Source organism: Erwinia sp. JUb26 (genome assembly GCF_003751505.1).
Lineage (GTDB): Bacteria > Pseudomonadota > Gammaproteobacteria > Enterobacterales > Enterobacteriaceae > Erwinia.
The window spans coordinates 1-57,091 of sequence record NZ_RJVB01000003.1; the positions used below are offsets into that span (position 1 = coordinate 1).

Annotated in this window: 51 protein-coding genes, 1 tRNA gene and 1 riboswitch (1 of these 53 cut by a window edge); of the genes, 27 read left to right on the forward strand and 25 right to left on the reverse strand. The window is 58.2% G+C overall.

The genetic code is table 11. The features are described 5' to 3' along the window. Positions 1 to 19 precede the first annotated feature (19 nt). Positions 20 to 95 (forward strand) — tRNA-Lys (locus EC836_RS08795). A gap of 65 nt (positions 96 to 160) precedes the next feature. Here EC836_RS08795 and EC836_RS08800 read toward each other — a convergent pair. Beyond that, positions 161 to 1,612, reverse strand: coding sequence for a DNA-3-methyladenine glycosylase 2 (locus tag EC836_RS08800; RefSeq protein ID WP_123332175.1), 1,452 nt, complete (start codon positions 1,610 to 1,612; stop codon positions 161 to 163). Positions 1,613 to 1,779: 167 nt separating this feature from the next. Here EC836_RS08800 and EC836_RS08805 point away from each other — a divergent pair, with 167 nt between their 5' ends. The 3 genes from EC836_RS08805 to pnuC all read left to right on the forward strand — a co-directional run bounded on the left by EC836_RS08805 (position 1,780) and on the right by pnuC (position 4,237). Next, a complete protein-coding gene (locus tag EC836_RS08805) occupies positions 1,780 to 2,286 on the forward strand; it encodes a methylated-DNA--[protein]-cysteine S-methyltransferase (protein WP_123332176.1) in 507 nt (168 codons plus the stop codon). Between the two features lie 159 nt (positions 2,287 to 2,445). Beyond that, entirely contained in the window at positions 2,446 to 3,507 is a 1,062-nt protein-coding gene (nadA, locus tag EC836_RS08810; protein WP_123332177.1) for a quinolinate synthase NadA, read from the forward strand. Positions 3,508 to 3,535: 28 nt separating this feature from the next. Next, positions 3,536 to 4,237, forward strand: a complete 702-nt coding sequence (gene pnuC / locus EC836_RS08815) for a nicotinamide riboside transporter PnuC (RefSeq protein WP_123332178.1) — start codon at positions 3,536 to 3,538, stop codon at positions 4,235 to 4,237. 59 nt (positions 4,238 to 4,296) lie between these two features. Here pnuC and zitB read toward each other — a convergent pair whose 3' ends face one another. Next, complete coding sequence (gene zitB / locus EC836_RS08820) at positions 4,297 to 5,229, reverse strand: CDF family zinc transporter ZitB (protein ID WP_123332179.1); 933 nt, start codon at positions 5,227 to 5,229, stop codon at positions 4,297 to 4,299. A gap of 184 nt (positions 5,230 to 5,413) precedes the next feature. Next, positions 5,414 to 5,740 carry a YbgS-like family protein gene (locus tag EC836_RS08825; protein ID WP_199735099.1) on the reverse strand — a complete coding sequence of 109 codons (327 nt, stop codon included), beginning with the start codon at positions 5,738 to 5,740 and terminating at the stop codon, positions 5,414 to 5,416. A gap of 286 nt (positions 5,741 to 6,026) precedes the next feature. On the opposite strand from EC836_RS08825, the gene aroG reads away from it, so the two are divergent. Beyond that, positions 6,027 to 7,079, forward strand: a complete 1,053-nt coding sequence (gene aroG, locus EC836_RS08830) for a 3-deoxy-7-phosphoheptulonate synthase AroG (RefSeq protein ID WP_123332183.1) — start codon at positions 6,027 to 6,029, stop codon at positions 7,077 to 7,079. Positions 7,080 to 8,106: 1,027 nt separating this feature from the next. On the opposite strand, the gene gpmA is transcribed toward aroG, so the two are convergent. From gpmA to modE, 6 genes are all read right to left on the reverse strand, one after another. Next, positions 8,107 to 8,859: a 2,3-diphosphoglycerate-dependent phosphoglycerate mutase gene (gene gpmA / locus EC836_RS08835; protein ID WP_012441996.1), complete on the reverse strand. Its 753-nt coding sequence runs from the start codon at positions 8,857 to 8,859 to the stop codon at positions 8,107 to 8,109. A gap of 156 nt (positions 8,860 to 9,015) precedes the next feature. Continuing rightward, complete coding sequence (gene galM, locus EC836_RS08840) at positions 9,016 to 10,044, reverse strand: galactose-1-epimerase (protein ID WP_123332184.1); 1,029 nt, start codon at positions 10,042 to 10,044, stop codon at positions 9,016 to 9,018. Beyond that, a complete protein-coding gene (galK, locus tag EC836_RS08845) occupies positions 10,038 to 11,186 on the reverse strand; it encodes a galactokinase (RefSeq protein ID WP_123332186.1) in 1,149 nt (382 codons plus the stop codon). The genes galM and galK overlap by 7 nt, the downstream gene beginning before the upstream one ends. 2 nt (positions 11,187 to 11,188) lie before the next feature. Beyond that, complete coding sequence (gene galT / locus EC836_RS08850) at positions 11,189 to 12,235, reverse strand: galactose-1-phosphate uridylyltransferase (RefSeq protein WP_123332188.1); 1,047 nt, start codon at positions 12,233 to 12,235, stop codon at positions 11,189 to 11,191. 464 nt (positions 12,236 to 12,699) lie between these two features. Next, positions 12,700 to 14,166 (reverse strand): molybdate ABC transporter ATP-binding protein ModF, encoded by a 1,467-nt coding sequence (gene modF, locus EC836_RS08855; RefSeq protein ID WP_123332190.1) that lies wholly within the window; start codon positions 14,164 to 14,166, stop codon positions 12,700 to 12,702. A gap of 74 nt (positions 14,167 to 14,240) precedes the next feature. Further along, the gene (gene modE / locus EC836_RS08860) at positions 14,241 to 15,020 is read right to left on the reverse strand and encodes a molybdenum-dependent transcriptional regulator (RefSeq protein WP_123332192.1); all 780 of its coding nucleotides are present in this window, start codon (positions 15,018 to 15,020) and stop codon (positions 14,241 to 14,243) included. Positions 15,021 to 15,174: 154 nt separating this feature from the next. On the opposite strand from modE, the gene EC836_RS08865 reads away from it, so the two are divergent. From EC836_RS08865 to modC, 4 genes are all read left to right on the forward strand, one after another. Then, positions 15,175 to 15,327, forward strand: a complete 153-nt coding sequence (locus EC836_RS08865; protein ID WP_123332194.1) for an AcrZ family multidrug efflux pump-associated protein — start codon at positions 15,175 to 15,177, stop codon at positions 15,325 to 15,327. A gap of 167 nt (positions 15,328 to 15,494) precedes the next feature. After that, positions 15,495 to 16,268 (forward strand): molybdate ABC transporter substrate-binding protein, encoded by a 774-nt coding sequence (gene modA / locus EC836_RS08870; RefSeq protein ID WP_123332196.1) that lies wholly within the window; start codon positions 15,495 to 15,497, stop codon positions 16,266 to 16,268. Beyond that, positions 16,268 to 16,963 carry a molybdate ABC transporter permease subunit gene (modB, locus tag EC836_RS08875; protein WP_123332198.1) on the forward strand — a complete coding sequence of 232 codons (696 nt, stop codon included), beginning with the start codon at positions 16,268 to 16,270 and terminating at the stop codon, positions 16,961 to 16,963. The genes modA and modB overlap by 1 nt, the downstream gene beginning before the upstream one ends. Continuing rightward, a complete protein-coding gene (modC, locus tag EC836_RS08880; RefSeq protein WP_123332200.1) occupies positions 16,957 to 18,015 on the forward strand; it encodes a molybdenum ABC transporter ATP-binding protein ModC in 1,059 nt (352 codons plus the stop codon). Before modB ends, modC begins: the two co-directional genes overlap by 7 nt. Here modC and EC836_RS08885 read toward each other — a convergent pair whose 3' ends face one another. Further along, a complete protein-coding gene (locus EC836_RS08885; RefSeq protein WP_123332202.1) occupies positions 18,016 to 18,834 on the reverse strand; it encodes a pyridoxal phosphatase in 819 nt (272 codons plus the stop codon). A 113-nt stretch (positions 18,835 to 18,947) separates the two neighbouring features. Between EC836_RS08885 and pgl the strand changes: the two genes are divergently transcribed. After that, positions 18,948 to 19,934 (forward strand): 6-phosphogluconolactonase, encoded by a 987-nt coding sequence (pgl, locus tag EC836_RS08890; RefSeq protein ID WP_123332204.1) that lies wholly within the window; start codon positions 18,948 to 18,950, stop codon positions 19,932 to 19,934. Between the two features lie 149 nt (positions 19,935 to 20,083). Here the strand turns inward: pgl and EC836_RS08895 are convergent, their stop codons facing one another. From EC836_RS08895 to bioA, 3 genes are all read right to left on the reverse strand, one after another. After that, positions 20,084 to 20,560, reverse strand: a complete 477-nt coding sequence (locus EC836_RS08895; protein WP_123332206.1) for a kinase inhibitor — start codon at positions 20,558 to 20,560, stop codon at positions 20,084 to 20,086. A 250-nt stretch (positions 20,561 to 20,810) separates the two neighbouring features. After that, positions 20,811 to 21,857 carry an NADP-dependent oxidoreductase gene (locus EC836_RS08900; RefSeq protein ID WP_123332208.1) on the reverse strand — a complete coding sequence of 349 codons (1,047 nt, stop codon included), beginning with the start codon at positions 21,855 to 21,857 and terminating at the stop codon, positions 20,811 to 20,813. Between the two features lie 98 nt (positions 21,858 to 21,955). After that, positions 21,956 to 23,248 (reverse strand): adenosylmethionine--8-amino-7-oxononanoate transaminase, encoded by a 1,293-nt coding sequence (gene bioA / locus EC836_RS08905; protein WP_123332210.1) that lies wholly within the window; start codon positions 23,246 to 23,248, stop codon positions 21,956 to 21,958. An 88-nt stretch (positions 23,249 to 23,336) separates the two neighbouring features. On the opposite strand from bioA, the gene bioB reads away from it, so the two are divergent. The 4 genes from bioB to bioD are packed head-to-tail and all read left to right on the forward strand — an operon-like array spanning position 23,337 to position 26,925. Further along, complete coding sequence (bioB, locus tag EC836_RS08910; RefSeq protein WP_123332212.1) at positions 23,337 to 24,368, forward strand: biotin synthase BioB; 1,032 nt, start codon at positions 23,337 to 23,339, stop codon at positions 24,366 to 24,368. After that, a complete protein-coding gene (gene bioF / locus EC836_RS08915) occupies positions 24,368 to 25,519 on the forward strand; it encodes an 8-amino-7-oxononanoate synthase (RefSeq protein ID WP_123332214.1) in 1,152 nt (383 codons plus the stop codon). The genes bioB and bioF overlap by 1 nt, the downstream gene beginning before the upstream one ends. Further along, complete coding sequence (bioC, locus tag EC836_RS08920; protein ID WP_123332216.1) at positions 25,503 to 26,261, forward strand: malonyl-ACP O-methyltransferase BioC; 759 nt, start codon at positions 25,503 to 25,505, stop codon at positions 26,259 to 26,261. The genes bioF and bioC overlap by 17 nt, the downstream gene beginning before the upstream one ends. Beyond that, positions 26,254 to 26,925, forward strand: coding sequence for a dethiobiotin synthase (gene bioD, locus EC836_RS08925; protein WP_123332218.1), 672 nt, complete (start codon positions 26,254 to 26,256; stop codon positions 26,923 to 26,925). The genes bioC and bioD overlap by 8 nt, the downstream gene beginning before the upstream one ends. A 62-nt stretch (positions 26,926 to 26,987) precedes the next feature. On the opposite strand, the gene EC836_RS08930 is transcribed toward bioD, so the two are convergent. Further along, positions 26,988 to 27,704 (reverse strand): ABC transporter ATP-binding protein, encoded by a 717-nt coding sequence (locus tag EC836_RS08930; RefSeq protein ID WP_123332220.1) that lies wholly within the window; start codon positions 27,702 to 27,704, stop codon positions 26,988 to 26,990. Between the two features lie 837 nt (positions 27,705 to 28,541). On the opposite strand from EC836_RS08930, the gene uvrB reads away from it, so the two are divergent. Further along, the gene (gene uvrB, locus EC836_RS08935) at positions 28,542 to 30,566 is read left to right on the forward strand and encodes an excinuclease ABC subunit UvrB (RefSeq protein WP_123332223.1); all 2,025 of its coding nucleotides are present in this window, start codon (positions 28,542 to 28,544) and stop codon (positions 30,564 to 30,566) included. 17 nt (positions 30,567 to 30,583) lie between these two features. Here uvrB and yvcK read toward each other — a convergent pair whose 3' ends face one another. Further along, complete coding sequence (yvcK, locus tag EC836_RS08940; RefSeq protein ID WP_123332225.1) at positions 30,584 to 31,492, reverse strand: uridine diphosphate-N-acetylglucosamine-binding protein YvcK; 909 nt, start codon at positions 31,490 to 31,492, stop codon at positions 30,584 to 30,586. A 162-nt stretch (positions 31,493 to 31,654) separates the two neighbouring features. Beyond that, positions 31,655 to 31,792: riboswitch (molybdenum cofactor riboswitch) on the forward strand. On the opposite strand from yvcK, the gene moaA reads away from it, so the two are divergent. From moaA to EC836_RS08975, 7 genes are all read left to right on the forward strand, one after another. Continuing rightward, entirely contained in the window at positions 31,780 to 32,769 is a 990-nt protein-coding gene (moaA, locus tag EC836_RS08945; protein WP_199735119.1) for a GTP 3',8-cyclase MoaA, read from the forward strand. Its footprint overlaps the riboswitch before it by 13 nt. Positions 32,770 to 32,784: 15 nt before the next feature. Then, the gene (moaB, locus tag EC836_RS08950; RefSeq protein ID WP_123332227.1) at positions 32,785 to 33,300 is read left to right on the forward strand and encodes a molybdenum cofactor biosynthesis protein B; all 516 of its coding nucleotides are present in this window, start codon (positions 32,785 to 32,787) and stop codon (positions 33,298 to 33,300) included. A gap of 1 nt (position 33,301) precedes the next feature. After that, positions 33,302 to 33,787: a cyclic pyranopterin monophosphate synthase MoaC gene (gene moaC, locus EC836_RS08955; protein ID WP_123332229.1), complete on the forward strand. Its 486-nt coding sequence runs from the start codon at positions 33,302 to 33,304 to the stop codon at positions 33,785 to 33,787. Beyond that, entirely contained in the window at positions 33,780 to 34,025 is a 246-nt protein-coding gene (moaD, locus tag EC836_RS08960) for a molybdopterin synthase sulfur carrier subunit (RefSeq protein ID WP_123332231.1), read from the forward strand. The genes moaC and moaD overlap by 8 nt, the downstream gene beginning before the upstream one ends. 1 nt (position 34,026) lies before the next feature. Beyond that, positions 34,027 to 34,491: a molybdopterin synthase catalytic subunit MoaE gene (gene moaE / locus EC836_RS08965; protein WP_123332233.1), complete on the forward strand. Its 465-nt coding sequence runs from the start codon at positions 34,027 to 34,029 to the stop codon at positions 34,489 to 34,491. Positions 34,492 to 34,569: 78 nt separating this feature from the next. Next, entirely contained in the window at positions 34,570 to 35,661 is a 1,092-nt protein-coding gene (locus EC836_RS08970; RefSeq protein WP_123332235.1) for a DUF1615 domain-containing protein, read from the forward strand. Positions 35,662 to 35,783: 122 nt separating this feature from the next. Continuing rightward, positions 35,784 to 36,494 carry a Bax inhibitor-1/YccA family protein gene (locus tag EC836_RS08975; RefSeq protein ID WP_123332237.1) on the forward strand — a complete coding sequence of 237 codons (711 nt, stop codon included), beginning with the start codon at positions 35,784 to 35,786 and terminating at the stop codon, positions 36,492 to 36,494. 46 nt (positions 36,495 to 36,540) lie between these two features. Here EC836_RS08975 and EC836_RS08980 read toward each other — a convergent pair whose 3' ends face one another. The 3 genes from EC836_RS08980 to EC836_RS08990 are packed head-to-tail and all read right to left on the reverse strand — an operon-like array spanning position 36,541 to position 39,496. After that, entirely contained in the window at positions 36,541 to 37,494 is a 954-nt protein-coding gene (locus tag EC836_RS08980; RefSeq protein ID WP_123332239.1) for a lysylphosphatidylglycerol synthase domain-containing protein, read from the reverse strand. Further along, positions 37,494 to 38,738, reverse strand: coding sequence for a cardiolipin synthase ClsB (gene clsB / locus EC836_RS08985; RefSeq protein ID WP_123332241.1), 1,245 nt, complete (start codon positions 38,736 to 38,738; stop codon positions 37,494 to 37,496). Before clsB ends, EC836_RS08980 begins: the two co-directional genes overlap by 1 nt. Continuing rightward, positions 38,735 to 39,496: an endonuclease/exonuclease/phosphatase family protein gene (locus EC836_RS08990; RefSeq protein ID WP_123332243.1), complete on the reverse strand. Its 762-nt coding sequence runs from the start codon at positions 39,494 to 39,496 to the stop codon at positions 38,735 to 38,737. Before EC836_RS08990 ends, clsB begins: the two co-directional genes overlap by 4 nt. A 182-nt stretch (positions 39,497 to 39,678) precedes the next feature. Here EC836_RS08990 and EC836_RS08995 point away from each other — a divergent pair, with 182 nt between their 5' ends. From EC836_RS08995 to EC836_RS09010, 4 genes are all read left to right on the forward strand, one after another. After that, the gene (locus EC836_RS08995) at positions 39,679 to 40,068 is read left to right on the forward strand and encodes a YbhQ family protein (RefSeq protein ID WP_105591138.1); all 390 of its coding nucleotides are present in this window, start codon (positions 39,679 to 39,681) and stop codon (positions 40,066 to 40,068) included. 258 nt (positions 40,069 to 40,326) lie between these two features. Beyond that, complete coding sequence (gene rhlE, locus EC836_RS09000) at positions 40,327 to 41,769, forward strand: ATP-dependent RNA helicase RhlE (RefSeq protein ID WP_123332245.1); 1,443 nt, start codon at positions 40,327 to 40,329, stop codon at positions 41,767 to 41,769. A gap of 51 nt (positions 41,770 to 41,820) precedes the next feature. Further along, positions 41,821 to 42,759: a tRNA dihydrouridine(16) synthase DusC gene (dusC, locus tag EC836_RS09005; RefSeq protein ID WP_123332247.1), complete on the forward strand. Its 939-nt coding sequence runs from the start codon at positions 41,821 to 41,823 to the stop codon at positions 42,757 to 42,759. 299 nt (positions 42,760 to 43,058) lie between these two features. Further along, positions 43,059 to 44,261 carry an MFS transporter gene (locus tag EC836_RS09010; protein WP_123332249.1) on the forward strand — a complete coding sequence of 401 codons (1,203 nt, stop codon included), beginning with the start codon at positions 43,059 to 43,061 and terminating at the stop codon, positions 44,259 to 44,261. On the opposite strand, the gene ppk2 is transcribed toward EC836_RS09010, so the two are convergent. After that, positions 44,255 to 45,172: a polyphosphate kinase 2 gene (ppk2, locus tag EC836_RS09015; protein ID WP_123332251.1), complete on the reverse strand. Its 918-nt coding sequence runs from the start codon at positions 45,170 to 45,172 to the stop codon at positions 44,255 to 44,257. The genes EC836_RS09010 and ppk2 overlap by 7 nt on opposite strands. A gap of 197 nt (positions 45,173 to 45,369) precedes the next feature. On the opposite strand from ppk2, the gene EC836_RS09020 reads away from it, so the two are divergent. Further along, positions 45,370 to 46,401, forward strand: a complete 1,032-nt coding sequence (locus tag EC836_RS09020) for a transporter (RefSeq protein ID WP_123332253.1) — start codon at positions 45,370 to 45,372, stop codon at positions 46,399 to 46,401. Positions 46,402 to 46,821: 420 nt separating this feature from the next. Here EC836_RS09020 and EC836_RS09025 read toward each other — a convergent pair whose 3' ends face one another. The 6 genes from EC836_RS09025 to EC836_RS09050 all read right to left on the reverse strand — a co-directional run. Then, on the reverse strand, positions 46,822 to 48,027 hold the full coding sequence (locus tag EC836_RS09025; RefSeq protein WP_123332255.1) for a L,D-transpeptidase family protein: 1,206 nt from the start codon (positions 48,025 to 48,027) through the stop codon (positions 46,822 to 46,824). A gap of 512 nt (positions 48,028 to 48,539) precedes the next feature. Then, complete coding sequence (locus EC836_RS09030; RefSeq protein ID WP_123332257.1) at positions 48,540 to 51,710, reverse strand: glycosyltransferase; 3,171 nt, start codon at positions 51,708 to 51,710, stop codon at positions 48,540 to 48,542. A gap of 20 nt (positions 51,711 to 51,730) precedes the next feature. Next, positions 51,731 to 52,990: an HlyD family type I secretion periplasmic adaptor subunit gene (locus EC836_RS09035; RefSeq protein ID WP_123332259.1), complete on the reverse strand. Its 1,260-nt coding sequence runs from the start codon at positions 52,988 to 52,990 to the stop codon at positions 51,731 to 51,733. After that, positions 52,971 to 55,169: a type I secretion system permease/ATPase gene (locus EC836_RS09040; RefSeq protein ID WP_123332261.1), complete on the reverse strand. Its 2,199-nt coding sequence runs from the start codon at positions 55,167 to 55,169 to the stop codon at positions 52,971 to 52,973. The genes EC836_RS09035 and EC836_RS09040 overlap by 20 nt, the downstream gene beginning before the upstream one ends. Next, positions 55,166 to 56,599: a TolC family outer membrane protein gene (locus tag EC836_RS09045; protein WP_370347216.1), complete on the reverse strand. Its 1,434-nt coding sequence runs from the start codon at positions 56,597 to 56,599 to the stop codon at positions 55,166 to 55,168. Before EC836_RS09045 ends, EC836_RS09040 begins: the two co-directional genes overlap by 4 nt. A 218-nt stretch (positions 56,600 to 56,817) precedes the next feature. After that, a protein-coding gene (locus EC836_RS09050) for an Ig-like domain-containing protein (protein ID WP_158612775.1) crosses the window boundary here: on the reverse strand, positions 56,818 to 57,091 show its end. Its footprint extends 9,671 nt past the window's final position; only the last 274 of its 9,945 coding nucleotides appear in the window; its start codon lies beyond the right edge, outside the window; the stop codon is at positions 56,818 to 56,820.

Sequence of the window (57,091 nt, forward strand, 5' to 3'; positions counted from 1 at the left end):
CGTCATCACCCACCATATCGGGTCGTTAGCTCAGTTGGTAGAGCAGTTGACTTTTAATCAATTGGTCGCAGGTTCGAATCCTGCACGACCCACCAGTGTTAAGAAGGCGCCCTAAAGGCGCCTTTTTGCTATTAGCGATTCGGTCGGGGTTCGCAGCGGATTACCCCAAACTCTTCCAGATATGCATCACCGCGTAGCTCCGCCACGGACGCCACGCCTGAGAGCGCTTCTCCGCCTCTTTCGCATCAATCCTTCCCAGATTGTTACGTACCACGATATCGCCCGCAGGAAACGCGTCAGGCCAGCGTAGCGCACGCATAGCGAGATACTGCGCGGTCCAGTCGCCAATTCCCGGCAGCGCCAGCAGCTGCGAGACGGTTTTATCGGGCTGGCTTACCGCATCCAGCAGCAATGTGCCCTGCGAGCAGGCTGCGGCCAGCGCCAGAATACAACGGGTACGGGCGCTGACGATCCCAAGGCTGGCGATATCATCAATACTGCATTGTGCAACACGGTCCGCCAGCGGCGACAGATGCGTCAGCTGCGGCAGCGCGCAGTCAAATGGTTCACCGAACGCATTCGCAAAGCGCCCACCCAGCGTGGCAGCGGCTTTGACGGTAATTTGCTGACCGAGGATCGCACGTACAGCCATCTCGAAACCATCAAAAGCTCCGGGTACTCGCAGGCCCGGATAAGCCAGTAAAGAAGGTTGCAGCAGGGGATCCTCCCCCAGATGCGCAGCAATCAAATCCGGTCGCGCACTGAGGTCAAACAGATTCCTCAGGCGGCGGAGCAGGGCGGGCAGCACGGGCGTGAGCGAATGGCTGAACTCCACCTGCAGCCTATTTTTCGCGGCCTTCTGACGAACCTGAATCCAGCCGCAGTGCTGCCCCAGCCTAACCGTACGGCTGTAGCTCTCAGCATCGACATACTCCACGCCCAGCAGGGCACGGATACGCAGAAAATCCAGCATTGCCTGCCAGTCGTACGGCGGACGATAAGCAAGCTGAAGCACCGAAGTATCGCTGTTAATCATTTCACTTTCTTTCTCCGTACCCTCTTTTCTCAGGCGGCTCGGCGGCATGCGGTACTGCGTGCTGAAGGCGTCATTAAAGCGCCGCAGACTGGAGAAACCGCTGGCAAAGGCAATTTCGGTAACCGGCAGGCGCGTTTCGGTAAGCAGCTGCTTTGCCAGCAGCAGGCGACGGGTCTGGCGAAGCTCCTGCGGCGAAACGCCGAGCTCTTTCTGCACGATGCGCCGCAGCTGACGCAGGCTGAGATCGAAACGGGCGGCGATCTCCTCAAGGCTTTCAACCTGTTCGATCAGCCCTTCATCAATCTGCTGCATCAGCCGCTCCGCCACCCGTTGGCCATGATCAACCGGCGCATTACCGGGTGCCAGCTCAGGGCGGCAGCGCAGGCAGGGTCGAAAGCCCGATTTTTCTGCTGCTTCCGCGTTAGAAAAAAACAGGCAGTTGGCTGCCTGTGGCGCTTTCACCGGACAGATCGGGCGGCAGTAAATCCCCGTCGACGTGACGCCAACAAAAAATACGCCGTCAAATCGCGAATCGCGAGAGGTGAGGGCAAGGTAAGCTGAGTCCCGGTCGATCATAAGTGGCTCCTGTTATACAGCGATCGGCTCAGGTTAGCCCCTGAGCTGGCAGCTGGCTGGCCATATTCGGACATCACACTATTTTATGCCTGTGTCCGAAAACGGCTAGTACCGCTATACAAAAAGCGGATAATCATCCGAGAACTGAGACATGGAGGAAGCAACACATGAGTTATGACTTCAAAATGATGCCGTCGCCGGTCGGCGAGTTGAAGCTGGTCGCCTCTGAACGTGGGCTGGTTGCCGTGCTGTGGGAAAATGACGACCCGAAACGCGTGCGCTTTCTACCGCAGGTTGAACGGCCAGACAACCCCATCCTGCAGGAAGCGGAACGCCAGCTGTGGGAATACTTCTCCGGCAAGCGGCGGGAATTTGCCCTCACTCTGGAATTTGTGGGCACGGCGTTTCAGAAGCAGGTCTGGGCGGCGCTGGTTACCATTCCCTATGGCGAAACCCGCAGCTACGGCGAAATTGCACGCCAGATTGGCAATCCGACGGCGGTGCGTGCGGTGGGAGCCGCCAACGGACGCAATCCGCTCTCCATTATTGCACCGTGCCACCGGGTGATCGGCACCAATGGCAAACTGACCGGTTTTGCCGGTGGGCTACAGACCAAAGCTTTCCTGCTGCGCATTGAGGGGGGCGGTCAGCTATGGCCGAAAGAGGCGCTTTAACGATCGCCATCACATCCTGGGGTGAAAATTAAAAACTCAGCGACATTGCTTTATATTTCAGCTATCGTGTTTAGCATATAAAACAAACCAGCCGAAGAGTTGGCGCCGGACCGGGTTCCAGGGCCGTTTCGGTTAAGTTGAAAAAACGAGAGTTGCAATATGAGCCTGATGTTTAATCCTGAAGACGCCATTTACCCGTTTCCGCCCAAACCGGCAAAACTGTCCATCGACGAGAAGCAGTTTTACCGCGAGAAGATTAAACGCCTGCTAAAAGAGCGGGATGCGGTGATGGTTGCCCACTATTACACCGATCCGGAAATCCAGTCACTGGCGGAAGAGACCGGCGGGTGTATTTCCGACTCGCTGGAAATGGCTCGATTCGGCAGCCAGCATCCGGCCTCAACCCTGCTGGTTGCCGGCGTGCGTTTTATGGGTGAAACCGCCAAAATCCTCAGCCCGGAAAAAACCATCCTGATGCCGACGCTACAGGCCGAGTGCTCGCTGGATCTCGGCTGCCCGATTGATGAATTCAGCCGTTTCTGCGATGCGCACCCGGATCGTACGGTAGTGGTTTACGCGAATACCTCCGCCGCCGTTAAGGCCCGCGCTGACTGGGTGGTTACCTCCAGCATCGCCGTTGAGCTGATTGAACATCTCGACAGCCTCGGGGAAAAAATCATCTGGGCACCGGATCGCCATCTGGGCCAGTACGTCACGCGCAAAAGCGGGGCGGACGTGCTGTGCTGGCAGGGAGCCTGTATCGTCCACGACGAATTCAAAACCCAGGCGCTACAGCAAATGAAGGCGCTTTACCCGGAAGCCGCCGTGCTGGTGCATCCCGAGTCGCCGCAGGCGATCGTCGATTTAGCCGATGCAGTAGGATCGACCAGCCAGCTGATTCAGGCCGCGCAGACCATGCCGCATAAGAAAATGATCGTCGCCACCGATCGCGGCATCTTCTACAAAATGCAGCAGGCCTGCCCGGATAAAGAACTGCTGGAAGCCCCTACGGCGGGCGAGGGCGCAACCTGCCGCAGCTGTGCGCACTGTCCGTGGATGGCGATGAACGGTCTGAAAGCGATTGCCGACGGTCTGGAGCAGGGCGGCAGTGCCCACGAGATACACGTTGACGAGGCGCTGCGGAAGGGTGCATTGATACCGCTCAATCGTATGCTAACCTTTGCAGCACAACTCAAACTTAAGGTTAAGGGTAACGCCTGACCAACGCTCTTCAGGATAAGGTTGCTATATGGATTTCTTCAGTACCTCGAATATTCTGGTTCATATTCCTCTCGGCAGCGGCGGCTACGACCTCTCGTGGATCGAGGCGATTGGCACCCTGGCGGGCCTGTTGTGCATCTGGCTGGCAAGCCTCGAGAAGATCGTTAACTACACGTTTGGACTGCTTAACGTCACGCTGTTCGCCGCCATCTTTTTCCAGATCCAACTTTACGCCAGCCTGCTACTCCAGCTGTTTTTCTTTGTGGCCAATATTTACGGCTGGTACGCCTGGAGCCGCCAGACCAGCGATAATCAACAGGCGCTGAAAATTCGCTGGATGCCGCTGCCAAAGGCGCTTGGCTGGGCTGCCGTCTGCGTGGTGGCGATTGCGCTGATGACGGTCTATATCGACCCGGTGTTCGCCTTCCTGACGCGCACGTCGGTGGCCCTGATGCAGGGGCTGGGACTAAACGTGGTGATGCCTGAGCTCCAGCCGGATGCCTTCCCGTTCTGGGATTCCTGCATGATGGTGCTGTCGATTGCTGCAATGATCCTGATGACGCGGAAATACGTGGAGAACTGGCTGCTGTGGGTGGTGATCAACATCATCAGCGTGATGATTTTTGCCCGCCAGGGGGTTTATGCCATGGCGTTGGAATATGTCATCCTGACCGTAATTGCCCTGAACGGTTCCTGGCTGTGGATTAAAAGTGCGCGCCAGCGCGCTTAACCTTCATCACGGCGCGGCAGGCGGGCGATAATTACCGCCTGCCGCAGTGATAACACCGCTTAGTGATGATGGCCGTGGTGGCTGTGATTATCGCCCTGGATCCAGTGCAGGTCGCAGTCATCGCCCTCGCAGCACTGATACTCCATTTGCACCGTTGCGTGCTCGATTTGGTAATTGTCATGCAGGTAATGATGGATCCGCTGCAGCAGCGCATCATGATCGCGCGGCGGTATCACCTGGACATGCAGCGTGATCACCGGTTTTTCCCCCACCTGCCACAGATGAATGTGATGCACGTTGCGCACCTCGGGAATATTCAGCGTCAGCGATCGCTGCAGCTTGTCGGTATCAATATGCTGCGGTGCGCCTTCCAGCAGTTCGTGGGTGCTCTCTTTAATCAGCATCCAGCCGCTGCGCAGCACCAGCAGTGAAACCAGTACCGAAAGAATGGGGTCAATCGGCGTCCAGCCGGTAAACATAATAATCAGCGCCGCCGCGATGGCACCCACTGACCCCAGCAAATCCCCCAGCACGTGCAAAGCTGCCGCCCGCACGTTGAGATTCTTTTCACCGCTGCCGCGATGCAGCAGCCAGAAAGAGAGAACGTTGGCCAGCAACCCGCCGACGGCAATCACCAGCATCATGCCGCCCGCAACGGGCTGAGGATGGGTAAAGCGTTGAATGGCTTCCCAGACGATCAGCACGGTAATCACCAGCAGGGCGAGGGCGTTGACGAAGGCGGCGAGGGTCGTCAGGCGTAACATACCGAACGTATGGCGTTTGTCAGGGCGGCGTTGGGCGAACTGAACTGCCATCAGCGCAACCAGCAGCGCGGCGGCATCGGTGAGCATGTGTCCGGCGTCGGCCAGCAGGGCCAGCGAGCCGGAAAGCAGGCCGCCGATGACTTCAGCGACCATGTAGATTGCGGTAACAAGGAAGGCCGCCAGCAGGCGGGAGCGGTTTCCATCCGCAGCTGAATGACTGTGTGCCATAGGTATCCGGTTGAGTTAACAGAAGCTTGATCCAGTATATTAATGGATCCAGTGCAACAATTGTATTTTGCTGTCTGTACTCATCTGTTTGATGACTTAGCCATCAATTCTCAGCAGGCAGCTGCCGGGCGGGATGAAATACCGGGGCCTGTCCCGGCCCCGGTGTTAGAGCGACAACGTACCGTTACTGCGTCGTGCCATCCGTTTTGTGGTTGGCATCGTCACCCACTTTCTTACTGATATCCGGGCATTTGCCGTCTTTACACTGTGAATTCTTGTGCACTTCTTCGGCATTCATATCCTGATGCGTAGCGCTGGAATCGCCGGTGTTAATTTTACTGTTGTCGACATTGTTAGGCTGAAGATTCTGTTTTGCATCTGGCGCTTTAGCCCCGGCATCTGCTGCAGCATTAGCCGCACCGTTATTGCTGCTGGTATCTGCGGCCATCGCCGTTGCACTACCCAGGGACATTGCTGCTGTGAGGAAGATAATGGCGAACTTATTCATCATTGTGCTCCATTGAGTTCTGAGTATTGACCAAACCTGCTAAACGGTTTGAAAAGAAATTATCCTGTGAAGAAATAAAGCTCCATAAAGATAACTACTGGCAATCATTAATGGTGCCAATTCCATTTTTGCAGATATTTACCTTTAAAATTGTAGTAAAGAGGAGCAGAAAATCAAATTTACCCGCAAAAACTTCAGGGAAAGGCGATTTACAGCGTCGGGGACTCGCGATAGATTGGAGCGGATGCGCCTGGTGTGCAGTTCGGCAATGAAATAACCTGGAACTATTATGAATTATCAGAACGATGACTTAAGAATCAAAGAGATAAAAGAATTATTACCTCCTGTTGCTCTGTTTGAAAAATTCCCTGCCACGGATAAGGCTGCTGATACAGTATTCCGCGCCCGCCAGGCAATTCATCAGATCCTGCAGCAGCAGGACGATCGCCTGCTGGTGGTGATCGGTCCGTGTTCAATCCACGATGTGACGGCGGCGAAGGAGTATGCAGAGCGCCTGCTGAAGCTGCGCGAAGAGCTGAGCGATTCGCTGGAAGTGGTGATGCGCGTCTACTTTGAAAAGCCGCGCACCACGGTTGGCTGGAAAGGGCTGATTAACGATCCCCATATGGACGGCAGTTTCCAGATCAACGATGGTCTGCGCATCGCGCGTAAGCTGCTGGTGGATATCAACGACAGCGGCCTGCCTGCCGCCGGTGAGTTCCTTGATATGATCACCCCGCAGTACGTCGCCGATCTGATGAGCTGGGGCGCCATTGGCGCACGCACCACGGAATCTCAGGTACACCGTGAGCTCTCTTCCGGTCTTTCCTGCCCGGTCGGCTTCAAAAACGGCACCGACGGCACGATTAAAGTCGCCATCGATGCAATTGGTGCCGCCGGTGCATCGCACTGCTTCCTGTCGGTGACCAAATACGGTCATTCAGCGATTGTAGAAACCAGCGGCAATCAGGATTGTCATATCATTCTGCGCGGCGGCAAAGAGCCAAACTACAGCGCACACCATGTAAGCGCGGTGAAGAGCGGTCTGGAGAAGGCGGGTCTGCCGGCACAGGTGATGGTTGATTTCAGCCATGCTAACAGCAGCAAGCAGTTTAAAAAGCAGCTGGATGTGTCTACCGATGTGGCGGAGCAGATTGCTGCGGGTGAGCGGGCAATCATTGGCGTGATGATTGAGAGCCATCTGGTGGAAGGTAATCAGAGTCTGGAGAGCGGCGAACCGCTGGTTTACGGTAAAAGCGTGACCGACGGCTGTATCGGTTGGGAAGATACCGAAACCGTGCTGCGCCAGCTGGCAGCCGCGGTAAAAGCGCGTCGCGGGTAATGTCCGATTAGCGGTGGGCAGGGCCTGATCTGACAAGCGTTGCCAGTTAACCGTTTGGCTATAGTGCCTGCGCGGGCGGGTTGCTGCCCCAGCTGGTGGTCCTCGCGCCACGCGCTGCGTGGTGCCTTCACGTCGTTCGTCAGCCGTTCGGACCGGCTCAGACGGCACATCCGTGTGCCGACCGAGCCTTTCGCCCGCGTCCTGCGGGCTTATCCTGGCTTCCTCTTTCCGTTCAGCGCTGCGGATTGCCCGTCGGGGCAGCAACCCGTCCGCGCCCTGACTCTGGAGTTGTCTTCAGATTAGAAAACATCTGTTTTGTGCATTAATGCCATCAGGCGGAGATTGGTGGTGTAGCCTTCGGTTGTATCCATGCTAAAAGGGATTTACAAAACTCTGCTTCCGCCTTCCGCCTTCCGCCTTCCGCCTTATTGCTGCTTTTTCGCTGAGCTTGCATGATAAACAGCGCAGCCTGAACGGTTTCCGGGCAGCGATAACAATGTTCTGAAGGTGCACAGCCTCTGTCGGGGATGCCGGGCAATCCGCAGCGCTGAGGTGGAAACAGCAGGCCAGGAGACGCCAACAGGGTGCCGACATCACGCAAAGCCTGGATTTCTGCATCATTACCCCCGCGTTTGCAGGCTCACCAAGGAAAAAGAAAGCATACCTATGAAGTAGCCTGAACGGTTTGCCGGGCCGCGATAAAATGCTCTGAAGGTGCACAGCCTCTGCCGGGGATGCAGGGCAATCCGCAGCGCTGAGGTGAAAGCAGCAGGCCAGGAGACGCCAACAGGGACGTTGGTGTCAGGCGAAGTCGGGTCAGGGATGACACGTCTTCGGCGGTCCGACCGGCCGGGTGCTGAAACCGAAGGCATCACGCAGCGCGTGACGCGAGGACCGACCGGAAGCCCCGGCAGAGGCTGGGAACCAGGTACCACTCCATCAGCGACAGAATCGCACGCAAAAAAAACCGCCATCTTAACGACGGCGGCTTTATCAACTCAGCTAACTCCTACCTCTCGGCAGAAAATTACTTCGCTTTACCCTGGTTTGCTACGGCCGCGGCTTTCGCTGCGATCTCGTCTGCATCACCCAGATAGTAGTGCTTGATAGGCTTGAAGTTTTCATCGAACTCGTACACCAACGGCACGCCGGTTGGGATGTTCAGTTCCAGAATCTCTTCTTCGCTCATGTTATCCAGGTATTTCACCAGCGCGCGCAGTGAGTTACCGTGAGCAGCGATGATCACTTTCTCGCCGCTTTTCATGCGTGGCAGAATAGATTCGTTCCAGTAAGGCAGAACGCGATCGATAGTCAGCGCCAGGCTCTCGGTGGTTGGCAGCTGCTCTGCGGTCAGTGACGCATAGCGCGGGTCGTGGCCAGGGAAACGCTCATCGGCACGATCCAGTTCCGGTGGAGTCACCGCAAAACCACGACGCCACTGCTTAACCTGCTCGTCACCGTATTTGTTCGCGGTTTCAGCTTTATCCAGACCCTGCAGCGCACCGTAGTGACGCTCGTTCAGGCGCCATGATTTCTCAACCGGCAGCCAAACCTGATCCACTTCGTCCAGAATGTTCCACAGCGTGTGGATGGCACGTTTCAGCACGGAGGTGTAAGCAAAATCGAAGGTGAAGCCTTCTTTTTTCAGCAGTTGACCCGCTGCTTTAGCTTCGGTGCGGCCTTTATCAGACAGATCAACGTCGTACCAACCGGTAAAGCGGTTTTCGTTGTTCCACTGGCTTTCGCCGTGACGCACCAGAACCAGCTTAGTTACAGCCATAGCTTAACTCCTTAATAACTTTACGTTTCTATGATAATGGGAATCGGTAAACTGCCGGAGCCTGCGCGCGACAATTTTAATGTGCATTACCATAGCTGAAATCTGCGCAGCGCGTAAGCCCGTCTCGCATGCGTTGCGCGTTTTTCATGCGCTTTATCAAACTACAATCAACTGGTAACGCGTGACCGACTGATACGATTCACCTGGCGCCAGCCAACAGTCCGGCTGCGGCCACTCAGGGTGATTAGGCGAGTCGGGCAGGAACTCGCTCTCCAGCGCAATACCCTGGAAAGCAGTATAGACGCCCTGTTCACGCGCCGGGGTGCCCTCCAGGTAATTTCCGCTGTAAAGCTGCAACGCCGGAGCGGTGGTAAACACTTTAAGCTGCAGCTTGCCGTCGGCAGACCACAGCTCGGCGGCAGGTTCTGGCGAGTCATTTAACAGGTAGGCGTGATCGTAGCCTTTCACCTTCTGCTGATCGGCATCTTTCAGAAAATCCTGCGCGATGCTTTTGGCCTGGCGGAAATCGAAGCCGGTTCCCTCTACCGCATTCAACGGTGCAGAAGGGATCCCTTCATCGTCCACCGGCAGATAGTAATCGGCGTTCAGCAGCAGGCGATGCTGGCGTGCATCGCCGTGTTCCGCATCCAGATTGAAGTAGGCGTGATTGGTCAGATTCACCGGGCAGGGTTTGTCCACCGTCGCCTGGTAGCTGATGGACAGGGTGTTGTCTTCATCCAGATGATAGCGCAGCGAGACGATCAGCTCACCGGGGAAGCCCTGATCGCCGTCCGGGGAATCAAGACGATATTCCACCTCGCTTTCGCTCTGGCAGACGATCTGCCAGCGGCGGTGGCTAAAACCTTCCGGGCCGCCGTGCAGCTGATGCTGACCCTGATTGGCGCTCAGTTCGATCGTCTCGCCGTTCAGCATCAGCCGCGAGTGGGCGATGCGGTTTGCATAGCGGCCCACCGTCGCGCCAAGATAGGCAGACTGATGCAGGTAGTCGGAAGGTGTTGCACAGCCCAGCAGCGCTTCACGCACGCTGCCGTCGCGCATCGGCACGCGTGCGGAAAGCCACGTTGCGCCCCAGTCCATAAACGTCGCGACCATGCCGTTGCCGTTGCGCAGGGTGGTGATGCGCCACGGCTGTCCGTCCGGGGCGTGAGAATCAGGTTTTAGCATGGGCCGGCTCCTTCTGAAGCTTTGCAAACGTAAAACGTCTCTTTGATGCCGGACTGCGCCTCGTACTGCTCCGCCACGGCCGCCTTCACGCCCGCTACGCGATCCTGCGGCATCAACGCTACCACGCAGCCGCCGAAGCCGCCGCCGGTCATACGCACGCCGCCGCTCTCACCCAGCGCGGCTTTAACGATATCCACCAGCTGGTCGATGGCCGGTACGGTGATTTCAAAGTCATCACGCATTGAGGCGTGAGATTCCGCCATCAGCACCGCCATTCGAGTCAGGTCGCCGTTCGCCAGTGCGTCGGCGGCTTCCAGCGTGCGGGCATTTTCCGTCAGCACGTGGCGGACGCGTTTTGCCACCAGCGGGTCCAGCTCGTTCTGGCGATCGTTGAACTGCGCCAGGGTGACGTCACGCAGGGAAGACTGGCCGAAGAAGGTCGCACCCTCTTCGCACTGCTGGCGGCGGGTATTGTATTCGCTGCCGACCAGGCTGCGGCGGAAGTTAGAGTTGATAATTACCACGGCAATGTCTTCCGGCATCGGAACAGGACGAGTGCCGAGCGTGCGGCAGTCCAGCAGCATGGCGTGATCTTTCTCGCCCAGCGCCGAAATCAGCTGATCCATAATGCCGCAGTTGCAGCCGACAAACTGGTTCTCTGCTTCCTGACCGTTGACGGCAATCGCCGCACCGTCCAGCGCCAGTCCGTAAAGGTGATTGAAAACGGTGCCCACCGCGACTTCCAGAGAGGCCGAGGAGCTTAAACCCGCACCCTGCGGAACGTTGCCGCTAATCACCAGGTCCGCGCCGCCGAAATCGGGCTGGCGCTGCTGCAGGTGCTTCACCACGCCGCGCACGTAGTTGGCCCACATGTATTCCGGGTGGGAAACAATCGGCTGGTCCAGGGAGAAAATATCCTGCTGGCTGTCGTAATCGGCCGCAACCACCCGCACCTGACGGTCATCGCGTTTCGCACAGCTGATGACCGTCTGATAATCAATCGCGCAGGGCAGCACGAAACCGTCGTTATAGTCGGTGTGCTCGCCAATCAGATTCACCCGGCCGGGTGCCTGGATAGTATCGGTTGCCGCATAGCCAAAAGTGTCGTTAAAAATCTGCTGGGTAGTGGTCTGTAAAGTCATGGTTATGCTCCGGTTTCGCGGAAATGGATATCGCTGACGGCACGCAGACGTTCGGCTGCCTGTTCCGGCGTTAAATCACGTTGAGTTTCAGCCAGCATTTCGTAGCCGACCATAAATTTGCGCACCGTTGCTGAACGCAGCAGCGGGGGATAGAAGTGTGCGTGCAGCTGCCAGTGTTCATTTTCTTCGCCGTTAAACGGCGCGCCGTGCCAGCCCATCGAATAGGGAAAAGAGCACTGGAACAGGTTGTCGTAGCGGCTGGTCAGCTTTTTGATTGCCAGCGCCAGATCGTCGCGCTGTGCGTCGCTGAGGTCGGTCAGGCGCTTCACGCTGGCTTTCGGCAGCAGCAGGATTTCAAACGGCCACGCCGCCCACCAGGGCACCACGGCCAGCCAGTGCTCGGTTTCCACCACCGTGCGGCTGCCGTCCTGCAGCTCGCGTGCGCAGTAATCGACCAGCATCGGTGAGCCGTTTTTGGCATACCAGGCACGCTGCAGATCGTCTTCACGCTTCGCTTCATTCGGCAGGAAGCTGTTGGCCCACACCTGTCCATGCGGATGCGGGTTAGAGCAGCCCATCGCCGCGCCTTTATTCTCAAAAACCTGCACCCAGGGATAGCTTTGACCCAGCTCGGCGGTTTGCTCCTGCCAGGTTTTCACCACATCAACCAGCCCGTCCAGCGTCAGTTCCGGAAGGGTTTTGCTGTGATCGGGGGAAAAACAGATCACCCGGCTGGTGCCGCGGGCGCTTTCACAGCGCATCAGCAGGTCATCGCTTTCCGGTGCATCCGGCGTATCGGTCATCAGCGCCGCAAAGTCGTTGGTAAAGACATAGGTGCTGGTGTAGTCGGGATTTTTATCCCCGGTTACGCGGGTGTTGCCCGGGCAGAGAAAACAGTCGGGGTCGTGCGCGGGCAGCTTCTCCTGCGATGGCGTTTCCTGCGCGCCCTGCCACGGTCGCTTGGCACGATGCGGGGAAACCAGAATCCACTGATCGGACAGCGGATTGTAACGACGATGTGGATGATCCACCGGATTAAATTTTTGCATGTTAAGTCCTGATAACCTTCTGTCTGCGTCAGATCTGCTAAAAAAATAGCACAGACCCGATCAGGAAAGCGTGATCGAAATGGAAAAAATGGAATCGTTTACACAAACTTTAAAAACGTTAAGGTGCCTTAGAATAAAGGATGTACGCGGTTCTGTAAGCCGGCGGCAGTTAAATAGTGGTAGCGATTACACTACGCATTCATAAAATGCCCGACAGGTGTGTCACTTGGCAACGTAGTGAAAAAGTAGGCGTGTGATTGGATAACCACTAAGTGAGAAACAGAAGTGAAAAACTTCCAGGCAATGGAGAAATCTCCCCGCGTGTATGAGGTAGAGGGAGAGGCGGTAGTGGGGCAAGCAGACTTATCAGGTATTGATTGAGGGGCTGGAGCTCGGGGAAAGTCGCGATAATCAGGCTAACAGGAGCAGGGCGGATCCACCAAAGGATCTGCCCTGCGAAGGAACTACAGCGTTTCCTGCAGATAGCCGTAGACATCGCCGTCGGCAATAAAGCTCAGGCGATCGGTAATGCACTGCGGGGCGTCTTCGGCATGGTGAGAGACAAACAGCAACTGGGTGCGGCCTTCACCAATCAAAACGTCGACAAAGCGGCGCACCAGCAGGCGGTTAATCGGATCCAGGCCCTGCAGCGGCTCATCGAGAATCAGCAGCGCCGGGTGCTTGACCAGCGCACGGGCAATCAGCACCAACCGCTGCTGGCCCCAGGAGAGATCGTGGAATGGCGTATCGCCCTGTTTTTCCATCCCCAGCAGATGCAGCCACTGCTTCGCCAGCGACTGCTGACGATCGGAGACGGCCTGGTAAATGCCAATCGAGTCAAAATAGCCGGAGATAATCACATTGCGCACGCTGCTGCTGACGCGGTAATCCAGATGCAGGCTGCTGCTGACGTAGCCGATGTGCTGCTTGATATCCCAGATGGTTTCACCGCTGCCGCGACGGCGGCCAAACAGCGTCAGATCGTTGCTGTAGCCCTGCGGATGATCGCCGGTGATCAGGCTGAGCAGCGTCGATTTACCGGCGCCGTTCGGGCCAACGATCTGCCAGTGCTGGTGGCGATCGACCTGCCAGTCGAGATGATGCAGGATAGGGCGATCGTTGTACGAAACCACGCCGTCACGCAGCACGATCAGCGGGGCATCGGCGGCCAGCTGTGGAATGGCCTCCGCGTCGTCGGGTTCCGGCAGCGTCATGCCGTCCAGCTTTTCGCTGTGCACCAGCTGGGCGACCAGCGCCTCGGCAAGAATTGCCCTGCGCGGGCCGGTATGGCTGAGATGGCACTCCGCCAGCACGCCCACCTGCTGAATAAAGTCGGGGATATCATCAAAGCGGTTCAGCACCAGCACCAGGGTGAAATCAGGCCGCTGCAGTTCCCCCAGCACGCTGGCGAGATTAGCGCGCGAAGCCACATCCAGCCCGTCAAACGGTTCATCGAGGATCAGCAGGTCGGGCTGTGCCATCAGCGCCTGGCACAGCAGGGTTTTACGCGTTTCCCCGGTGGAAAGGTATTTGAAGCGGCGATCGAGCAGGTAGGTAATACCAAATTTCTCCGCCAGCTGCTGGCATCGCGCCGGGTCACGGACTTCATCCTGAATAATTTCCGCCGCCGTGCGGCCGGTATCTTCTTCACCGGGGCTGAGCAGATCGGTGTTATTGCGCTGCCATTCTTCGGCAACCAGTTTCTGCAATTGCTCCAGCGACAGGCGCACGGGGTGCCTGAATTCGCTAACCGCCTGGCCTTTTGAGGCCGGCAGTTCGCCGGAAAGCGCGCGGGCCAGTGACGATTTACCGCTGCCGTTGGCTCCGACAAACGCCCAGCTTTCGCCGGCGTTTAGCGTTAAATCGTTAAGGTTCAGCGTTCGGGTATCGCTCAGGCGAAAGATGCCTTGCGTAATTTGCAACATTGACATTATTCATTCCATTTTATGCATCACACGGTTATTAGGGGCTTCCCGCCTTCCAATGTCAAATACCGCCCGATGATTCAGAGCAGCGTCGCGATGATGACGCGATCGGCATTAAAATATGCTGTCACGGCCGAACCCGGCTGCAGTTTTTGCTGGGCGATAAGCGGATTTTCGACGGTGGCGCAGAGCGTTTCACCGCTGCCAAGCGTCACCAGCACTTCGCTGCGGCTTTCACCCTGTTCGATCTGGCTGATGTGGCCCGCCAGCAGATTATCCGCGTTGACGCTTTCCTGGGTAATACTCACCCACGGCGCTTTAATCAGCACCAGCACCTCTTTCCCTGCGGCCAGCTGCAGGCGGTTGGCGCTTTGCTCGGTCAGCGCGACCTTGATTTGCGTGGTGCCGTCGGCCAGCTCTACCGTAACGTGCTGCTGCACCGGCAGGTTATCGCGGCTGACAACGGTGCCATACAGCTGATTGCGCGCGCTGGTTTGTAGCGAAAAGCGGGCAATCGCGCCCAGCAGGCTGCCGAGTGGTGCATCGTCCTGTAAAACGTCAAACGCCTTCTGCTGAATCTGTTCCAGCAGTGCATACAGTTGGATCAGGCGCTCGCCGTAGGCGGTAACGATGGCACCGCCGCCGCCTTTGCCGCCTGTGGCGCGCTCAACCAGCGTCCTGTCGGCCAGCTGGTTCATCTCGTTAATCGCATCCCAGGCGCTTTTATAGCTGATCCCCGCCAGCTTAGCGCCCTGGCTGATCGAGCCGCTTTCTTTCACCTGGCGCAACAGTTCAATGCGGCGTGGGTCAGCGAAAAGCCGCTGCTGTAACTTCAGAATCAGGGCAATTTCGGCCTGCATTTCGCTCTCCCTCTTTTATCATCACAACGGCGGATTGTAGCAGCAGGGGAAGGGAATGCGTGGGGAATAAATTCAGCACGAAAGCACAAAAGGTCAGTGCAATCCTGTGTTCTGTCGTTACAATAACTTTTTTGTTCAGCGAAATGAGGCTTCCATGCTGGAATTACTGAAAGGCCTGGCTGTAGCTATCCTGATGGTCCCGGTTGTGATGGCGATTATCCTTGGTCTGATTTATGGATTGGGTGAAGTCTTTAACGTCATTTCTAAAATCGGGCACCGTGACCGCCCGGTTAAACACCACCAGTAACATGTTTTCCCCTCACGCCCGGTTCACCGGGCGTTTGTTTTCCCGCTATCCGCTTTTGTGAAATTGACCTCAAATAATCTTCTGTTTCTCTTCATCGATTTTCTGTGACGTTCGGTCGCGCTGTCGTTATATTAATGCCTACATAACGAACCTCTCTGGAGAAGTGCATGTCTGTAAAAATGAACACCTGGCTGACCGCGGCGGTCGTCACCCTGAGCATCAGCGGCCACGCGGTGGCGGCGGATAACATTACCGTTTTCGCCGCGGCCTCGCTGACTAATGCCCTGCAGGATATCGCCAGCCAGTATGAGAAGGGGAAAGATGTCAAAATCGTTTCCTCGTTTGCCTCATCCTCAACGCTGGCTCGTCAGATTGAGCAGGGCGCACCGGCCGATCTGTTTATCTCTGCCGACCAGCAGTGGATGGACTATGCCGCAGAGAAGAAAACCATTGATGAATCCAGCCGTTTTACGCTGTTGGGTAACGATCTGGTGCTGGTGGCCCCGGCCTCTGCCAAAGCGCATAAAGTGGATATCAGCAAAACGACCGACTGGAAAAGCCTGCTGAACGGGCAGCGCCTGGCGGTGGGCGATCCGGATCACGTTCCGGCAGGAATCTACGCCAAAGAAGCGTTGGAAAAACTGGGTGCCTGGGATCAGCTGTCGCCGGTGATGGCGCGCAGTAACAGCGTCCGTGCTGCGCTGGCGCTGGTCGAGCGTGATGAAACCCCGTACGGCATCGTTTACGGATCGGATGCGGTTGCCAGCAAGAAAGTCGCTGTGGTCGGCACCTTCCCGGAAGACAGCCACAAGCCGGTAGAATATCCGGTGGCCATCGTGAAAGATCATAAAAACGCCAGCGTCAGCGCCTTTTATGACTACCTGAAAGGACCGCAGGCTGCGGCGATCTTCAAACAGTATGGATTCGCACCGAAGTCATGATGTTTCTCAGCGATCCCGAATGGCAGGCGGTGGCGCTCAGCCTGAAAGTCTCGGTGGTGGCAGTAGTCTGTAGCCTGCCGTTCGGGATCCTGATGGCGTGGCTGCTGGTGCGCCGTCAGTTCCCAGGTAAAACGCTGCTCGACAGTATTATCCACCTGCCGCTGGTACTGCCGCCGGTGGTGGTGGGGTATCTGCTGCTGTTGGGCTTTGGGCGACGCGGGGTTATTGGTGAATACCTCTACGACTGGTTTGGCTTCAGCTTTGCCTTCAGCTGGCGCGGTGCCGCGCTGGCTTCTGCGGTGATCGCCTTCCCACTGATGGTCCGCGCCATTCGCCTGGCGCTGGAAGCGGTCGACACGCGGCTGGAGCAGGCCGCCCGCACGCTGGGTGCCGGGCGCTGGCGGGTGTTTCTGACCATCACGCTGCCGCTGACCCTGCCGGGAATTATTGTCGGTACGGTGCTGGCGTTTGCCCGTTCGCTGGGCGAGTTTGGTGCCACCATCACCTTCGTTTCCAATATCCCGGGTGAAACGCGTACGCTGCCGTCCGCGATGTACACGCTGATCGAAACCCCGGGGGCAGAAGGCGCCGCCGCCAGGCTGTGCGTCATTGCCATCGTGCTGGCGCTGTGTTCTCTGCTCGTCTCCGAATGGCTGACCCGCTGGGGTCGTAAGCGTTTAGGTCTTTCATGTTAGAACTCGATTTCAGCCAGCAGCTGGGCGACTGCCTGCTTAAGGTGCAAACCAGTCTGCCGGGTAAGGGGATTACCGCCGTGTTTGGCGTTTCCGGCGCGGGTAAAACCTCGCTGATCAACGCCATCGGCGGGCTGACGGTGCCGCAGCAGGGGCGCATCGTGCTGAATAGTCGGGTGCTCAGCGATACCGCAAAAGGTATCTGGCTGCCGCCGGAAAAACGCCGCGTGGGCTATGTTTTCCAGGACGCGCGTCTGTTCCCGCACTACCGGGTGCGCGGCAACCTGGAATACGGCATGGCAAAAAGCCTGCGCCCGCAGTTCGACAGTCTGGTGCAGCTGCTGGGGATTGAGCCGCTGCTGTCGCGCTTTCCGTGGACGCTTTCCGGCGGTGAAAAACAGCGCGTGGCTATCGGGCGCGCGCTGCTGACCGCACCGGAAATCATGCTGATGGATGAGCCGCTGGCTTCGTTGGATTTGCCGCGCAAGCGCGAACTGCTGCCCTATCTGCAAAAGCTGGCAAAAGAGGTCGATATCCCGATGCTTTACGTTAGTCACAGCCTGGATGAACTGCTGCACCTGGCCGAAAACGTGCTGGTGCTGGAAAAAGGTTCGGTCATCGCCAACGGCCCGCTGGAAGCCGTCTGGGCCAGCAGCGCCATGCGGCCCTGGCTACCGCGCGCCGAGCAGAGCAGCGTGCTGCGTGTGCAGGTGCGGGAGCAGCATCCGCACTATGAAATGACCGCGCTGTCGCTGGGCGAGGAGCGCATCTGGGTCAGCCGCGTTGCCGCGCCGTTAAATACGCCGATGCGCATTCGTATTAACGCGGCGGACGTGTCGCTGGTGCTGGACCCGCCGCTCAACAGCAGCATCCGCAACGTTATTCCGGCGCGGGTGGTGGAGCTGCTGGAGATCGAGAATCAGGTGGAAGTGAAGCTGCAGGTTGGGGACAGCGAGCTTTGGGCGCGTATTACGCCCTGGGCTCGCGATGAACTGAAGATTAAACCGGATATGCCGCTTTATGCGCAGATCAAAAGCGTGTCGATCACGCCCTGATTACAGAATTTCGCGGTAAATGGTTTCGGCAATGCCCGGCTCAAGGTTGGTGCCGATCACGCGTCCGGCGCGAGCTTTAATCGCTTCATCGGCGTTACCCATCGCCACGCCCAGGCCCACGGTTTCCAGCATGCTCAGGTCGTTGTAGTTGTCGCCAAAGGCCAGCACGTCGCTCATCTGATAGCCCTCTGCGGCCACCCATTCGGCCAGACGTTTGCCTTTGCTGTTACCCGCTTTCGCAATATCGACCTGATCGTGCCACGACCACTCGCAGGCAAGGCCGAGTTCATCCTCAACCTTCTGCGCGAAGCGCTGCAGTTCCGCCGTGTCCTGGTGAGAAACGGCAAACTTCCAGATCGACTGTGCGCTCTGCGCCGCACCGGCCAGGCTGTCAACATGCAGGAACGTCGGACGCTGGGATTCAGGCAGGGTCAGACCCCAGTTAATGGTGCGGGTCACGTGGCCGGTTTCGGCCTGATACAGCATGGCATCATCCACATACAGCAGGCCGTGGATTGCGGCGGCGTCGAGCATTTCAATCACGCGCTGCGCCTGATCTTTTGGCAGCGGATCGGAATGTAAGACTTTTTTCGCCTGGTAATCATACAAATAGGTGCCGTTACAGCAGATTGCAGGTGTATCCAGCGCCAGTGCCTGATAAAAAGGATGGATAGCAACATGATGGCGACCGGTGACGATCAACACTTTTACCCCGGCCTGGCGCGCTTTAGCCAGCGCTTCCAGTGACTCGGGAAGAATGGTTTTATTCGGCGTTAAAAGCGTGCCGTCCAGATCAAGGGCGATGATGCGATAGCTCATATGCGTTTCCGTGACTAAATGTGAGTAAAAGAGTGTACACCCTGTGACGCCGGCCACAAAACCGACGAACGCAATCAATGATTACGACCCCGAAGACTTAACAAGGAGCATTCATGAAACACGTTGTTTATACCGCCAGCCCTGAGAGCCAGCAGATCCACGCCTGGCAGCTGAATGAGGATGGCGCGCTGACGCTGTTGCAGGTTGTCGATGCGCCGGGCCAGGTTCAGCCGATGGTGGTCAGCCCGGACAAAGCGTTCCTGTACGTGGGCGCACGTCCGGATTTCCGCGTGCTGGCGTATAAAATTGATAGTGAAGGCAAACTGAAAGAAGCGGGGCACGCATCGCTGCCGGGCAGTCCGACCCATATCTCCACCGATCGCGAAGGGCGCTTTATCTTCGTTGGCTCGTATAACGATGCCTGCGTCAGCGTCAGCCCGATTGGCGATAACGGCCTGCCGGGCGAACCTGCACAGGTTGTTAAGGGCCTGGACGGCTGCCACTCGGCAAACATCGATTTCAGTAACCGGACGCTGTTTGTTCCGGCGCTGAAGCAGGATCGTATCGCGCTGTTTGAACTGGCGCAGAACGGCGAGCTGACTCCGCGCGCGCAGGCTGAGGTGAAGACCACCGCCGGTGCCGGTCCGCGCCATATGGTGTTCCATCCGAACCAGAAGTTTGCCTACTGCGTGAATGAACTGGACAGCAGCGTCGACGTCTGGGCATTGGGTGAAAAAGTCGAGAAAGTGCAAAGCCTGGATATGATGCCGGAAGGCTTCAGCGACACGCGCTGGGCGGCCGACATTCACATCACTCCGGATGGCCGCTTCCTGTACAGCTGCGATCGCACCGCCAGCGTGATCACCGTGTTCAGCATCAGCAACGACGGCGCAACGCTGTCGATTGAAGGCTACCAGCAGACGGAAACCCAGCCGCGCGGCTTTAATATCGACAGCACCGGGCAGTATCTGATCGCGGCAGGTCAGAAATCGCACCATATCGCGGTGTACAAAATCGCCGCGGATAACGGTCTGCTGCAGGAACTGGCGCGCTATGCGGTCGGCCAGGGACCGATGTGGGTCACCATCAGCGCGCTCTGATAGCCCGCTGACGGGAACGAAAAAGGCAATCCGGGGATTGCCTTTTTTTATGTGCGACGGCGGCCAGATTTAAGCCATGGCAGCGTGGGGTTGAAATCTTGCTATCCCGCAGAATCAAAGCCTGCGCGATAGCTATTCCCGAGCTTAAATCAGGCGTAAATGGCGGTAATCGCCGCGCTGCCCAGCGTATGAAAATGTACGTTAAAGCCAACCATCGCCGCACTGGCGTTCTCGTCCACATCCAGCTTTTCCACGTCCAGGGCATGCACGGTGAAAATATAGCGGTGGTGTTCACCTTTCGGTGGCGCCGCGCCGCCGTAGCCAGCGCTGCCGAAGTCGGTTCGGGTTTGCAGCGACCCTGCAGGCAGTTCGGCCACGCCGGAGCCTGCACCTTCCGGCAGTTCACGGGTATCCGCAGGCAGGTTGGCTACCACCCAGTGCCACCAGCCGGAGCCGGTTGGCGCATCGGGATCGTAGCAGGTCACCACAAAGCTTTTCGTTCCGGCCGGAACCTCATCCCACGCCAGATGCGGCGACAGATTTTCACCCTGATAACCCATGGCATTCAGTACCTGGCGCTCCGGCAGCTTATCGCCATCGTTAAAACTCGTGCTAAACAGTTTCATTCCTTCTCCTGTCAGTGAAGATATCAGCCATTTTCAGCCGCTCTGCGGCGGCAAAGGTCATCCCGGCTGCCTGCGCAGCCAACGCCGAAAAGGTATCACATGCCGCCGCGTTCATCAGTGAAGTATTCGTGGCTCATGGCTTCATCTTTATAAGCCATGAAGCCATGAAGCGATGAAGCCGCGTTGTCGAGATATCTTTACCTGGGCTCATTTACTGCAACGCATACCGGGATGATACCCTTTGCCGCGTTTACGCTGGCGTATCGCCCGCTACCCGCACCACCACCTTGCCGAAGTTTTTCCCCTCCAGCAGGCCAATCAGCGTTTCCGGCGCGTTATCCAGGCCGTCGACCACATCTTCGCGGAACGTCAGGCGATCTTCCGCCACCCACTGGCTCATCTGGCGGAAGAATTCGTCGAAGCGGTGGCCGTAATCCTGATTGATGATAAGGCCCTGCACGCGCAGGCGTTTACGCAGGATGGCGCTTTGCAGCAGTGGCAGGCGGTCCGGTCCTGCGGGGAGGTCGGTGCTGTTGTAATCGGCGATCAGGCCGCAGACGGGAATGCGACCTTTGGTATTCATCAGCGGCAGCACGGCGTTAAACACTTTGCCGCCCACGCTTTCAAAATAGACGTCGATCCCTTCCGCGCAGTGGCGACTCAGCTGCTGCGCAAGGTTGTCATCGCGATGGTCGAGGCAGCGATCGAAGCCCAGCACCTGTTCGGCGTAGCGGCATTTTTCCGCACCGCCGGCAATACCCACCACGTGGCAGCCTTTCAGTTTGGCAATCTGTCCCACCAGTGAACCCACCGCGCCGGTCGCTGCAGCCACCACTACGGTTTCACCCGGCTGCGGATTGCCGATATCCAGCAGCCCCATATAGGCGGTGAAGCCGGGCATGCCCAGAATACCCAGCGCGTGGGAAGGGTGCTTCAGCACCGGGCCGCTGAGTTTGAACAGGTCACGACCGTCGGACAGCGAAAAATCCTGCCAGCCGCTGTTGCTGACCACCCAGTCGCCGACGGCGTAGTCGGCATGTTCTGACTGCTCGACAACCGAGACGGTGCCGCCGCACATCACTTCGCCCAGCCCGACCGGCGCAACGTAGGACGGCGCATCACTCATCCGTCCGCGCATATACGGGTCGAGCGATAGCCATACGGTGCGCAGCAGCACCTGGCCAGATTTTGGGGTAGGGACGTGCTGGGCTTCCAGACGGAAATTGTTTTCCGTCGGTGCGCCGTGCGGGCGTGAAGCCAGCAGGACGCGACGATTGGTTTGCTTATCTTGTGGCATAAAGGAACCTCCGCTATCTCGTGCCCGGCTTCAGTGCCGCACACACAATGCTAAAAGCGTAGTGCATTCGGCCTGCGGCTGCCTCGCGCTGCGTGCCCTCAGGCGGACTTAAACAGCTGCGGATTGTCCACGGCCGCGGCGACCGCCGCGGTCAGTCTCGCCAGTTCGGCGCGGGAAATAATATAGGGCGGCATCAGATAGATCAGGCGACCAAACGGGCGGATCCACACGCCGTTTTCCACGAAGAAGCGCTGAATGGCGGCCACGTCCACCGGTCGACGCGTTTCCACTACGCCAATCGCCCCCAGTACCCGCACGTCGGCCACTTCTGCGGCCGCTTTTAACGGCATCAGCGCCGCATGCAGCTGCGCTTCAATCGCCGCGACCTGTTCGGGCCAGCGGTTCTCGTCAAGGATTGCCAGCGACTCCGCCGCCACCGCACAGGCCAGCGGGTTAGCCATAAACGTCGGGCCGTGCATAAAGCAGCCTGCCGCGCCGTTGCTGATGGTGTCCGCCACCTGCCGGGTGGTCAGCGTGGCGGAAAGCGTCATGGTGCCGCCGGTCAGGGCTTTGCCGACGCAGAGAATATCCGGAGCGATGCCCGCGTGCTCACAGGCGAACAGCCTGCCGGTGCGGCCAAAGCCGGTGGCGATCTCATCGGCGATCAGCAGCAGCTGATAGCGATCGCAGAGTTCCCTTACCCGCTGCAGGTAGCGTGGATGATAAAAACGCATCCCGCCCGCGCCCTGCACAATCGGCTCGAGAATCACCGCACTCAGCTGGCGATGATGGCTGACGATCAGCTGCTCCAGCGCATCGGCATCGCTTTCCCGCCACGTATCGTCAAACCGGCACTTCGGCGCGGGGGCGAACAGGTGCTCGGGCAGATAGCCCTGATACAGGCTGTGCATCGAGTTCTGCGGATCGCATACCGACATCGCCGCAAACGTATCGCCGTGATAGCCGTTGCGCAGGGTAAGAAAACGATGGCGCTTATCGCCGCGTGCCTGCCAGTACTGCAGGGCCATCTTCATCGCCACCTCAACCGCCACCGACCCGGAATCCGCCAGGAACACGCATTCCAGCTGCGCGGGCGTCATGGCGACCAGCCGACGGCAGAGTGCCACGGCCGACGGGTGCGTGATGCCGCCGAACATCACGTGCGACATCTGCGCCATCTGGTGCTGTAACGCCTGATTCAGGCGCGGATGGTTATAGCCGTGAACCGCCGCCCACCACGATGACATGCCGTCAACCAGCTGGCGGCCATCGGCCAGCTCCAGGCGGCATTCCTGCGCGGCGACCACCGGATAGCAGGGCAGCGGATCGCGCATTGAGGTGTAAGGGTGCCAGATATGGTCACGGTCAAAAGCAAGATCGGCTGCGTTCATAAATCACTTGTAAACCAAAAATAAAAAATTTAGTTTACAAGTATAACCAGGCCGTGAAGACAAATGACAGACTTTTTTGGAGCAAGCAATGGCAAAACGTTGGACCCTTTCACAGACGCAGGCGCTGTTTGATAAGCCGTTTCTCGAACTGATGTTTGAAGCGCAGCAGATCCACCGCCAGCATTTTGACCCGCGTCAGGTGCAGGTCAGCACGCTGCTGTCGATCAAAACCGGGGCCTGCCCGGAGGACTGCAAGTACTGCCCGCAAAGCGCGCGTTATAAAACCGGGCTGGAATCGGAACGGCTGATGGAGGTGGAGGAGGTGCTGAACTCTGCACGTAAAGCGAAAGCCGCCGGATCCGGTCGCTTTTGCATGGGGGCGGCGTGGAAAAACCCGCACGAGCGCGATATGCCGTATCTGGAGCAGATGGTGCAGGGCGTGAAAGCGATGGGCCTGGAAACCTGTATGACCCTCGGTACGCTGAGCGAGCAGCAGGCGCAGCGGCTGGCCTCCGCCGGGCTGGATTTCTACAATCATAACCTCGACACCTCGCCCGAATTTTACGGCAGCATCATCACCACCCGCAGCTACCAGGAACGCCTGGATACCCTCGGCAAAGTCCGCGATGCCGGGATTAAAGTCTGCTCGGGGGGCATCGTCGGCCTGGGCGAAACGGTCAACGACCGCGCCGGTCTGCTGGTGCAGCTGGCGAACCTGCCGACGCCGCCGGAAAGCGTGCCGATCAATATGCTGGTAAAGGTCAAGGGCACGCCGCTGGCGGATAACGACGACGTCGATCCGTTCGATTTCATCCGCACCATTGCGGCGGCAAGAATTATGATGCCGCGCTCCCACGTGCGTCTTTCCGCCGGGCGCGAACAGATGAGCGAACAGACCCAGGCGATGTGCTTTATGGCCGGGGCAAACTCGATTTTTTACGGCTGCAAGCTGCTGACCACGCCAAACCCGGAGGAGGACAAAGACCTGATCCTGTTCCGCAAGCTGGGCCTGAATCCCCAGCATACCGGCACCCACGCCGGAGATAACGAACAGCAGCAGGCGCTGGCAGCCCAGCTGATGACCGCCGACACCGAACAGTTTTACAACGCGGCATTGTAATGAGCTGGTCGCAACGTCATCAGCAGGCGCTGGAGCAGCGCCGCCAGAACGGCCAGTACCGCCAGCGCACGGCCTGCCAGCAGGCGGATGCCCGCAGCCTGAGCATTGCAGGCACGGACTACCTCAACTTTTCTGCCAACGATTATCTCGGGCTGAGCCATCATCCGCGCATTGTGAACGCCTGGCAGCAGGGCGCGTCGCGCTTTGGCGTTGGCGCAGGCGGCTCGGCGCATATCACCGGCTTTCGCACCCCGCAGGCGGAGCTGGAGCAACAGCTGGCCGAATGGCTGGGTTATCCCCGCGCACTGCTGTTTATCTCCGGCTTTGCCGCCAATCAGGCGGTCATCGCCGCGCTGGCGGGCAAAGCCGACCGCATCCTGGCCGACAGGCTTAGCCACGCCTCGCTGCTGGAGGCCGCCAGCCACAGCCCGGCGACGCTGCGCCGCTTTGCCCATAACCAGCCGCAGGCGCTGGCCGCGCGGCTGGCTGGGCCGTGCAGCGGCGAAACGCTGGTGGTTACGGAAGGGGTCTTCAGCATGGACGGCGACAGCGCGCCGCTGGCGGCGCTGCATCAGCTGGCGCAGCAGCATGACGCCTGGCTGCTGGTGGATGACGCCCACGGTATCGGCGTCTGCGGTGAACAGGGGCGCGGCAGCTGCTGGCAGCAGGGGATCCGGCCGGAGCTGCAAATCATCACCTTTGGTAAAGCGTTCGGCGTCAGCGGCGCGGCGCTGCTCTGCGACGATAACACCGCCGAGTTTATGCTGCAGTTTGCCCGCCACCTGATCTACAGCACCGCCATGCCCCCCGCGCAGGTCTGTGCGTTACAGGAGGCGCTGCGCTGCGTGCAACAGGGTGACGACCTGCGCCAGCGCCTGCTGGAGAATATCGCCCGCTTTCGCGCCGGAGCCGCCGGCCTGCGCTGGCAGATGATGAATTCCGACAGTGCCATTCAGCCACTGCTGGTGGGGGAGGAAGGGGCTGCCGTGGAACTGGCTGCGCGACTGCGGCAGCAGGGCTGCTGGGTGAGCGCGATTCGCCCGCCGACCGTCCCGCCCGGCACCGCGCGTCTGCGCATCACGCTGAGCGCGGCGCATCTGGCGGATGATATCGATCGCCTGCTGGAGGTGCTGCATGCTACAGGCGATTGATAAACAGGCGGTTGCCGTCGCCTTTGGTCGCGCCGCATCAGGTTATAACCAGCACGCCGAGCTTCAGCGGCTGTGCGGGGAGCGGCTGATGACGCTGGCGAGGCGTGGGAGCGCAATGCAGGTGCTGGACGCGGGCTGTGGAACCGGCTGGTTCAGCCAGTGCTGGCAGCAGAACGGCCATCGGGTGACCGCGCTGGATCTGTCAGCCGAGATGCTGCGCCAGGCGGAATCCTCGGCGGTGGCGTCGCATTATCGGCAGGGCGACATCGAAGCGCTGCCGTTCGCCGACGCCAGCTTCGACCGCTGCTGGAGCAATCTTGCCGTGCAGTGGTGCAGCGATCTGCGCCAGGGGCTGAGCGAGCTGTATCGGGTGACCCGCCCGGGTGGACAGGTACTGTTTTCAACCCTCGAAGCCGGATCGCTGCACGAGGTAACGGCCGCGTGGCAGGCGCTGGGATCGGCGGCACCGATTAACCCGCAGCTGACCGCAGACGATGTCGCGCAGGCCGCAGCGGGGATGAATATCCAGCTGCACCGTCTGACCCTGACGCTGGCCTATCCCGATGCGCTGAGCGCTATGCGTTCGCTGAAGGGCACGGGCGTGGGCCATTTGCATCAGGGGCGCGCCGGAGCCTTTCTCAACCGGCAACGACTAGAGCAGCTTGAGCAGGTATGGCGCCGTGATGAGCGCGGCTGCCTGCTGAGCTGGAAACTGATCTTAGGAGTGATTGAACGTGAGTAAACGCTGGTTTGTTACCGGAACCGATACTGAAATAGGCAAAACAACCGCCAGCTGCGCGCTGCTGCAGGCCGCCAGTGCGGCGGGCTATCGCTGTGCGGGCTATAAGCCGGTTGCCTCTGGCTGCGAAGTCACGCCCGAGGGGCTGCGCAACGAGGATGCGCTGCTGCTGCAGCGATATGCCAGCGTTGAATTACCCTACGAAACGGTCAACCCGCTGGCGTTTCTTGAACCTACCTCGCCGCATATCGTCAGTGCGGAAGAGCAGCGTCCCATCGCCTTCAGCCAGCTTTCTGCCGGGCTGGCATCGGTAGTGCAGCGTGCAGACTGGGTGCTAACGGAAGGCGCAGGAGGCTGGTTTACCCCGCTCTCGGAGGATCACACCATTGCCGACTGGGTGGTGCAGGAGCAGCTGCCGGTGATTCTGGTGGTAGGGATTAAGCTGGGCTGCATCAATCACGCGCTGCTGACCGCGCAGGCGATTAAGGCCAGCGGATTGCCGCTGGTGGGGTGGATTGCCAACGGCATACAGCCCGCCGGCAAGCGCCACGCGGAGTACATGGCGACGCTGCGTCGGCTGCTGCCCGCGCCGCTGCTGGGCGAGATCCCCTATCTGCCCGATGAAACACAGCGGGAAAGCCTGGGACAGTATCTGTCGCTGCCGTAAGGGCAGACGCCCCAACGCGGGGCGCGGGAGTAACGCCGGGATGCCATCGTCGGTAACCCGGCTCAGGCCGTCAGCCAGGTATTGACCACGCCCTCATCCAGCAGCGCCATTTTGCCGTGGGCGACGTTGCGTCCGCGGTGCAGCAGCAGGAAATAATCGGCCACCCGGCGGATAAACGACAGGCGCTGTTCCAGCAGCAGTATAGTCATGCCGAAATCATGGTTCAGCCGGTGTATCAGATTGCCCATTTCCTCTTCCAGCCACGGCGACATACCTTCGGTGGGATCGTCCAGGATCAGCAGTTTGGGTTGTAGCACCAGCGCGCGTGCCAGCGCCAGATGCTGCTGCTGGTCGAGAGGCAGCTCGCCACTGCGCTGCTGGCGCAGCGAATAGAGCGCCGGAAACAGATCGTAGACCATCTGCGGGATCGCCCGGTGGCGTTCCTGCCCGGCCCCGGCCAGCAGGGCGATTTGCAGGTTCTCTTCCACGCTAAGCTGCGAAAAAATCTGCCTGCCCTGCGGAACATAGCCAATGCCGAGAGCGGCGCGGCGCTCCACCGGCTGCAGCAGCAGATCCTGCGGCGGCAGGTTGCCCTCCTGCCAGATCATCGACCCGCTATTGATCGGCAGGTGGCCCATAATGCAGTTAACCAGCGTGGTCTTCCCCATCCCCGGGCGACCAATGATACCGGTACAGGTGCCGGGGGTAAGATCGAGGTCCACATCCCACAGAATATGGTTTTGCCCATAAAATTGATTAATTGAACGTAAACTCAGCATCTTGCACTCTCCTCCAGACAGTATCCGATTGCACCCGTGTCGCAGGCGATTTAGCTGGTGTATTAATTAACAAGCAATTAACGGGCCATCTCTCAATACCGCTGGAAAAGTCAGTTAAATGTCTACTCCACGACGCTATTTGTCAGAAACATTAAACAATTTCTCTCGGCAATCAGCGCGCTGCACTTTGTTAGTGCTCGCGGCTAATCAATCGTGGTGCAACTGCTGCGTGAAATAGCAGGACGGGGCTCAAGGGGGAACGGCGCGAGCGCTTAAAATTCCTACTGGCTATGCATAATTCCGGGTTTTCTTATCCAAAAAGGGACGTTGGAGCGTGAAAAAAAAATCAAAAAAAAATATTTAGCGACGGTTATGAGCGATGGGGACGATTTATACACATCAGACGCCTCAAGCGCTGTAATCAGTTATCCACCATAACTGTGGATAACCTTGTGCATTAGAGTGTGAAAACTTGCGTAAAGCGAGAGCGGGCGCGGCTTCCGCTCTGATTGGTGCGAAACTCGGCTTGTTCTTAAATATCAGATAAGTCAGTACGTTAACTAAAATCAAGCGCTGAGGGAACCACCGCCAAAGCGAGCGTCGCTTTTGCCTGTCGGTGCTTGACAAATGTTAATATAACAAAAGTTCTGGGGATAACCCGGCAATAGTTTATGCGCAGTCGTTTGCGCAGCGTCCAACAAAAGTGCGTCTTTACCTGTTGTATTTGCAGTATGCAAAATGACTGTTAATTTATCCAGTGTTTTTAGCTGGCAAATTTGTGATGGCAGAGTAGAATTAGAACCCGGTTCGCGCATATTTCCATCAGGTAGCCAGCTAATGAGCAAAGTCTTTAAACTCAACTCCGATTTTAAACCCTCCGGCGATCAGCCCGAGGCGATCCGCCGTCTGGAAGAGGGGCTGGAGGACGGCCTTGCCCACCAGACGCTGCTCGGGGTAACGGGTTCAGGGAAAACGTTTACCGTCGCCAACGTGATTGCCGATCTCAATCGGCCAACGATGGTGCTGGCGCCGAACAAAACCCTGGCGGCGCAGCTGTATGGCGAGATGAAAGAGTTTTTCCCCGACAATGCGGTGGAGTACTTCGTCTCCTATTACGATTATTACCAGCCCGAAGCCTACGTGCCCAGCTCGGACACCTTTATCGAGAAAGATGCCTCGGTCAACGAGCATATCGAGCAGATGCGCCTGTCGGCGACCAAAGCGCTGCTGGAGCGGCGTGATGTGATCGTGGTGGCATCGGTATCGGCGATTTACGGCCTGGGCGATCCCGACCTCTATCTGAAAATGATGCTGCACCTGACGCGCGGTATGGTCATTGACCAGCGCGCGATCCTGCGGCGTCTGGCCGAACTGCAGTACGCCCGTAACGATCAGGCGTTCCAGCGCGGTACCTTCCGCGTGCGCGGTGAGGTGATCGACATCTTCCCGGCGGAATCTGACGATTATGCGCTGCGCGTTGAGCTGTTTGACGAAGAGGTGGAAAGGCTGTCGATTTTTGACCCGCTGACCGGGCAGATTACCTCGGTGATCCCGCGCTATACCATCTACCCGAAAACCCACTACGTTACGCCGCGCGAGCGCATTCTGCAGGCGATGGAAGAGATCAAGGTGGAGCTGGCGGATCGCCGTCAGGTGCTGCTGGCCAACAATAAGCTGCTGGAAGAGCAGCGCATCAGCCAGCGTACCCAGTTCGACCTCGAAATGATGAACGAGCTGGGCTACTGCTCGGGCATCGAGAACTACTCGCGCTATCTCTCCGGGCGCGGTCCGGGTGAAGCGCCGCCCACGCTGTTTGACTATCTGCCTCCCGATGGCCTGCTGGTGATTGATGAATCACACGTCACTATTCCGCAAATCGGCGGTATGTATCGCGGCGACCGGGCGCGCAAAGAGACGCTGGTGGAATACGGTTTCCGTCTACCTTCGGCGCTGGATAACCGCCCGATGAAGTTTGAAGAGTTTGAATCGCTGGCACCGCAGACCATTTATGTTTCTGCCACCCCGGGTAAGTACGAACTGGAAAAATCCGGCGGTGATGTGATCGACCAGGTCGTTCGGCCAACCGGGCTGCTCGATCCGATCGTGGAAGTTCGCCCGGTCGGCACGCAGGTGGACGATTTGCTTTCGGAGATCCGTAAGCGGGTGGCGATTAACGAGCGCGTGCTGGTCACGGTGCTGACCAAGCGGATGGCGGAAGATTTAACCGAGTATCTGGAAGAGCACGGTGAGCGAGTGCGCTATTTGCACTCCGATATTGATACCGTTGAGCGCGTTGAAATCATTCGCGATCTGCGCCTCGGTAAGTTTGACGTGCTGGTGGGGATCAACCTACTGCGAGAAGGGCTGGATATGCCGGAAGTCTCGCTGGTGGCCATTCTGGATGCCGATAAAGAGGGCTTCCTGCGTTCAGAACGTTCGCTGATCCAGACCATCGGCCGCGCGGCGCGTAACCTCAACGGCAAAGCGATTCTGTACGGCGATAAAATTACCCCGTCGATGGAGCGCGCCATCGGTGAAACCGAGCGCCGCCGCGAGAAACAGGACGCCTTCAACAAAGAAAACGGCATCGTGCCGCAGGCGCTGAACAAGAAAATTGCCGATATTCTGGAGCTGGGGCAGGGGCTGGCGAAAAACAAAGCTAAGCCGCGCAGCATGAAGGGCCGCAGCATTGTGGAAGAGGATCCGGGCTACGTGGATCTGTCGCCGCAGGGTCTGCAGAAACGCATCCACGAGCTGGAGGCGCTGATGCAGCAGCACGCGCAGAACCTGGAGTTTGAGGAGGCGGCCGAGGTGCGCGATAAGCTGCATCAGGTGCGCGAACTGTTTATCGCGGCTTCGTAACCCACATCAAGTTGGAGTTAGTTCATCGCCTGCACGGCGTGCTCCAGCGCGTTGCGGAGCAGTTCACGGTCGTGGCGATAGCGAATATCGTTGGCCTCCAGCGGCTCCTGCACGATCACCCGACCACTGAGCTGGCTGGTATCGCTGACCGGGCCGACCACCAGGGCATCAATCACCCGCTTGCCAATCGCTTTTTCCATGATTGCCAGCTTGTCGGCGACGGTCAGTTTTGCCGCCGCCGGGCTGAGCTCCTTGCCCAGATTGCCAATAAACACCATCGTCGCCGGGCTGCGCCGTAGCGCCTGCGCCAGTTCCGGCACCAGCAGCACCGGCATCAGGCTGGTGTAAAAACTGCCGGGGCCAATCAGAATCAGATCGGCTTCGGCAATGGCCTCCACGGCTTCGCGGGTGGCGCTCACCACCGGCGACAGCATCAGATCCTGCGGCTGATGACTCATCTGATCGATCTCGGTCTCGCCGTACACCAGATGGCCTTCCGCATCGACGGCAACCAGATCGACCGGCTGCTCGGACATCGGGATCAAAAACGCATCGACCTTCAGTAAATTGCGAATCAGGTTGATGGCCTCCAGCGGACGTACGCTGAGGTGATCGAGAGATTTCAGCATCAGATTGCCGAGATTATGTCCCGCCAGCTCGCCGTTGCCGGCAAAGCGATACTCAAACATGGCGGAGGCCACGCTGGGCTCCGCGATCAGCTGATTGAGGCAGTTACGCATATCACCCCAGGCAATGCCGCCTTCCGAGCGGCGAATGCGGCCGGTGGAGCCACCGTTATCGGTGGTGGTAACAATGCCGGTCAGGCGAGAACCCAAAGGAGAAAGAGCAGACATCACACGGCCCAGACCGTGCCCGCCACCCAGAGCCACCACGCGATCGAGGTCGGCTAACGTGCGATTACGCATAGATTTTTTTCATCACGCTACAAGAATAATTATGTTTAGCATTTTACGCTAACCGGCGGCGAAAATGCGGGAAAATCGTTATATATCATAATATACACCGAAACTTTGTACTGGAATCCAGCCCGCTTTGGCGTTAACATTTTAACCACTTGGTTTACCGATACGCGGTGAACCACACTTAGCCCTGATACCTAAGTCCTTTTGCGGATACGGTGTCCTGGCCGCAACCTCGAGTTGCCAGGGTGCAGAAAGAAATGCCTGCATCTCCCGACATTGGAAAGGTGTAGCTGGTGCTAAATCTCACGGATAATTACGCGCGTAGTTTTTACTACCTGCGATTGTCGATCACTGACGTATGCAACTTTCGTTGCACCTACTGTCTCCCCGACGGCTATCGGCCGCAGGGCGCAAATAATAAAAGCTTTCTGTCGCTGGATGAAATCCGACGCGTCACCCGGGCGTTTGCCGCTGCGGGCACTGAAAAAGTGCGTCTCACCGGCGGTGAACCCTCAATGCGCCGGGACTTCACCGATATTATAGCCGCCGTTCGCGAAAACAAGGGCATCCGCCAGTTGGCGATGACTACCAACGGCTATCGCCTGCAGCGCGACGTTGCTCGCTGGCGCGATGCCGGGCTGACCGGAATTAACGTCAGCGTCGACAGCCTCGATCCCCGTCAGTTTCATGCCATCACCGGTCAGGATAAGTTTGAAGAGGTGATGCGCGGTATCGATGCCGCCTTCGACGCCGGTTTCAGCAAGGTGAAGGTGAACAGTGTGCTGATGCGGGACGTGAACTACCGCCAGCTTGACGCCTTCCTCGCCTGGATCCGCACGCGCCCCATTCAACTGCGTTTTATCGAACTGATGGAAACCGGTGAAGGCGGCGACCTGTTCCGCAAGCAGCACGTCTCCGGCGAATCCATCCGTCAGCATCTTCTCCAACACGGCTGGGTTCTGCAGGCGCGCGCGCGCAGCGACGGTCCCGCACAGGTATTTCATCATCCCGACTATCTGGGTGAAATCGGCCTGATTATGCCCTATGAGAAGGATTTCTGCGCCAGCTGTAACCGGCTGCGCGTCTCTGCGGTGGGCAATCTGCATCTGTGCCTGTTTGGTGACGGCGGCGTTTCGCTGCGCGATCTGCTGGAAAGTGACGATCAGCAGGATGCTCTGCAGGCACGTATTGCCAGCAGCCTCAGCCATAAAAAGCAGACGCATTTCCTGCACCAGGGCAATACCGGCATCACGCAAAACCTCTCGTTCATCGGCGGTTAATCTAAGGATTTGATTATGGGAAAAGGTACAGCGGAGTTTATCGCGCTTAACGTAGCGATTCTTACCGTGTCGGACAAACACACGCTGGCCAGCGACACCTCCGGTGACTGGCTGAAAGAGGCGGTTAGCGAAGCCGGGCACCAGGTGCTCGATCGCGCCATCGTGCCGGATAACCGCTACCGCATTCGCGCGGTGGTATCCAGCTGGATCGCCAGCACGGATATGCAGGTAGTGCTGATTAACGGCGGCACCGGATTCAACAGCAAAAATAGCACCCCGGAAGCGCTGCTGCCGCTGTTTGACCGCGAAATTGAAGGCTTTGGCGAGCTGTTTCGCATGGTCTCATTCGAGGATATCGGCACCTCAACGCTGCAATCGCGGGCGGTGGGCGGCATCGCTAACCAGACCCTGATCCTCGCCGTGCCGGGGTCCACGTCCGCCTGCCAGCTGGCCTGGGAGCGCATTGTTCAGGATCAGCTCGATGCCAGAACGCGCCCTTGTAACTTCGTTTCCCACGTAAAGAAGCCCTGATATGTCCCAGTTAACCCACATTAATGCCGCCGGTGAGGCGCACATGGTGGATGTGTCCACCAAACAGGAAACCGTGCGCGAAGCCCGCGCTGAAGCCTTCGTAGTGATGCGCCCGGAAACGCTGCAGATGATTATCGACGGTAGCCATCATAAGGGCGACGTGTTCGCCACCGCGCGCATCGCCGGTATTCAGGCGGCAAAGCGCACCTGGGAGCTGATCCCGCTGTGCCATCCGCTGATGCTGAGTAAGGTGGAGGTGAAGCTGGAGGCGCAGCCCGAGCATCATCGCGTCCGCATCGAAACCCTCTGCCGCCTGACCGGCAAAACCGGCGTGGAAATGGAAGCGCTGACCGCCGCCTCGGTGGCCGCGCTGACCATCTACGACATGTGCAAAGCGGTGCAGAAAGATATCAGCATCGAACAGTGCCGCCTGCTGAGTAAAAGCGGCGGCAAATCCGGTGATTTTCAGGCGGTGACCCATGCTTAATATTCTTTTCTTCGCGCAGGTGCGTGAACTGGTCGGCACCGACCGGCTTGAACTTCCTGCGGAGTACACGGACGTTGAATCCCTGCGCGTGGCGCTGGCCGAACGCAGCGACCGCTGGGCGCTGGCGCTGGAATCCGGCAAGCTGCTGGCGGCGGTAAACCAGACGCTGGTTTCACACCAGCATCCACTGCGCGCCGGGGATGAAGTCGCCTTCTTCCCGCCGGTGACCGGGGGCTGAGATGGAAACACGTATCCGGGTCAGTGCCGACCCTTTTGATATGGCCGCAGAATATGCCTGGCTTTCCGCCTGCGACAGCGACGGGGCGGTCGTGACCTTTACCGGCAAAGTGCGTAATCACAACCTCGGCGACAACGTCAGCGCGCTGACCCTGGAGCACTATCCGGGCATGACCGAAAAAGCGCTGGCCGACATCGTGGCTGAGGCGCGCCAGCGCTGGTCGATGCAGCGTGTCACGGTGATCCACCGCATTGGCGAACTGTTCCCCGGTGACGAAATCGTGCTGGTGGGCGTCAGCGGCGCGCATCGCGGTGCCGCCTTTGACGGTGCGGAGTTCATTATGGACTACCTGAAAACCCGGGCGCCGTTCTGGAAGCGCGAAGCCACCGCCGAGGGCGATCGCTGGGTGGAATCACGCGACAGCGACAAGCAGGCAGCCGCCCGCTGGCATGAAAAGACGCAGTAAAACCGCGTTATCTGATGGATCTGCGGTGCATCAACCGCTAGTCTGAGCGCATAAATCGGGTTAATCGTAAGGATATCCATGCTTTATCGCGCTCTGAGTCGCCTCTCTTTGCTGGCCCTGCTGATCCTCGCAGGCTGTAGCAGCCAGACCCCCAAAAAAGCCGACGCCCCGCGCCCCGCCGACGTCAAAACGCAAATCGCCCGCCTGCTGCCTGCCGGAGTGAACGATCGCCAGGGCTGGGCCGGGGATATCTTTGTGGCGCTTAACGGCCTGAATATCCCGCCGACCGCCGGCAACATCTGCTCGGTGATTGCCGTTGCTGGGCAGGAATCTAACTTCAACGCCGACGCACCGGTGGCGGGGCTGCCGAAAATTGCCTGGGCTGAAATCGATCGCCGTGCAGGCCAGCTGCATATCCCGTCATTCCTGGTGCGTACCGCGCTGATGATCGATTCTCCGAACGGCAAAAGCTATGCCGACCGGCTCGACCGCGTGAAGAGTGAAAAAGAGCTGAGCGCAATCTTTGATGACTTTATCAATATGGTGCCGATGGGGCAGAAACTGTTCGGCAACCTGAATCCGATCCACACCGGCGGGCCGATGCAGGTGAGCATTGCCTTTGCGGAGGCTCACGCCCGCGGCTACCCCTATACGCCGGACGGATCCATCCGCCGCGAAGTGTTTACCCGGCGCGGCGGGGTGTGGTTCGGTACCCAGCATCTGCTCGGCTATCCGGCCGACTATCCGGCACCGCTGTACCGCTTCGCTGACTACAACGCAGGCTGGTACGCCAGCCGCAACGCCGCTTTCCAGGCGGCGGTATCACGCCTCAGTGGCATCAAGCTGGCGCTGGACGGCGACCTGATTAACTACGGTTCGGACAGCGCGGGCGCCACGGAAAAAGCATTGCGTACGCTGGGTAAACGGCTGGACTACAGCGACCGGGCGATCCGTCGCGCGCTGGAAAAAGGTGACGATGCGGACTTCGGCAACGGCGATCTGTGGCAGGCGGTCTTCGCACTGGCGGATAAAGACGCCGGGAAAAAACTGCCGCGCGCCGTGTTGCCGGGCATCAAGCTGGAAAGCCCGAAAATTACCCGCAATCTGACCACCGCCTGGTTTGCCCAGCGGGTGAACAGCCGCTATCAGAGTTGCCTGGCGCGGCAGTAGCAGATTCAACCCTTGCTCAACGGGATAAGTTTGTTAGGCTGGCGACTGGCACAGACGGGAATGTCTGTGCCAGACTGAGAACAGATTAACGGTTTTTTTCACTTATCCTTGAGAGGAGCATCATGGACAGATATCCACGTTCCAGTGATTCAATTGTTCAACGCGCCAGCACCGGGCTGTCCACCTATATGGCACAGGTTTACGGCTGGATGACGTGTGGCCTGCTGCTGACGGCGTTTGTTTCCTGGTATGCGGCGAATACGCCCGAGGTCATGCAACTGGTCTTCGCCAATCGCATCACCTTCTTCAGCCTGATTATCGTGCAGCTGGGGCTGGTCGTGCTGCTGTCGATGATGGTGCACAAGCTGAGCGGGGCGGTCGCTACCGGCATCTTTATGCTTTATTCGGCGCTGACCGGTCTTACCATGGCCAGTATCTTCCTCGTTTACACCTATTCATCGATCGCCAGCACCTTCGTAGTGACGGCGGGGATGTTTGGTGCGATGAGCCTGTGGGGCTACACCACGAAACGCGACCTCAGCGGCATGGGCAGCATGCTGTTCATGGCGCTTATCGGGATTGTTCTCGCCTCGCTGGTGAATCTGTGGCTGAAAAGCACGGCCTTGATGTGGGCTGTGACCTACATCGGCGTGGTGGTGTTTGTCGGCCTGACCGCCTATGACACCCAGAAGCTGAAAAATATCGGTGAGAGTATTAACGTGGAAGATAAAGAGAATCTGCGTCGTTACTCGATTATGGGCGCGCTGACGCTGTACCTCGATTTCATTAACCTGTTCCTGATGCTGCTGCGGATCTTCGGCAACCGTCGCTGATTCAAGGCTAATAGCGGCCCGGAATGTTTCCCCGGGCCGCTTTGTTTCACGCCGCCAGATTCTTCTCCCTCAGTGATTTTGCCCGGCTCTCCAGCCACAGATAGAGCACCAGCGCCAGCAGCAGCGGGGCGATGAAATAGAGCAGGCGATAGGCCAGCAGCGCGGCAATGATCGCGCCGTGGGTGACCGGCTCGCCGCGCAGCAGTGCGAGAAACACCGCCTCCAGCACCCCGATCCCGGCAGGAATATGAATAATCACCCCGGCAATACTGCTGATCAGCAGCACGCCCAGTACCTGCGGGAAATCCACTTTCTGCATCAGCAGCAGCCAGATAATCGCGCCCATCACCAGCCAGTTCGCGCTGGACACCGCGAACTGCACCAGCGCCATGCGTAGAGACGGGAGTGCAAGCCTGTGGCCCCTGATGCTCCAGCGGCGGCGGCGGGAAAAGGCACACAGCGCCAGATAGACGAAGACAAACAGCAACAGTCCGATGCCGATGGTGCGTAACGTTGCCGACCCGACAAACCATCCGGCGGGAATTCTCACCATGCCCGCACTGAATACGATGCCGGATACCAGCACGTAGCCCAGCCAGTTAGTGGCGATGCTGAGGGTGAAAATACGGGTAATCGTGCTGCTGCTTAAGCCAAGCCGTGAGTAGAGGCGGTAGCGCATCGCCACGCCGCCGACCCAGGTACTCAGCGTCAGATTAAAGGCGTAACAAATAAACGACACCAGCATCACCTGGCGTTTTGCCAGCTTGTGGCCACAGCTGGCGCGGCCGATCAAATCGTACACGCCGTAGGTCAGATAGCTGACGATCACCAGCGCCACCGAGGCCAGAACCGCCGTGCGGTTATAGTTGACGATGGTTTCCAGCACCTCGCTCCAGTCAACCTTACGAGCATAAATCACCAGCAGAACGATAACCGCGATAAAAAACAGCCAGGTCAGCCCTTTTTTTACCGGTTTCCATACGCGATGGGATGTCGACATCAGAGTTTGGCTCCTTCATTTTCCGTACCCATGCGGTCCTGGGTTTCCATTTCAGGCTGCACCGGAGCCGGAACCTCGGTCAGTTTAGGCGTATGGGCCGGAAGCCAGCCGGCAATGGCGGGAAAATGCCGCAGGAAGTGGAACACAACAATGCTTTTACTCAGCTGCCACCAACTGCGCGGCGGCAGTTCGCTCTCTTCCACCCGGCGACAGTCCTCGTGCAGCAGGCGTTCAAGGTTATCGCGCACCTGCTGATTAAATTCCCGGTCGTGGATCATCAGATTGGCTTCCAGGTTCAGCGACAGGCTGAGCGGATCGAGATTACTGGATCCCACGGTGGCCCACTGCTGGTCTTTTACCGCAATTTTGGCATGCAGCGGACGGCGGCAGTATTCATAAACCTCTACGCCGCCTTCCACCAGATAGTTATACAGCAGCTCAGCGCCCACTTTGACGATCGGCATATCCGGCTCCCCCTGCACAATCAGCCGCACGCGGACTCCACGACGCGCCGCGCTGCGCATCTCGCGCAGCAGGCGATAGCCGGGGAAGAAATAGGCGTTGGCGATAATCACATCCTCTTTGGCATTGCGTAGCATCTCCAGATAGTGCTGCTCAATGTCATCACGATGATTGTCGTTATCGCGCCACACCAACAGCGCCTGCGCATCGCCTGGCGCACTGTTTTTCGCCGGACGATGACGGCGGGCACTCCACCAGCGATGAGCGGGGCGCGTACTGCCGATTTCCTGCTGCACGTAGGCAGCAATATCGCCGACGATTGGCCCTTTGACCTCCACGGCATAGTCCTGCTTGGCCTGCGGGCCGAAGCTGGTGTTATGTTCCGCCGAGTAGTTAATGCCGCCGACAAAGGCAATCTCACCGTCGACCACCACGATCTTGCGGTGCAGGCGGCGGAACACGTTGGTGCGCATGCCCAGCACCAGCGGGCGCGGATCGTAATAAACGAAGCGCACGCCTTCTGCGGTCAGGCTGTTGACGAAAGCATCAGGAAGGTCGGGTGAACCATAGCCGTCGACCATCATTTCGATATGCACCCCGCGCTGGGCCGCCGCCAGCAGTTCAGCGTGGAGCGCCTGGCCCACATCGTCGTCGAACAAAATAAACGTTTCCAGCAGCAGGCTGTGCTGTGCGCGTTGGATCGCGCCGAAAACACGCGGGAAAAATTCCTCGCCGTTCTCCAGCAGCCTGATGCGGTTACCCTCACGCCAGGTTGGATTCATAGATGGATTTCCACCGCCAGCGGCGCGTGATCGGAAAGATGTGACCACGGGCGCAGCGGGATAGTTTGTGGGTGACTGATACCGGCGTTACGCACGTAAATGCGGTCCAGCCGTAACAGCGGAAAACGTGCCGGGAAGGTGCGTGCCGGTCGTCCATTTTTTTGGCTGAATACTTCTTCCAGCCCGGCCTGACGTTTGAGGATGCCGTTGGCCCGCTGACGCCAGTCGTTGAAATCCCCGGCAATCACCACCGGCTCATCGGGCGGCAGTTCATTCACCAACTGGCAAATCATCGCCAGCTGAGTGCGACGATCGGCTTCACGCAGGCCAAGATGCACACACATGACGTGCAGCATTCCCGCCCTGCCTGGAAGGACAATCTGGCAGTGCAGGATCCCACGCTTTTCGGTCCCCGCAATCGAAATATCGCGATTCTCGAATTGGGTAATTGGTAGCCGGGATAGCACGGCATTACCGTGATCGCCTTCGGGATAGACGGCGTTGCGGCCGTAGGCGAAATCCTGCCATATCGAATCGGCCAGAAATTCGTAGTGCGGCACGCCGGGCCAGTTTTCCACCTCCAGCGCATGCAGACTGTGGCTGCCCATTACCTCCTGCAAAAGAACAATATCGGCCCCGGTAGCTCGTACTGCATCACGCAGTTCTGGCAGGATAAAACGTCGGTTAAAGGGGGTAAAACCCATATGTGTATTAATCGTCAGGATTTTAAATGAAAATCCTTGCGCATTTTGTGACATAATCGCCGCGCTCTCCCTTTCAACTTGTGAAGAGTAAAGTGTAGTCCTTGTCACAAAAGAGTGCTTGATTGCGCTTTTTTTTGCGGATTTGTCCGAAAGTTGAGTTAGTCTGGAGAACTGCGTTACTGGCCTGTGTCAGTAACACGCTTGGGCGGCCAGTCATGGACCGCCGGGAGAAACAAATGAAATGGTCTAATCGTATTCAGATTGTCACTGGGCAAAACTGTTTACACATCGCGCTACACCTGCTGCTGATTGCCGCACTGGTGTGGGGATGGAAGCACCATGCACTGCTGCAGGTCAGCCTGCTGCTGCTGGCAATGTATGCCAGCGTGTTTGCCGCCATGCTGTTAACGCAGCGCGTGCCGGGTTTACGGCGCATTGGCGATTTCCTTGAAGATGTTACAACCACTTACTATTTCGGTGCAGCGATGTTAGTGCTGCTGGTGCTGTCGCGGGTTATCCACAATAACCTGCTGCTCGGCGCCGTAGGGGTTGTGATGCTGGCCGGTCCGGCGGTCGTTTCGCTACTGGCGAAAGAGCCTGCGCGCTCGCGCCACCGCCAGCGTTAATCCCAGACGGGCCACTTCGGTGGCCCGTTATTTTATCCGCCGTACGCCTCAGTTTTACGCCCTCCGCTCCCCCGATCTTTTTTAGGATTTCAGTACCAAGAATAACTCCCTGTAGAGCGTGGGGATCTGCTATAATCTGCCGCTTACGCACCGTGGTTTGTGCTCTCATTCAAGCGTCAGGACAATCCTGGCGTCATATTCTCCCCCTGGAAACTACACCGCTTTGCGGTCAGGGCGGATCCGGAGTCAGTCAACTTTATGTCATTTGATTCTCTCGGCCTTAACGCCGATATTCTTCGCGCTGTTGCTGAACAGGGCTATAACGAGCCTACGCCGATTCAGCGTCAGGCAATCCCGGTCGTACTGTCCGGCCGTGACCTGATGGCCAGCGCCCAGACCGGTACCGGTAAAACCGCAGGTTTTACCCTGCCGCTGCTGCAGCTGCTGAGCAGCGAAAACCCACACGCTAAGGGCCGTCGCCCGATCCGTGCCCTGATTTTAACCCCAACCCGCGAGCTGGCCGCGCAGGTCGGTGAAAACGTTGCGGAATACAGCAAATACCTGAACATCCGTTCGCTGGTGGTATTTGGCGGCGTGAGCATTAACCCGCAGATGATGAAGCTGCGCGGTGGCGTTGATGTACTGGTCGCCACCCCGGGCCGCCTGCTGGATCTGGAACATCAGAACGCGCTTGACCTGTCCAAGGTTGAGATTCTGGTGCTGGATGAAGCCGACCGCATGCTGGATATGGGCTTTATTCACGATATCCGTCGCGTGCTGGCCAAGCTGCCGGCAAAACGTCAGAACCTGCTGTTCTCCGCCACCTTCTCTGATGAGATTAAAACCCTGGCGGAAAAACTGCTGCACAACCCGGAACAGGTGGAAGTGGCGCGCCGCAACACCGCATCCGAACAGGTTACCCAGCACGTTCATTTCGTTGATAAAAGTCGCAAACGTGAACTGCTGTCGCAGCTGATCGGCAGCGGCAACTGGCAGCAGGTGCTGGTCTTTACCCGTACCAAGCACGGTGCTAACCACCTGGCCGAGCAGTTGAACAAAGATGGCATCACGGCCGCTGCGATCCACGGCAATAAAAGCCAGGGCGCGCGTACCCGTGCGCTGAGCGACTTTAAAGACGGTAAAATTCGCGTGCTGGTGGCAACGGATATTGCCGCGCGCGGTATCGACATCGAAGAACTGCCGCACGTCGTGAACTACGAGCTGCCAAACGTGCCGGAAGACTACGTACACCGTATTGGTCGTACCGGTCGCGCGGCGGCGGTGGGTGAAGCGCTGTCGCTGGTCTGCGTGGACGAGCACAAACTGCTGCGCGACATCGAACGCGTGCTGAAGCGTGAAATCCCGCGTATGGCGATTGACGGCTATGAGCCTGACCCAAAAATCAAGGCTGAGCCGATCGTTAACGGTCGTCAGCAGCGCGGTGGTGCAGGTGGCGGCGGTGGTCGTGGTCGCGGCGGTGCGCCGGGTCAGCGTAGCGGCGGCGGACGCAGCGGCGGTGGCAACCGCAGCGCCAGCGGCAACGGTAACAGCAACGGTGGCGAACAGCGTCGTCAGGGTAACGGCGGCGGTGCAGCCAATGGTTCAGGTGCAGCACGCGGTGCGCGCCCTGAAGGCGGCAACGGTGCGCCACGCGTTAACCGTACCCGTCCGCGTCGTGCTAATCCCGGCAACAACGGCTAATTCATTCGGGGGAACCGCCCGGTTCCCCCTTTTACAACCCACAGGTTTACCATGCGCGTGCTACTTGCCCCGATGGAAGGCGTTCTCGATTCGCTGGTGCGTGAACTGCTGACCGACGTCAACGATTACGATCTCTGTATTACCGAATTCTTGCGGGTGGTGGATGCACTGCTGCCGGTGAAGTGTTTTTCTCGTCTTTGCCCTGAACTGGATCACGACAGCCGGACGCCTTCCGGTACGCGAGTGCGCATTCAGCTTCTGGGTCAGTACCCTGAGTGGCTGGCGGAAAACGCCGCGCGAGCGGTGGAGCTGGGTTCCTGGGGTGTGGATCTCAACTGCGGCTGCCCGTCAAAAACGGTCAACGGCAGCGGCGGCGGAGCCACGCTGCTAAAAGATCCCGAACTGATTTATCAGGGTGCAAAGGCGATGCGTGCGGCCGTGCCTGCTCATCTGCCGGTGACGGTGAAAATTCGCCTCGGCTGGGATTCCGGCGACCGCCAGTTTGAAATTGCCGATGCGGTGCAGCAGGCGGGCGCAACCGAACTGGCCGTACACGGTCGCACCAAAGAAGATGGCTACAAGGCCGAGCGCATTAACTGGGCGGCGATTGGTGAAATCCGCCAACGCTTAACGATCCCGGTGATCGCCAACGGCGAAATCTGGGACTGGCAGAGCGCGCAGGACTGTATGGCGGCAACCGGATGCGATGCGGTGATGATCGGACGCGGCGCGCTGAACGTACCGAACCTCAGCCGGGTGATTAAATATAATGACCCGCGTATGCCGTGGAACGATGTTGTAATGCTGCTGAAAAAATACGTGCTGCTGGAAAAGCAGGGCGATACCGGCCTCTACCACGTGGCGCGCATCAAGCAGTGGCTGGGCTATCTGCGTAAAGAGTACGAGGAAGCCAGCGGGTTGTTCGCTGAAATTCGCGCGTTGGGCACCTCAAAAGAGATCGCGCGGGCCATCGGCAATATTACCCTGTAGTCCACGGCCATGGGGACTATCGCCGCCTTGTGCAACGGGAGAACTTTCCTTATGCCAACTGAATGACTCCGGCTAGCGCCTGATGCCAGTAATCATCACCACTTTGCCCCTGAAATTACAGGGCAAATTGGTGGGTGGATTAACGTATTCTGCCGGAGCCTCTACGGAAACTGCGTTTAACATTCGCTGCTGGCAACAAAAATCCTCGTTTTGACATAACTTATCGTGATTCTTAGCGGGATCTGTTAGCAAGCTAAGGGTATGATATAGCGACTATTACAACCTGTTTTGGCTCTGCTATGTCTGCAATTCCGGCATTAACCAATGCCCAGCTTAATAAACGCATTATCTCCGTCGTGGTTTTTACCTTTTTCTGTTACCTCTCCATCGGTCTGCCGCTGGCGGTGCTGCCGGGCTATGTACATAACCAGCTGGGTTACAGCTCGTTTGTCGCCGGGCTGATCATCAGCCTGCAGTACTTTGCCACACTGATCAGCCGCCCGCAGGCCGGGCGCTACGCTGACCTGCTGGGGCCGAAAAAAGTGGTGCTGGCCGGGCTGGTGCTGTGTGGTGCCAGCGGCGTGCTCAGCATTCTGGCGGTGGTGTTTAATACCTCGCCGCTGGTCAGCCTGCTGCTGCTGGCCGCGGGGCGGGTGGTGCTGGGCTTCGGTGAGAGCCTGACGGCCACCGGATCGATCCTGTGGGGGATTAACGTGGTGGGCACGGTACAGAGTGCCCGCGTGATCTCCTGGAACGGCGTGGCGACCTATCTGGCCATGGCGATGGGCGCACCGCTCGGCGTGATGCTGAATTCGCTGTTTGGCATTCCCGGCTTCGCCGGACTGATCGTGGTGATGGCGATCCTCGGCTTCTGGATGGCCACGCGCCGCCCGGCGGTAAAAGTGCAGGTGGGCGAGCGCACGCCGTTCAGCCAGGTATTTGGCAAAATCTGGATCTACGGCCTGTGCCTGGGGCTGGGCACGGTCGGTTTCGGTACCATTGCCACTTTTATCACCCTCTATTTCAGCCATCACGGCTGGAGCGGCGCGGCGTTCTCGCTGACGCTGTTCAGCTGCGGATTTATTCTGATGCGCCTGCTGTTTAACAACAGCATCAGCCGCTTCGGTGCCATGCGCGTTTCACTGGTGTCGTTCACTATTGAGTGCGTTGGCCTGCTGATTATCTGGCAGGCGAGCAGCGTGTGGATGGTGGATCTCGGGGCGTTTCTCACCGGCTCGGGTTTCTCACTGATTTTCCCGGCGCTGGGCGTGGAGGCGATTCGGCGGGTTCGGCCGCAAAATCAGGGATCGGCGCTGGGGCTTTACTCCGCCTTCCTCGACTGCGGTCTGGGAGTCACCGGGCCGCTGGCTGGCTTACTGATTGGGCACTGGGGAATTGATACCATCTATCTGGCGGCGGCGGGCGTGGTGCTGATTGCGCTGGCGTTGATCGTGAGGATGCTGATGCAGGGGGATCGTCGATCCCCCCCGATTAATCAGTAAATTTCCGGCACGATCATGTCTTCCGGCACCGGGTTACGACGATACTCGTCGTGACGCTCGCGGTGCGGCAGGGTGATGGTTTTCTGCTCCGTGTCTTCATACGGGATCTGGCGCAGCAGGTGGCTGATGCAGTTCAGGCGCGCCTTTTTCTTGTCCACGCCCTGCACAATCCACCAGGGGGCTTCGTCGATATTGGTGCGCTCCAGCATCTCTTCTTTCGCCTCGGTGTACTCTTCCCAGCGGCGGCGGCTTTCGAGATCCATCGGGCTGAGCTTCCACTGCTTTAGCGGGTCGTGGATGCGGCTGAGGAAGCGCAGTTCCTGCTCTTCATCGGTAATGGAGAACCAGTATTTAACGATCTGAATGCCACTACGCGTCAGCATCTTTTCAAACTCCGGCACGCTGCGGAAAAATTCTTCCACTTCCTGTTCGTTGCAGAAGCCCATCACCCGCTCAACGCCCGCCCGGTTGTACCAGCTGCGGTCAAACAGCACCATTTCTCCCGCGGCCGGAAGATGAGCGATGTAGCGCTGAAAATACCACTGGGTGCGTTCACGATCGTTAGGGGCGGGCAGGGCAGCAACGCGGCAGTTGCGTGGGTTAAGGCGCTGGGTAATACGCTTGATCACCCCTCCTTTGCCTGCGGCATCGCGGCCTTCAAAAATAATCACCACGCGGTGGCCGGTGCGGGTCACCCAGTCCTGCAGCTTGACCAGTTCCCCCTGCAGGCGCAGCAGCTCGCGGAAATAGTGCTTACGCCAGGCTTTTTCACCCGGTTCAGGCTCGTGCCCATCGCCAAATCGCAGATCGTCAAGTTCCATCTCCAGCTCTTCGTCGTAGCTGTCGTAGAACTCCTGCAGCAGGCGCTGGTTAATATTCTCAATGGAGAAATCATTGCCTTGCATCGCCATTCTCGCTTACCCCCGGTAAGGTTAAAAAGTAGTCATTATGCTGTTAAACAGAATTACTCTCCGGTAATACGCAGTTTGTATGACAAATAAATGACGGCGTGGGCGAATTAACACGCATTCAGTCGCTTTGGTAACAAAACTGTCATCTGCATAGGTCAGGATAGGGCATTGCGGCCCTGATTCAGCCTGGTAAAACTATGACCCAACGCCTGCCGCTGGTGCGGCAAAAACCTGACTTTAGTGACGATGTTTCCGGCCTGATATATGGCTATCAGTTTATTAACGGCCGCGAGCCGCAAAGCCTGACCGTGCAGCAGTCGTGCGAGGCGTGGAACAATCAGAACAGCGCGGATGAGCGTTTTCTCTGGCTGCACGTTAACCTCAATCACGCCGCCGCCGCGCGCTGGCTGCAAACGCACTTTGCCGTGGACGAAGAGTTCTTCGACGAGATCCAGCACGGTTCGCACAGTACTCGCATTGAGCGGCAGAACGACGCGCTGATGGCGGTGCTGAACGACGTGATTTTCGATGCGCGGGAAAGCGCGGAAGAGAGCGCCACATTATGGATCTGGTGCCGTGCCGGGCTGGTGGTCAGCGCCCGCTTCAAGCCGGTCAGGCTGGTCGAACGGCTACAGCAGAAGCTGATCGCGATGGACTTGCGGTCGCCAACCGAACTGCTGGCCCAGCTGCTGGCGGAGCAGGAAGATGTGCTCGGGCTTATCGTGCGACAGTCAAACCAGTACGTCGATCAAATCGAAGAACGGCTGCTGGGGCAGCATATTAAAAGCAATCGCGCGGAGCTGGGCAGGCTGCGGCGTACATTACTGCGCTTTCAGCGCCTGCTGGCCCCGGAACCAGCGGCGCTGTTCCGCCTGATAAACCGGCCACCCGGCTGGCTGAACCCCAGCGTGGTGCAGGATCTGCGGCAGTTCACCGAAGAGTTCACGGTGGTGCTGAACGACCTTAACGGCCTGACCGAACGTATTCGCCTGCTGCAGGAAGAGGTGGCCGCGCAGCAGCTGGAGCAGAGCAACCGCACGCTATTTACCCTGACGTTGATTACCGTACTGGCGCTACCGATTAATCTGGTCGCCGGTTTCTTCGGCATGAACGTGGGGGGCATCCCGCTGTCGGGTAATCCGCATGGATTTGTGCTGCTGGTGATGCTGGTGATGGTCTTTACCTGTGCGGCAGCCTGGCTGGTGATGCGGCGGCGGGATCCACGATAAAAAAAAGGGAAAGGGTGGCATCCTTTCCCGGTGGAAATGCTGGCCGAGACACTAATGCCAGCGGTGAGAACAACGAGGGTTCTCTAAAGCCTATTGTTGTCGAGGGCATTAACGCATTCACGCTAACGCAGGACTAAGCTAATGCGATTAGCCCGACGCATGCCAGCCATTACGTGCGTTTCATTGATCTATCACCAATAAAATCAATTAGTAAGATATGCCCTACATCTAAGTAGGTAGCTAAAGTGTCGACGATCAAACATAAGCACGCCACGATATGCCGCCGTGCAGGAGAGGCTTTTAACGATTTGGCAGGCAGGGGTTTGCAGAATAAAAAAACTGCACCTTCGTCAGCGGAATTGCTGCTTTCTCCGGTGCAGTTTTTAAATTAGGAGGCCGTTGAACGGCCTCTGACCGGAATTACGATTTTGGCGTGCTGTAGATCGGGCCTGGCTGGCTCAGACCCTGAATGGTCTGTGCGCTGCTTTCCGCAGGCGCGTCGATCGCTGCCGGAGCAGATTGCTCGGTTGCAGGTTGCTCTGCGGCTGGCTGTTCAGCCGGCTGCTGCGCTGCGGCGGCCGTGGCGTCACCGGTAACCGAATCCACCACGCTGGCACCCTGAACGGTGACCGGCGTCATCGGCTCTTCCTTCGGCAGTGCGCCTTCCTGCTCCGGTACGGCAACCGGGGCGGTGCTGTCCGCTTCACCGTTTACCTTCACCGGCATACCGGAACGCGCTTTCAACGCTTCTTCTATGCTGGTGGTGTTCACGCTGGCATCACTCACCACTTTGGTCACGGCGGCATTCAGCGTCAGTGGAACCGGCTCGCGAGACTGGAACTGTTCTTCGGTCTGTGACAGCGGGTTGTGGATCTCAACATAGCGAGAACCGTCCGGCTCAACCGTGGCCTTAATTGGCTGGTCGATAAACTGCACGCGCGTGCCGACCGGCACGTTGTCGAACAGCCATTTAATGTCGTCAGCGCGAAGACGCACGCAGCCGTGGCTGACGCGCAGACCAACACCGAAGTTAGCGTTGGTGCCGTGAATCGCATACAGGCGGCCAATGTACAGCGCGTACAGACCCATCGGGTTATCCGGGCCAGCCGGGAAAACGGCAGGCAGAGATTCACCGCGCGCGGCGTACTCCTCGTGCATCTTCTTAGTTGGGGTCCAGGTCGGGCCGTCTTTCTTACGCTGAACGGAAGTAGTCCAGTTGATTGGCGTATCTTTACCCAGTTCGCCGATGCCGATAGGCAGTACGACGACGGTTTTGGTGCCTTTCGGGTAGTAGTACAGACGCATTTCCGCGCTGTTGATCACAATGCCTTCGCGCGGGGCGTCGGGCAGGATCAGCTGCTGAGGAATAATCAGCTTACTGCCGGGTTTCGGCAGATAAACGTCAACGCCCGGGTTGGCTTCCAACAGGTTGCTCAGACCCATCTGGTACTGGGCAGCAAAGGCTTCAAGCGGAAGCTTGCTGTCTTCAGGAATAGTAATTTCCAGGTTCTGTCCGGTCAGGCGGCTGTTGGCGGCCGGAAGCGGATAAACCACGGCTAAGGCTGAGTGGCTGAACGCCGCTGCGGCCAGAAACAGGGTGACAAATGCACGGATGCTTTTTTTCATATTATTTCAGGTGTAGCGCCATGTAGACTGTTGATAAACGACCCAATACTGGTCAACTGTGACCGGCTGCACATTATATGTTCATAATGGCCTCGGATGAAACCAGGATTTATCTTTGTTGAACTATCTTTACGAAGAATTGTCTGCAATGCCACCAAATCACGGTGATTTTTCATCCTGCCCAGCGCCACAGCCCATTTCAGCGATATTTTCCCTCAGTGTTTTCCTGGGTGAATGCGCTGCGTTCGACCAAACTAACAAAATGCCCTTAACGATAAAGTCAACGAGGTGAAAAACGCCAATGTCGGCAGCCCGCCATTCGCCGAATTAATCACGTGCAATCTTTAGGGTGAGATGGGATCTTTTTGTAGTACGGACAGCACTGAGTGTGGATGGTCGGGCGATCGGGGGCGGCAAACGCTGACCGCCCCCGTTATCAACTGAACGAATGCTGTGAAGCTTCAGACCATACGAGTCCGAGCGCCGGCGCAATCTACGGCGACACGAAACGACTATTGCTTGATTTTGACGCGTTCCTGGCTGGCCGGTGCGGCCTGCTGCTCGCGGTCGGCCGCAAGCTGGCGCATATCATCCCACCACTGCTGCCATTTTTCGGCCACCACCGGCGTGAAGAAGCGAGCTGCGCTGCGTGCCGCCGCTCCGCGCATGGTGCGCAGTTTGCCCGGATGCTCCAGCAGGTCGATCAGCGTGTCCGCCAGCGCCTGCTCGTTACCGTCCTCAACCAGCACGCCCGCCTTGAAGTTGCCCAGCAGGTCGCGTGGACCGTAATCGACGTTAAAGCTGACCAGCGGCGTGCTGTAGGCCAGCGCTTCCAGACCAAACAGCGAGAAACCTTCCTGATCGGAGCACAGCACCGCGCAGCAGGCCTGGCGGTGGATGTCGGCAACATCGGCAGAGAACCCGTTGATATGGATATTCTGCGTCAGCCCCTTATCCTGAACCTGTTTAATCAAACCGGCACGCAGCGGGCCGACACCCCAGGTGTGCAGCTGGGCATCCGGCACCGCCTTCAGCACTTTCTCGAATACGCGGAGCAGCAGACCGTGACGTTTTTCCTCGGAGTAGCGGGCCATATACACCACATTTTTACTGGCCTTTTTGGTAATCTTTTTGCTCGCCTGCGGATTATCGATGTGGTTTGGAATGGTTCGCAGCCGCTGTGCCGGGAAACCGCTGCCAAGCAGCGCCTGTTGCTGTCCGTCGGTCAGCACCACCAGCTGGTCGATATTTTTTTCGCTGTCGAGTACGCGCGCATAGCCCGCCTTCAGCTTGCCATCCGCCAGTAGATGAGTGGAGTGGAACAGCGAGGTCAGCGTGCCGTTGCAGTGCAGATGCGGCGCATGGCGAATAAATTCGCTCCACGGGCGGTTTTTATCCACCAGGAAATGCCATTCGGTTCGCGGATCCAGGCACATAATCGCCATCGCGGCGACAAATGCCGCATCGCTGCGCCAGCTTATCTTCTCGCCGTTCGGCTGGCCGACCTCTATGCTGGACAGCAGGCTGCTCTGCTGGCGCTGGGTATAGTGCTTGCGCAGAACGATACGCTGACGGCTGTCGACGTAATCTTCGAAGCTCAGCTCGCCCTCGCGCCCCGGCAGTGCATACTGCATCACGCGCAGCGGCGCGTCTTTATCTCCGGTTGAACGTAGCAACACGCCCTGCGGGATCGCCGCCAGCGGGGCAAGCTTCTTACTATCGCACAGCGGCGACAGCCACTGATAAATGCTCATGACCTGGGTGTCTGCCGGGAGCTTACCGGCCGCCTTAAAGGTATTAACAGTTTCTTCCAGTGCCGGGTTAAACGACGAGATCAGAATGGTCGGCAGCACGCCGAGATGCTCTTTAAACAGCCTGACGCGGCGCATTGTCGCCACTTCAATGCCGTTGCCGACGTTGCGCAGGTTCTCACACAGGAACAACACGCGCGGTTCGCCTGATTTGCGCGGGCCACCGCGCGCGGCCTGGGCCTTTGCCGCTACCGAGGCCTTCACAGCGGCCGCCTGTTCATGGGCTGGCTGACGCAGATAGTTATGGTAGGCGACATAACCTGAAAGATAGTGTTCAACATCATCGATCCTCACTCGGAAGCTGTGATGGCGTATAAAGAAGCTGCCAACAATGCGCTCGGGGTTTTTGAAGAACATCGCCAGTTCCGGCCAGAAGAAGCCGTTCAGCAGGTAGCGGGCGCGGAACTCCAGCGCCTCGTAAAATTTGTTCAGGTCGAAGTCAAACAGCAGATGGGCATGGCGTTCGTCGGCGGCCATCCGCACGATCATCTTCTGCGCCGCCATCATCAGTTCGAGCAGCGTCGGGAAGGTGGTGATGCGCGTCAGCACAAAATTCAGATAGTCGCGAACGTTATCCAGCCCGAATTTAAAATAGCGCTCTTCCGGGCGGTAAAGCGTCAGTTCGTTAACGCAGTAGCTCAACCAGTGATCGTGCGCCTGCCAGTGCTTGTTGTCGATAAAGTAGTCAAATGCGCGCTCGACGATGTCCAGCCAGCGCGGATTGCGCGTAATCCCGTACAGACGCATCAGCGCAAACGCCGCTTCTCCGTCGTAATAGATGATGCGCTGCTCCGCCTTCACCGACAGGCTGGGGTAGTTCAGCACGTGTACAAACGACTTCTTATCGGTCTGCATAAAGCCGATACCGTTGGCCAGCCGTTCCATCTGCGCGACATAGCGCTCGTTGCCGGTCAGCTCGGTGTATTTCGCCATCGCCAGAATACAGACGGCGTTGCCGCCCAGCTTGATCTCATTCCCGGTATCCACGAGGAAATCGGCCTCGCTGCCGTCCGGCAGTTTGCGCGTGTGGATCAGCTTGCCGGTGAGGTAGCGAAGCGAGCGCTCAACCGCTTCCATCTGCTGCGGCTGCTGGCTTTTCTCCCAGCCTTCCAGCAGGGCATAGGTGGAGCTGGCGTGGCGCAGCGCGTTGTAGGAGTCGATAGGGCGGTCAAAGCAGGGGAACCAGCCGTAGTAAAACTCACCGGAGGATTTCACCTGTTCGGCCAGGAAGCTGGTGGCGCTGTCTATCACCTGAGGCAGCGTCTCGCCCGGCCAGTTGTCAATGCGACGATAGCCCGCGTTCAGCCCACGATTTTCCAGCGGCCAGGTTCCTGTACCATCGGTAAACACGCCGCTGGTGGTAAAGCACCAGAGGATCTGATCGTCACGCTGTGGCCACTGCAGCGGCTGGCCGAAACGCTGGCGGCCGTAGCTGGCCAGGTTAATCACGTTCGGCGTCGCCAGGTTTTTATTGCCTTCATACAGCACGGCGTTAGCGCACAGCTCCTGCGGCAGCATGGCGAGCGTGAACTGGCTGTCGAGCGACAGCCCGCAGCCAAAGTAGTTACGTTTGGTCTTGCCAAATTCGCGCTGTAAATCTTCCCAGCTTACCGCGCGGACCTGATCCACCACGTCAACCCGCAGCCAGAGCGGCTTACGGCTTTGCTTTTTATTCCAGTTTTGCAGCGCTTCCGCGCCGTCACTCCAGGCCTGTTCAAAACTGTTGCCGCTGGCAATATGGACATGCGCACGTTTATTACCGTGACAGAGACTGAAAAAGAGTACCCAGCCGGGATGACCTTCCGGCAGTGCTGTGGTCGTCACGCTTTCGGCAGAAACACGGGCTGCCTGCAATAGTTTGCTTAATGACATCTCATCTCCTCCAGAGACTATTAACGCTCTCTGAGCGCTTCTTTTGCTCGGTTAAACGGTTTAAAGAGGTAATCCATCACGGTTTTCTCGCCGGTTTTAATATCCACCGAAGCGATCATTCCCGGAGAAATGGAGAAGCGTTTGCCATTTTTATTCTGCAAATAGTCGACATCCGTGCGGATAAATACGCGGTAGTAGTAAATCTCCGGTTTCACTTCGTCCTGGATGGTATCCGGCGAAATCGTCTCAACCACGCCGTGCAGCCCGCCATAAATGGCGTAGTCATAGGCGCTGATCTTGACCAGGGCATTCTGGCCAGGGTGGATAAACGCGATATCGCGCGGCGACAGGCGGGCTTCGATCAGCAGACGATCGTCAACCGGCACAATCTCCATCAGATCGCCGTTAGGGGGGATAACGCCACCGATGGTATTCACTTTGATATTTTTGACGATGCCGCGCACCGGCGAACGCACGGTCAGGCGTTCCACTGAATCAGAACGGCCCTTGATCACTTCCGCCAGCGAGTCGGCTTCCGCATTGGCCTTCGCCATCTCTTCCCGCGCCTGCACGTAGTATTGCGAACGCAGATCGGTCAACTTCAGGTCAAGGTCCGCTTTCTGACGGCGCAGGCGCAGCACTTCCACGTTACTGGCTGCGCCGGTGGTGGCCAGACGTTCGGTGATCTGCAGCTCGCGTTTCACCAGGTCCAGCGCTTCATTGATTTGTGTTTCTGACCCTTTCAGCTGGGCTCGGCGGGTGTTATACAGACGGGTTTCCGTGGCTCTCAGTGACTCAAACTTATCCAGCTCGGCCGGGAAGGTCAGCGGCAGGTCGTTCACTTCCGCCGTCAGGCGTGAGGCCGAGGCCAGTGCAGCCCGGTAGCGCGCCGCGCTTTCACCGACGTTGGACTGCGAGCGGGTCGGGTCCATCCACGCCACGATCTGACCTGCTTCCACTTTGGAGCCTTCGCGCACGTTCAGGCCGCCGAGGATGCCGCCGTCCAGCGACTGCAGTACCTGCTCGCGGGTGCTGGGGATCACCTTACCGGCACCGTTAGACACTTCGTCCAGCGTGCCAAACCAGGCCCAGACGGCAATCACTGCCAGCAGCAGGGCAGTGATCCACACAATCCGCGTGGAGCTGGACAGTTTAACTTCATCACTATCCGCATTATCGATGTCGTCCGCCAGGGTAATGCTGGCGCCGTTATAGACCGGCTGCACCGGGAGTTTATTACCATCCAGGGTGATCGGCAGATCAGGCAAATTTGTTTTCATCGCTGACCTCCAGGGTGCGTTTTTTATCTTCGGCGCGATTCATCGCTTTATCCTTCGGCGCGTCCATCACCAGCGCACCATCTTTCAATACCAGCACGCGATCGGCCAGCTCCAGCACTGCGGCGCGATGGGTGGCAATAATCAGCGTACGACCGGCCAGCCAGCCGCTCAGCCGCTGCAGGAAGTCGCGTTCGGTGTGTTCATCCAGCGAGGCGGTGGGTTCATCCAGCAGCACGATATTCGGGTCGCGCAGCAGCATACGCGCCAGCAGAACGGACTGACGCTGCCCGCCGGAAAGCCCGAGGCCGCCTTCCATAATCTGGTGCTCCAGCCCCAGCGGCAGGCGTTTGATAAAGTCGGCCGCTCCGCATACCTCCAGAACAGCGAAGATATCTTCATCGCGGGCGTGTGGGGCACCCATCGTCAGGTTATCGCGCAGCGTGCCGTGGAACATGCGGGCGTTCTGGGTCAGCAGGCCAATATTGCGTCGCAGATCCGCCACGTCGATATGCGGCAGGCTGAGGTTATCCAGCCGCAGCTCGCCGTCCACCAACTCCACGCCACCGGACAGCGCCTGCAGGAAGGTGGACTTACCGGCGCCGTTGCGGCCCAGTACGGCGATACGTTCGCCACGGCGGATATCCAGCTTGTTCACCCGCAGCGGGATTTGATTAGATTCCAGGTCATAGCGGAACACCGCCGAGCGAATATAGTAATCACCGTAGAGGGTGGCGCAGTGCACGCGCGCTTCATCACCGCCGTTTTCGACCGGCAGCTGCATGATGTTATCCAGGCCGTCCTTCGCCGCTTTCACCTGCTGCCAGCGTGCCAGCACGCCGCACAGGCTGGTCATTGGGGCAATCATGCGTGAAGAGAGCATCGACGCGGCCACCACCGCACCGGTGGTAATATCGCCGTTGATCACCAGCGGTGCGCCGATCATCACCACGGTGGCGTATACCAGGCTCTGAACGGTCATCCCCCAGCTGATCAGTCCCTGAGTCAGGCGACGGGTCGCCATGCCGGACTGCGCGGTAATCTGAATGTAGCTATTCCACTGCTGCTGGAAGCGCTGCTCCGCCTGCATCAGCTTGATATCTTCCAGACCCTGCAGACTCTCCACCAGGATGGCGTTGCGCAGGGTGGTTTCCATCGTGGCCTGGCGTGCCAGCCGGGCCAGCTTTTTCTGTAACAGCAGGCCGGGGACCAGCATCAACACCGTCGCCACCGGGGCGATCCACGACAGATACGGCGAAATCACGATCAGCACGCCCATAAATAGCAGGAAGAACGGCATATCGACGATGGCAGACACGGTGGTCGAGGTGACCATTTCACGCACCTGTTCCAGCTCGCGCACCTGGGAAATAAAGCTGCCGGTGGAGCGGGGGACCGCACTGTTACGCAGGCGCAGCGCGTGGCCGAATACCCGGTCAGAGACGCGCAGGTCGGCGCGTTTGCCGAGGATATCGGTGACGTGCCCGCGGGCGAGCCGCATGATGAACGAGAAGATAATGGCGATCATCACGCCGCCGAACAGCACGTACAGCGTCGGGTAGGACTGCGCCGGGATCACCCGATCATACACCTGCATCGAGAAGATAATCCCGGACAGCGCCATCACGTTGATGATCAGCGACGCCAGCATCACGTACCAGTACGGGCGGATGTCGCGCATCACCAGATTGCGCAGCCAGTTTGGCGTATATTCCGCCAGATAGCGGTCGGCACGGATATCTTTCACCGCGGCAACCGGACGGAAGGCGGCAATATGGCTGATGTCCGGCAGCAGCTCGGAGAAAGAGAGCTGCGTGACCAGCTGGGCATCGCTGATAAAGCTGACCCCGATACCGTCTTTGCCGTCGTAGGTTTCAATAATCCCCACCTGGCCGTCATTCAGCTGGATCACCAGCGGCAGTCGCCAGCTGTTGATCTCGCTGTCTTCGGTGTTCAGCAACCGGCCTGACAGCCCGGCCTGGCGGCCGAGGTTCTGAATAATGGCCGCTAACGGTTTATCCTGCTGCCAACTGGCGGCGGCCTGCAGACCGCCGGGGGAGAATTCCAGCCGATAGTGCCTGGCGATATGGCCAATGGCGGTTACCCAGTCGTGAAGATGGCTTGTCTTATTGTTGTTCTCGCCGTTATCGGGTTCGAGAGGTTCCTGGTGCAGCTGACTCATGGTTGGATCTCCACCTGCTGGATCTTCTGGTTATCCAGGGCAAAAGCATTGCGGATATGCCCCGTGCTGTACAGACAGTCCAGCTGCAGGGTACGGAGCTGGGCGATGGTTTGCTGCTCGGTAAAACGGGACTGATAAATTTCCTGCTCGGCGTTCAGCACGTCGAGAAGCTGGCGGGTGCCCAGCTGCAGATACTGCTGTTGATACAGCTCGCGGGTTTTTTCACCGAGCGCCTGCTGGCGGGCCTGAATGGCCAGGGTGGTGCTGAGGCTCATCGACTCGTTCTGCGAAGCGCTGAGCTGCTGCCGCGCGTCCAGACGCGCCGACTGCACCATGGCGTTGGCGGCTTCGAGGGTATGCACGGCGGCGTTACGCTGCGCATCCAGCCCGCCGCCCTGATACAGCGGCATCTGCACGCGGACATAGGCCGAATACTGCGTGCGGTCCAGAGTCTGGTGGTTGGCGTAGCGATCGTTGAGGTAGTGGGTGACTTCCGGCTCCAGGGAGATGGTCGGCATCCGCTGGGCATTGGCATAATCCAGCTGGGCCTGCGCCTGATTGGCCTGCGCCCACGCGGCCAGCACGGAAGGGATTAAGCGATCGTCAACCTGGGTGACTTCACAGGCTTTGCCGAGTTTGGGCGGGAAGTCGTTGGTGACTTTATTCACCGCCTTCCAGCCGAGGTAGGTGGCCAGCGTTGCGCGCCAGCGGTCAAGGTTCGCGCGATACTGCATCAGCGTGGCGCGCGCGCCTTCAATACGGGTGTTGGTCTGTACCACGTCCGACAGCGAGCTGGCTCCCTGATCGTTACGCTCGCGGGCCAGGCCGCCAATGGTGTTCAACGAATCCAGCTGCGCCTGCGCGATAGCAACCAGCTCCTGATATCCCTGAACCTGTACTAATGCAGCGGCTGTATCATGAGCAACCTTGTCGATGCTCACCAATACCTGGGCCTGCTGTTGCGCCACGCCGGCATTCGCAGAACGCACAGAGCTGGAGACTTTACCGAAGTCATACAGCATCTGGGAAAGCGAAAGGACCAGCGACGGGCTGTAACCGTGTCCACTATATGTGTTGGTAATACCGTTATTCATGCCACCGCTAATTTGCGGGTAGTACTTGGAACGGGCGTAATTCACCTGTTCGGACTGTTCAAACAATTTCCCGACCTGTTCACTAATTGACGGATGCCACTGCACCGCGCGTTGAACCGCCTTGTTGATATCCAGCGGCTGGTTGGTGTTTTCGATAATGGGTTCGGTGACTTCGCCGTTCAGGCTGGGTAATTCTTGTTGACTAACCAGATATTGTGCGCTGATGCGCGAGGGAGCGTCTTCATCCAGCTCTTCGGCCTGTGCCGGAGCCAGCGGAAATAAAACACCGGTCAGCATGAGTAAGCCTGCCGTACTGCGTTTTAGGAGATGAATCATAGAAATACTTTTTCCTGTTCGCTGTTGCTGCTCTCTTACATGCTTCACCCGTCTGCGGGGTTTTACTGTTGTAACATTTAACAATCCGCGTACTCCTTCAGGCAAACCGTAACAGGAAGCGGGGGTGCGGCAGCCCTTGGCTACACTACCCCCGTTAGTCAATAACGTTACATTTGTTGGCACTTCCCTGTGCCACTGAAAAATCCCTCAAACATTAGTTACACGGAAGTATTGTGCTGTTGCAGCAATTCGTCCAGGGTAACGGTCACATTTTCGAGAGTAATCAGTTCAGTTGAGTCGTACTGCGTTCCTGCACCGTCACGGTCAATCGACACCACGGTATTGCCGTCGTCGGTATGTTCTACCGAGACGTAGTTACCAATGGTGGCGGCCGAACCGTCCCAGCCCTGCAGCAGTTCACTGACATCGATGTGGTCTTCGCCGACGGTGAAGTCGGTCCAGGTATCATCACCGTTGCCGCCGGTGGCATCC

Coding starts and splice junctions, on each gene's coding strand:
- EC836_RS08800 (WP_123332175.1), bottom strand. CDS start 1,612: ATGATCGACCGGGACTCAGCTTACCTTGCCCTCACCTCTCGCGATTCG.
- galT (WP_123332188.1), bottom strand. CDS start 12,235: ATGCAAAAATTTAATCCGGTGGATCATCCACATCGTCGTTACAATCCG.
- EC836_RS09030 (WP_123332257.1), bottom strand. CDS start 51,710: ATGTCATTAAGCAAACTATTGCAGGCAGCCCGTGTTTCTGCCGAAAGC.
- bioA (WP_123332210.1), bottom strand. CDS start 23,248: ATGAACGCAGCCGATCTTGCTTTTGACCGTGACCATATCTGGCACCCT.
- EC836_RS08980 (WP_123332239.1), bottom strand. CDS start 37,494: ATGTCGACATCCCATCGCGTATGGAAACCGGTAAAAAAAGGGCTGACC.
- EC836_RS09020 (WP_123332253.1), top strand. CDS start 45,370: ATGACCCAACGCCTGCCGCTGGTGCGGCAAAAACCTGACTTTAGTGAC.
- EC836_RS09040 (WP_123332261.1), bottom strand. CDS start 55,169: ATGAGTCAGCTGCACCAGGAACCTCTCGAACCCGATAACGGCGAGAAC.
- EC836_RS09035 (WP_123332259.1), bottom strand. CDS start 52,990: ATGAAAACAAATTTGCCTGATCTGCCGATCACCCTGGATGGTAATAAA.
- modE (WP_123332192.1), bottom strand. CDS start 15,020: ATGCAGGCCGAAATTGCCCTGATTCTGAAGTTACAGCAGCGGCTTTTC.
- EC836_RS08970 (WP_123332235.1), top strand. CDS start 34,570: ATGCTTTATCGCGCTCTGAGTCGCCTCTCTTTGCTGGCCCTGCTGATC.
- moaE (WP_123332233.1), top strand. CDS start 34,027: ATGGAAACACGTATCCGGGTCAGTGCCGACCCTTTTGATATGGCCGCA.
- EC836_RS08885 (WP_123332202.1), bottom strand. CDS start 18,834: ATGAGCTATCGCATCATCGCCCTTGATCTGGACGGCACGCTTTTAACG.
- EC836_RS08895 (WP_123332206.1), bottom strand. CDS start 20,560: ATGAAACTGTTTAGCACGAGTTTTAACGATGGCGATAAGCTGCCGGAG.
- EC836_RS09045 (WP_370347216.1), bottom strand. CDS start 56,599: ATGATTCATCTCCTAAAACGCAGTACGGCAGGCTTACTCATGCTGACC.
- moaD (WP_123332231.1), top strand. CDS start 33,780: ATGCTTAATATTCTTTTCTTCGCGCAGGTGCGTGAACTGGTCGGCACC.
- modB (WP_123332198.1), top strand. CDS start 16,268: ATGTTTCTCAGCGATCCCGAATGGCAGGCGGTGGCGCTCAGCCTGAAA.
- moaC (WP_123332229.1), top strand. CDS start 33,302: ATGTCCCAGTTAACCCACATTAATGCCGCCGGTGAGGCGCACATGGTG.
- zitB (WP_123332179.1), bottom strand. CDS start 5,229: ATGGCACACAGTCATTCAGCTGCGGATGGAAACCGCTCCCGCCTGCTG.
- EC836_RS08825 (WP_199735099.1), bottom strand. CDS start 5,740: ATGATGAATAAGTTCGCCATTATCTTCCTCACAGCAGCAATGTCCCTG.
- modF (WP_123332190.1), bottom strand. CDS start 14,166: ATGTCAATGTTGCAAATTACGCAAGGCATCTTTCGCCTGAGCGATACC.
- bioB (WP_123332212.1), top strand. CDS start 23,337: ATGGCAAAACGTTGGACCCTTTCACAGACGCAGGCGCTGTTTGATAAG.
- nadA (WP_123332177.1), top strand. CDS start 2,446: ATGAGCCTGATGTTTAATCCTGAAGACGCCATTTACCCGTTTCCGCCC.
- EC836_RS08865 (WP_123332194.1), top strand. CDS start 15,175: ATGCTGGAATTACTGAAAGGCCTGGCTGTAGCTATCCTGATGGTCCCG.
- EC836_RS09025 (WP_123332255.1), bottom strand. CDS start 48,027: ATGAAAAAAAGCATCCGTGCATTTGTCACCCTGTTTCTGGCCGCAGCG.
- uvrB (WP_123332223.1), top strand. CDS start 28,542: ATGAGCAAAGTCTTTAAACTCAACTCCGATTTTAAACCCTCCGGCGAT.
- modA (WP_123332196.1), top strand. CDS start 15,495: ATGTCTGTAAAAATGAACACCTGGCTGACCGCGGCGGTCGTCACCCTG.
- clsB (WP_123332241.1), bottom strand. CDS start 38,738: ATGAATCCAACCTGGCGTGAGGGTAACCGCATCAGGCTGCTGGAGAAC.
- dusC (WP_123332247.1), top strand. CDS start 41,821: ATGCGCGTGCTACTTGCCCCGATGGAAGGCGTTCTCGATTCGCTGGTG.
- moaB (WP_123332227.1), top strand. CDS start 32,785: ATGGGAAAAGGTACAGCGGAGTTTATCGCGCTTAACGTAGCGATTCTT.
- pnuC (WP_123332178.1), top strand. CDS start 3,536: ATGGATTTCTTCAGTACCTCGAATATTCTGGTTCATATTCCTCTCGGC.
- rhlE (WP_123332245.1), top strand. CDS start 40,327: ATGTCATTTGATTCTCTCGGCCTTAACGCCGATATTCTTCGCGCTGTT.
- ppk2 (WP_123332251.1), bottom strand. CDS start 45,172: ATGGCGATGCAAGGCAATGATTTCTCCATTGAGAATATTAACCAGCGC.
- EC836_RS08805 (WP_123332176.1), top strand. CDS start 1,780: ATGAGTTATGACTTCAAAATGATGCCGTCGCCGGTCGGCGAGTTGAAG.
- EC836_RS08975 (WP_123332237.1), top strand. CDS start 35,784: ATGGACAGATATCCACGTTCCAGTGATTCAATTGTTCAACGCGCCAGC.
- yvcK (WP_123332225.1), bottom strand. CDS start 31,492: ATGCGTAATCGCACGTTAGCCGACCTCGATCGCGTGGTGGCTCTGGGT.
- modC (WP_123332200.1), top strand. CDS start 16,957: ATGTTAGAACTCGATTTCAGCCAGCAGCTGGGCGACTGCCTGCTTAAG.
- EC836_RS08900 (WP_123332208.1), bottom strand. CDS start 21,857: ATGCCACAAGATAAGCAAACCAATCGTCGCGTCCTGCTGGCTTCACGC.
- EC836_RS09010 (WP_123332249.1), top strand. CDS start 43,059: ATGTCTGCAATTCCGGCATTAACCAATGCCCAGCTTAATAAACGCATT.
- galK (WP_123332186.1), bottom strand. CDS start 11,186: ATGACTTTACAGACCACTACCCAGCAGATTTTTAACGACACTTTTGGC.
- bioF (WP_123332214.1), top strand. CDS start 24,368: ATGAGCTGGTCGCAACGTCATCAGCAGGCGCTGGAGCAGCGCCGCCAG.
- bioC (WP_123332216.1), top strand. CDS start 25,503: ATGCTACAGGCGATTGATAAACAGGCGGTTGCCGTCGCCTTTGGTCGC.
- EC836_RS08995 (WP_105591138.1), top strand. CDS start 39,679: ATGAAATGGTCTAATCGTATTCAGATTGTCACTGGGCAAAACTGTTTA.
- EC836_RS08930 (WP_123332220.1), bottom strand. CDS start 27,704: ATGCTGAGTTTACGTTCAATTAATCAATTTTATGGGCAAAACCATATT.
- aroG (WP_123332183.1), top strand. CDS start 6,027: ATGAATTATCAGAACGATGACTTAAGAATCAAAGAGATAAAAGAATTA.
- EC836_RS08990 (WP_123332243.1), bottom strand. CDS start 39,496: ATGTCACAAAATGCGCAAGGATTTTCATTTAAAATCCTGACGATTAAT.
- gpmA (WP_012441996.1), bottom strand. CDS start 8,859: ATGGCTGTAACTAAGCTGGTTCTGGTGCGTCACGGCGAAAGCCAGTGG.
- pgl (WP_123332204.1), top strand. CDS start 18,948: ATGAAACACGTTGTTTATACCGCCAGCCCTGAGAGCCAGCAGATCCAC.
- galM (WP_123332184.1), bottom strand. CDS start 10,044: ATGCTAAAACCTGATTCTCACGCCCCGGACGGACAGCCGTGGCGCATC.